The sequence below is a fragment of the Bradyrhizobium icense genome (assembly GCF_001693385.1).
Classification (GTDB): Bacteria; Pseudomonadota; Alphaproteobacteria; order Rhizobiales; family Xanthobacteraceae; genus Bradyrhizobium; species Bradyrhizobium icense.
Map to the genome: position 1 here is coordinate 1924967 of NZ_CP016428.1, position 54833 is coordinate 1979799.

A 54833-nucleotide genomic window follows, 5' to 3' on the forward strand; every position below is an offset into this window, starting at 1 on the left:
GCTCGAATTGCCGGGTCAGGGTTCGTGGGGACATCCCAATCTCTGTCCCCCATTTGTCACTGTGTCGGGGATTTGCAGGATCGGCATAGAGAGTCTCGCAAAGTGCAAGCAAACCCGGATGGGTAGGCCATGGCAGCGCTCCCGAAATAGGCGGCGCCCGACGCAACTGTTCGAGGATGAGCGCGATGACGCGGCCGGCGTAGTGACGATCTTCCTGTTTCAGCGATGCGGCCTCCACGATAAGCGCTCGCAGAAGCGGTGATACATGAATGACGGTGCTTCGGGACGTGATACCGGGGCTCGCCTCATTGGCCACCCAAAGGCTTCGGAATTCCGCGCCCATGAGGGATCCAACCGAATGTTTGGTGCCGGTCGGCAGCCAGACGGCTTGTTCTGGTGAAATTACGAGACTCCTTCCGTCGGCCTTGACGGTGAGCGCGCCTGCAATCGCATAGACGAGCTGATTCCAGCTGTGACTGTGTTCGGCAAAGTAACTTTTCGCCGGAAGCGTTTCGACCCGAACGATCATCGGTTTCGGCGAACCAAGACCTTGCGGGGCCTGGAGTAGCTTCCAGCCAACGTTTTGTGATTGACGTTTCATCGACATAAAATGGCATTTTATAGAGGGAAAGACCACCGCTTTGTTTCTAGGCTGAGCAAGTGAAAGCGTGTCGATTGCCGTCGCCAATCAGGGGAGAAAAAGCGCAATGAGCTTAAGTCGACGACGAATGTTGGCGTCGGGAGCAGCTCTCGCCATCGGTGGCCTGTCCTCAACGAAGTCCATCGAAGCCAAGGCCGGCACCATCCCGCCGGACGTTCCCGAATGGATGCACGAACAGGGCAGGCCGATCCTGTCGCCGGCCTACGGACTGCCGTCGAAATTCGAGAAAGATGTCGTTCGGCGCATTCGGGAGCCTCGCGCGACCGACACGGAGGCCTTCAGCGTCACTCCGCTGCAGAACCTTCACGGCATCATCACGCCGAATGGGTTGGTCTTCGAACGTCATCATGCCGGCGTGCCCGAGATCGCGCCGGATCAGCATCGCTTGCTCATCCACGGCCTGGTGGACCGGCCGCTGATCCTGACGATGAATGATCTCCTGCGCTTTCCCGCGGTTACGCGCATTCACTTCCTGGAATGCTCCGGCAACAGCTCCACCGAATGGAGAAAGTCCGGTTATCATTCCGTTCAGCGCACGCACGGGCTGTTGTCCTGTTGCGAGTGGACCGGGGTGCCGCTCTCGACGGTTTTGGGCGAGGTCGGACTGAAGCCGGATGCGAAATGGATCCTGGCTGAGGGCGCCGATGCGGCCGCCATGACGCGTAGCGTGCCGATCGAAAAAGCGCTCGACGATGCGCTGCTCGTCTATGCCCAGAACGGAGAGATGCTCCGGCCGGAGCAAGGCTATCCCGTTCGGCTCTTCCTTCCAGGCTTCGAGGGAAACATGTCGGTGAAATGGCTGCGTCGCCTGAAGATCGGCGATCGTCCATGGCATACGCGGGAAGAAACCGCGCGTTACACCAACCTGCTTGCAAACGGCAAGGCGTACCAGTTCGCCTTCGAGATGGACGTCAAGTCCGTTGTGACCTTCCCGAACGCCGATCGCAGCTTCAAGGCTCCGGGGGCCTACGAAATTTCGGGAATTGCCTGGTCGGGACGCGGCCACGTCACCCGTGTCGACGTTTCGGTCGACGGGGGCGCCACATGGCATAGGGCCAGGCTCCAGGAGCCGGTTCTCGACAAATGTCTGACTCGCTTCCGGCTGCCGTTCAACTGGCAAGGTCAACCTCTGGAGATCCAGAGCAGGGCCTACGACGACAAGGGCTGGATGCAGCCCACCCGGTCGAGCCTGATTGCGGCGCGGGGGACAAATCCTCGGTACCACTTCAATGCAATTCAGGGCTGGAAGGTTGCTGCTGATGGAGTCGTCACCAATGCGAGCACTTAGCGCCTCCGTTGCTGTGGTCCTGTTCGTCTTCGCCGGTTCTGCGCTCGCGCAGCAAGCGTCGCGGCACGGCCTCGGCACGCCGGCTACCCTGGAACAGATCCGCGGCTGGGACATCGACGTGCGGCCGGACGGCGCAGGGTTGCCACCGGGCAAGGGTACCGTCGAGCAAGGCGAGAAAGTTTATGCCGAGCAATGCGCCGCCTGTCATGGCGAGAAGGGACAGAACCCGGCGAAAGGTTTTGACCGCCTCGTCGGCGGCAAAGGCACGCTGGCGACGCCAAAGCCGGTTCAGACGGCTGGCAGTTACTGGCCCTACGCAACAACGATCTTCGACTACGTCAACCGGGCGATGCCATTCACGGCGCCAAACAGTCTGGCCGCGGACGACGTCTATTCGGTCGTGGCGTACCTGCTCTACCTCAACGACATCGTGCCGCGGCAAGCCATCATGGATGCGCAGGAACTGACGAAGGTGAAGATGCCCAACGCAGACGGCTTCATTCCCGATGGGAGACCCGACACCGAAGACTTGAAATGCAAGGTCGATTGCAAATAGCCGACGGCCGATGCCGAGCCTGATCGCGGCGCATCTCATTGACCGGCGGAGCGAGTCGCAGAGCATGAACTTCAATTTTCCCGCTCTCAACCTTGAGGCGGCGACGGCCGTTCGCCGAGAGCGCAGCAATGTCGTAAGGCTGGCTGTTGCCCAGGCCCTCGCAGGCGCCAATTCTACCGTCGTCTACGCAACCGGGGCCGTTGTTGGCGACATGCTAGCGCCCACCAAGGCGCTGGCGACGCTGCCGGTTTCGGTTTTTGTCGTCGGCATGGCTCTCTGCACACTACCGGCGGGCGCCGCCGCTGAACGGTACGGCCGGCGTACCGCATTCCTGCTCGGCGCAGGCAGCGGCACCGTCGCGGGCTTGATTGCGTTCGTTGCGGTACTCCGCGCGTCCTTTCCGCTGTTCTGTGCGGCGACATTCTTCGGAGGTGTCTACGCCGCAGTGGTGCTCTCCTTCCGCTTTGCTGCTGCCGATTGTGCGGCGCCGGAACGGCGGCCTCGTGCTCTTTCCGCTGTGATGGCCGGAGGTGTGTTCGCTGGTGTGATCGGTCCGCAACTTGTGACGCATACCATGAACCTGTGGCCGCCTTACCTGTTTGCTGCAACGTTTGTCGGCCAAGCAGTTGTTGCGGCTCTGTCCGCCGTCATCCTGGCGGGCGTTGCACTTCCTCGGCCAATTGCAGCTCATCGAAGCGCTGGAAGGCCGCTTGCCAGCATCGCGCGGCAGCCGCGTTTCATCCTCGCGGTGATCTGCGGGGTCGTCTCCTACCTGCTTATGAATTTCCTCATGACGGCAGCCCCTCTCGCAATGAGGTTCTGCGGGCTGTCCCAGGAGTCGGCCAATCTTGGTTTGCAGTGGCACGTCATCGCGATGTACGCCCCCAGCTTTTGGACAGGACGCCTGATCACGCGGTTCGGTGCAACTGCGGTCGTCGCCATCGGGCTGGCGCTCATCGCGGTCTCCTCGTGGGTTGGTTTGCTCGGCGCCGATGTCGCACATTTCTGGGCGACGCTGACCTTGCTCGGGATCGGCTGGAATTTCGGTTTCATCGGTGCTTCGGCGATGGTTCTGGAATGCCATCGTCCCGAGGAAAAGGCGCGAGTCCAATCGCTCAATGACTTCCTGGTCTTCGGCACGATGACGGTCGGTTCGTTCCTTTCCGGCGGGCTGTTGTCGTCGTTTGGCTGGTCGACCGTCTTGATTCTGTCGTTCGTGCCACTGTTGATCGCGTTGTTGGCCCTGGTTGGCTTTTCGTACCGGCCCACCGCGCGACAGAGCTAGCCGGGGCGGCGCCTGCCGCCTTGCCAGTACAAAGGTGTTCAAGCCAGTCGGTTTGAGCGAGAAGCTTTTTTGAGGAGATGCGATATGAGCGCAGCAGAGACCCCAGTTTTGTATATGGAGCGAACTCGCCACTATTACCGTGCCCTCGGTTACGCCAACGACTATGTGTGGGCGACCTTTGATGATGTCCCGTTCACCCCGCTTGCGAAGCCGCTGTCGGACCTGCGGATCGCACTGATTACCACGGCTAGTCCGGCGGATTTTGACGGTGTGAAGCGGGTGTGGTCAGGGGTCGTTTCGCCGCCGCCGGAGAAGCTGTTTACCGACAATGTCGCGTGGGACAAGGAATCGACCCACACCAATGACCGGGCCAGCTTTCTGCCGATCGAAGCCGCTTTCCAATTGGTCGCCGACGGAGTCCTTGCGGGATTGACCCCGCGCTTCCATGGTGTGCCAACCGAATATAGTCAGCGAAAAACCAAGACCACGGATGCGCCTGAAATCCTGGCGCGCGTTCGACAGGATGGAGCGGATGCTGCAGTCCTTTGCCCCCTTTGCCCTGTTTGTCACCAGACCGTGAGCCTGGTGGCTCGTCATCTCGAAGCGAATGGAATCCCGACCGTCATGATCGGTTCGGCGCTGGACGTCGTGGAGCATTGCGGCGTTCCACGGTTCTACTTCACGGATTTTCCGCTGGGCAATCCGTGCGGGTATCCCTGGCGACCCGACATGCAGCGCGAAATCCTGCGCGAGGCACTCGTCCTGTTTGAGACGGCGAAGGCGCCGCGGACCACTGTGAAGGCGCCATTTGCCTGGAACGAAGAGGGGGCCGTCTGGCGGGCCCGATACGGCCGGGTTACCCCTGCAGATCGAGAGCGGCTGCTCAATCTGGGCGAGGAGCGTCGTCGCAAGCAGGCGGACGCCAAGCGGATGGTCGCCGAGGGAGCATCATCCAAATGACCGCGAACCCGGTCAGAAATGTGGTGAGCGTTCTCGAAGACCGATACGGGAACAAGTTGAGCACGGGCTCCAGCAATGCGCGCGATGCTTATGTGGTCGGTGTTGACAAGCTGTTGTCGGCCGGCTCGGGCATTGATCAAGCGTTCCGGGAAGCGATAGCGGCCGATGAAGACTTCGCTCTGGCGCACATCGCACTTGCGCGAAGCTTGCAGGTTCTCGGTCGGGGCGGCGAAGCAAGGGACCCGCTCGAACGTGCGTTGGCGCTCGCGTCGGCTACGACAGTGCGCGAGCAAAGTCATATTGCGATCTTTGCCAAGATCCTGGGCGGTCAGGGCGCTGAAGCTGTTTCGATGATAACCGAACACATCAAGGATTGGCCGCGCGACGCAATGGTGCTGGCTCCGGCCACCGGTGTTTTCGGTTTGATCGGCTTCTCGGGCAGGGCCGGGCGCGAAGTCGAGCAGCTAGCACTGCTGGAGCCGCTTGCCACGCACTATGGCGAAGACTGGTGGTTTCGGACAGTACTCGCGTTTGCCGAAATCGAGTTGCAAAAGCTCGATAGTGGTTTCACTAACATTGAGACCGCGCTTCGTGGTTTTCCTCGCAACGCACATGCTGCGCATATCAAGGCCCATCTGTTCTATGAGAAGGGGCAACGCGAGGAAGGTCTCGGCTATCTCGACCAATGGAATGCTGCCTACCCGCGAGAGGGTCAACTGCATTGCCACATCAGCTGGCATCTTGCCCTCTGGTCTCTGGAGACCGGCAGGCGGGATCAGGCATGGAAGATCTATCGGGAAGCACTGCATCCGGGCGGTTCGTGGGGTCCGCAGATCAATGTGCTCACGGACTGCGCTTCGTTCCTTGCACGGGCCGAAATCGCTGGTGAGCCGCGATCTCCGGAATTGTGGAGAGAAATCAGCCAGTATGCGGCCAGGTGGTTTCCCAATTCCGGGATCATCTTTGCCGACATGCACAGCGCACTTGCCTTTGCAATGGCAGGCGATGCGGATGCTCTTGCGAGAATCATCGAGAGCCCAAAGGGACCCGCTGCGGACATTCTGGTACCCATCGCGCGCGGCTTCGACGGTTTGGCAAGGGGCGACTGGACGCGGGTCGTCGATGAACTCAAGCCTGTTTTGCAGGCGCATGAAAGGGTTGGAGGCAGCCGCGCCCAGCGCGACCTCCTGGAATATTCCGTGACCTGCGCGTTGCTGCGCAGTGGTCGCGCCGACGAAGCGCGGCGCCTCATCGCGTCGCGACGACCACGGAATGCGGCGAGCGGACTGCCGCTCGCCGGAATATGAAGCAGGCACGCCGCGAGACCGGGTTGGATATCCCACTCCATCACCCGGCGTTGACCGGCGCATGCCGTGCTGCATTGGGGGCCAAACCGGGCTACTGATCCCGCCTCGTTCGAAGAAAGCATCCGGCGATGGTGACCATCGGAGTAACGAAACGAAGCGATCTTATCGCGTTGCGCAGGTCGTAAAAGCCGGCACGCTCGAAATGGCGGAACGCGACGCACCATTGCCGGGCGCAGGAGAGGTGTTGATCTCGGTCGAAGCCTGCGGGATATGCGGCGCGGACGCCGCCGACATCGACAGCGCCGATCCCGCGATGCGACCGCCGCGCGTGCCCGGCCACGAAGTGGTGGGGCGAATCGCAGCCGTCGGTGCCGGAACGCCTTCGATCTGGAAAATCGGTCAAAGGGTCGGCGTCGGAAGGCTTGGCGGCCATTGCAGCCAATGCGTCCGCTGCCGTCGCGGAGAATTTCAGCTCTGTCTCAACCAGCCGGTCGTCGGATCATCTTGCGATGGCGGCTACGCGGAGATGATGATTGCGCGGGTGACCGGGTTGGTCTCGATCCCCGATGAGCTCTGAAGAGGCCGCGCCGCTGCTTTGCGCTGGTATCGCGACGTTTAACGCGCTCAAGAAGTCGGGTGCGGAGGCTGGCGACATGGTGGTCGTTCAAGGGATCGGTGGCCTCGGACATCTCGCACTTCAATATGCGAGGAAGATGGGGTTCAGGGTCGTGGCCGTCGGACGCGGCGCGGATATCGCAGAGGACGCGCTCCGTTTGGGGGCGCATGTCTACATAGACTCAAACAAGGAAGATGCGGTCGCCCGTCTGCAGAGCCTGGGCGGTGCCAGAGCGATCGTCACCATGATCAGCGATATCGAGGCTATCGCAGCGCTCATGGGCGCTCTCGCCCCGCAGGGGAGATTGGTACTGTTGGGCGCGGGAAAGAACCCTCTGCCGGTATCGGCGGGATACCTCGTCCGCGGCGAGCGGAGTATATTGGGGTCGATAACGGGTACGCCCTTCGAGAACGAAAGGGCACTGGACTTCAGCGTGCTCGCGGGCGTACGTCCGCGCCTCGAGACCGTGCCATTGGAGAGAGCCGCGGAGGCGGTCGCACGAATGAAGTCTGGCCAGGCCACGTTCAGAATGGTGTTGACCATGACGGAGAAGAGCCATGCGCGTCCATGACGACCTGACGGTTCCGGTAATCGTCCACGCCGGGCAGCTACCGTGGACCCCAAGTCCGGCAGCCGGTGTCGACCGGCGCATGCTGTTTCGCATCGGTGACGAGGTCGCGCGCGCCACCTCGATCGTGCGATACGCCCCGCGTAGCGCGTTTCCCCGCCACACGCACGGTGGCGGCGAGGAAATCGTCGTTCTCGAAGGCGTGTTTCAGGACGAGCACGGTGATTACCCGGCGGGCAGCTATTTCCGCAATCCTCCCGGGACCTCGCACATTCCCGCATCGAAGGACGGCTGCACGATCTTCGTCCGCCTTTGGCAATTTCGTGCCTGCGATCGCGCGCAGATCGTGCGGCGGCCCGCGGAAGGTCATCCCCTTACGCCGAGACCAGGTGCGGCGAGCGCGATCGAACTGTTTGACGACGGATTCGAGAACGTACGTTTCGAGAGTTGGCTGCCCAGCAGTCTCGTCACCGTCGAGAATGCACGCGGGCTTGAAATCCTTGTTCTCGCGGGGAGCTTGTTGATCGACGATCAGACGCTGATCTCGCAAAGCTGGGCGCGCTTGCCGGCCGGACAAAAGCTGCGCGCTGTCTCTGGCCCGGAAGGTGCGAAAGTCTGGCTGAAGGACGCGCCCCTGCTTCATTCGGACGTCGGGCGACTGCCGTGATTTCCTACAACAGCCAGCGCGTCGACGCGGGCGCCGCCGCTATCGGGACCGCTGCACCATGGCAGGTCCGAGGTCATCCGCCTGCAGGGCAAGGCACGCGCTATGGCGGCAGCCTCGATGGCCACGACGATCCGCTCGTCGAACTTGACCGGCTGAAAGCGCGCCAGACGTTGCACAGATATCGTGACATCCTGTTTGGCCGAGGGGGTTCGTGGAAGCGGGCAAGGGCGGCTCCTCTTCCTGTTGCCGCGACGGAGATCCCGCGGAGCGGGCGCTTTTTATTTGGAAACGGCTGCTAAGCTATTTCCGCTCGCCGGCTCGTGCGGTGACAGCCATATCGATGGTGCCCGTCAGGGGCTCAAGAGCGGCAAGCGCCTCTTTGCTGCTGTCGCAGTCGGATAGTGCGAGGCCGATGATCAAGGGGGGCTTGAACATGTCCTGCTCGATCTCGGCCCATTCGACGATTTGTGCCAATACAGCCTCGTGATCGGGACCGGTGATTGCTCGGACTTCGGTCGTCGCGTTCTCCACCAGACCGATGGCTCGGGTTAGCAGCCGCATGGTCCGCCGGGTCGTCGCATGGCCGGCCTCCTGCCCATCAGCGCTTTCAGCCAAAGAGACGATGTTCTGATCGCTGAGGATGCGATCCACCTCAGCTTCCTGCTGGGCTTCATTGTCAATGAATCGCGCGCAGAGACGGCGGAGTTCGCCGATCTGAACGCTTGCCCGGCCCTTCAGGAGCGTCTCTACGAGCTTGGTCGGGCTGCCGTGAATGATTGCGAGATTTGCGGCATGCAGTTCCTGACGCTGCTGCTCGATCTGCTGCTGGCTGACTTCGTTGTGGAATTCACCGTTGGCGTACTCGAAGGGCCGGATATGCGTGCCCGGGCAAGGCGCGGCGGGATCTACTACAAGATCGATACCCCGTTCCACAAAATACGCTTGGTGGATGTCACGCGAAAGCTCGTGCCAGCTGAAGTCTTCCGCGACATGGGCCTTGTTCGGCTGATATTGGCTTTTGCGGAGATGGATAAATTTATCTCGGACCTTGAGTCCCCAAGACCCATCCGGGTGGATCGGTCGGAGCGCATAAGTCGCGTGCCCATGCAGATTGATGATCTTGCGGTGGATCGCCAGGTGGATCGGTAGATCCTGCGGACCTCGCGCTGTGATGACGATCCTCCGCAAGATCTCGGCTGCCTCATGCAATGCGACTTCCGAAGCGGGAGGAAGGGCGATGACAACGGTGACGGCAACCTGCACTTGGCGCTCACGCTGCGTCGGCGGCGTCCGCATCTTGCGCAGCTCCGCGAAGTCAAGCGAGTTCGCGAAAACGTTGCAGGACCTGAGGTCGTCGGGGGCGCCGGGCGGGAGCAGGACTTCGTGATGGACCAGGTCGCCCTTCAGGTGCGTGTAGTTATAGATTTTCCGGCGCTTTACAGCCCGGATTGCAGCCCTCGCAATATATGCGATGGTCCGGCTGAGATCGGATTTCCCGGTGATTCTGACGACGGTTGCTCGGCCGAAGGGGATAGGCATAGAATAATTTTGTCCTCATTTTGGATATTGAGCACTGCAGGGTTTGGACAGGGCTCCGGGTCGCAAGGTTAGCGGGGTCGGCTTGTCGCTTTCACTCCGGCATGGTTTCGTGATCGGGAATGGAGGCATTCTGACATGAAACGTCGCCGCGGCACGCTCGTACGAGACATCGAACAGAACCAGGCCCGGATCGCTGCGCTTCGCAATGAGCAGGTGCGCATTAGCGAAGAGATCGAGGAATTGACGCTGGCGAACAAGGCGAACGTCATGACGCTGGTCGGCAATGCCGTCGAGCGGTTGGACTTCGGTTCCGTGGCGATCGGCGACTTCTTGGCCCTGATCTCGAAGATGTCCGAAACCGGCGTAAATGACAGCGCTTCGGCTGTGTCGTCGATCGGGCCGGGCACCATCCAGACGTTCGTGCGGCTCAGCCGCAATGCGTCGGTGGCCAACCGCAAGGCGTTGGATGCCGCGAGGCTGCGCTGGAACGGACGGAGCGGGGGATGGACCGGCCTCGTCTCGAGCGCCCAGCTCGCCGAGCTGCGTAACACCTTCGGTGACCGCGTCCAGACGCCCGAGGAGGGCGGTAAGGGTCAGGACCTTCAGGCGCGCCTCGACGGCGCTCAGCGGGGTGTTTCCGGCGGTGTGGAGGCCATCGCCGAGCTGGTCAGCGAGGCTCACGGTAAGACCGACGAGGAAGTCGCGTCGCCGACGTCCGGCGCGACGCTGATCCCGCGCTTGCCGTTCGGAGCCTTCCCGGTGCGCCGTTCGCTGACCTAGTCGTATGACTGAAATGGCAGTGTCCCACATCGTGAAGCATGTCGCTGGTCGGCTGCATCCTCAGAAGCGTGATCGCCGATGTGCGCTGTTGCTACTGGCACGTGTTGTGCGCCAAGAATGAGCTCGCCGAGCATCCTTGCGGGATGCTGCACTGTGGTGCTACACGTTCTCTCGGTGTTGCCCGAATTGCTTGGTTTTTCAGAGGTTTGCGCTCGATCGAATTCTGGCTGAGTACCCTCCCGCCCCAGCCAATTGAAATTACTCAGCAATCGGCGCTCTGTCAGGAGCTCCATTCTGAACGGGTTTCTCCTGCTCTCATCGAACTTAGGTGCGCTTTGTCCTTTGTTTCGGCACCTAACGCCATGAGATATGCGCGTGGATCAACTGTTACAGGTCGAGTACGTGCTCGTCGTAGATTGGGATATTGAGGCGTGCAATTCGGACAATCTGGATCAGTTTCGAGCTAAAATCGCTTTTCAGGCGAGCAGCACTGAGCCAGCCGCCGCAACTTTATTGCGGAGCCGGCAGGAGTTGAACCTGCAACGCGGCGGTTCGCGTCTCAGATTGTTAGGGAGGGGTCGGCTCGGTCTTCGCCACGGGTCGCCGTCTGCGACAGAGCCATAACCCAAATGTTCGGGTAGGGCGTTCGAAGTGCTTCCCGCTACCAAAGCTGCGAGGCGCGGATTTGTAGAGTACGATTTCACTTCACGTGGGGCCGGCGACCGCAATGAACACGCTTCTGTTGGTGCTCGATCTCATCGGGACCTTTGTCTTCGCACTTAGCGGAGCGAGCGCTGCGGTCAAGCGCCGGCTCGACGTCTTCGGCGTTCTGGTGCTGTCGTTCGTGGCAGGAAACTTCGGAGGTATCACCCGCGATCTGATGATTGGCGCGGTTCCGCCCGCAGCGATCAACGACTGGCGATATTTGGCCGTTTCGCTTCTGGCGGGCGTGCTCACCTTCTGCTGGTTTCCAGGCGTAGATCGGTGGCGCAACTCCGTCCTCCTGTTCGACGCTGCAGGACTGGCGCTCTTCGCCGTGTCCGGCACACAAAAGGCGCTGGCCGTCGGCCTGAATCCGGTCATGGCGGCGTTGCTGGGCATGGTGACGGGAATAGGCGGAAGTATGGTGCGCGATGTCCTCGTCGCCGAGATCCCCACTGTGCTGCGTGCCGATCTTTACGCCGTTGCGGCTTTAGCCGGTGCGGCGGTGGTGGTTGTAGGCAGCCTCCTGCATAGCCCTCCAACCGTGACGACGATTGCCGGAGCTGCACTCTGTTTTGGACTTCGCTTGATGGCGATCCGCCATGGGTGGCGACTCCCGATTGCCCGTCCTCGCAAGCATTTCGACAAAGAGCCTTGAGCTGCAGGACAGGATAAGGGGCGCGAAGCAAGCGGTGAAGATTGAGCGTGTTGCCGACTACTCAATTCTCGACTTGTTCCGAGAGACATAACAACGCATCGTTCCCTTAGTCGCGAGACCTGAACTAGGGATCCCGGATCAGAATGAGAGTTGCTTGATTGCGGCCGCGCGCTTTAATGGGAGTTAGCCGCGAGGATTTCGCGGAAGCTGCGGGAATTGCCGGCCGAAGCCATAGCCCTGATGGAGGCGAACGGCGGCGCCTGGCTCCATTCAGAGGGAGACGCCTCTGAGCCGCGCCGGCTGGAAATGCCCGCGGAACATCCGATGGCAGAGAGAGCGGTTTGCTTTTTGGTCTGACAAATTCGATTAGCAGCCTTGCTGCAATCATTTGTGCTGGAGAAAGGAGGGTTCCTATTTTCCCAAATGCATTCACGTCCGCGGGCACGTCTCGCTTCTTGCCGCGGAGTCCTCCCAGCTCGTGATATGTTCATAACCAATTTGTAACTCGGACAGAGCGTTCGCGAACCGCGCTGCAAGGCGGGTGGTCAGTGAGCGCGGAATGGTTCGAAGTCGACGACAAGCTCAACCTCGTGGGGCTTCAGCAAATCCACGAACTCACCGACGGAGGCCGGTCCGATTGTAAAAATCGATGTGCCATGTTTCAAATCTTCCGTCCGACTACAGTACTTCTTTCATGGCCACTCCTTTGCCGAACTTGCACTTCAAGAACCGCGAGCCTACGCTTTCTTCCTTGCTCGGTCCAACGGATCGACTGCCCCGGTCCAAGACCGATCAGCGCACTTCCTATTGGACTTAGCACTGAAATGCAGCGGCGGCGCAGAACCTCGTCTGGAAAGACAAGTTGAGCTTGTTGAATTCGTGCATCTGCGTGATCGACGAATTTCACGTCACAGCCGAGTCTTACAACCAAATTCGGTGCAATATCGTCTGGCGCAACATCCGCGCGCTCAATTTCCTCGCGAAGAAAACAGGCAGTCACCATGTGGACTGTCGATGGCGCAGCGCAAATAACCGTTTACGGTCCGATGCCGTCAAGACAATGGACGGCCGCTTCTCAGTGTGATTTCGCTCGCCTTTCACAACGATCTTTGTCCGGTCACTAGTTCACGAGACGGCTGATCGAGCGAACGGGCTTGATCTCGCCGGGATGACGATCTCAGCCGGCCTGTTTCCAAACGGCACAATGGTCCACGAACACACCTTAGAGAAGGAGGATTTGCAGGGTTGAAGTGTGGCTTGTGGCTTCTCCGGACCACGATCAACTACGGTGCGAGGGCGAAAGGCGAGCGAGAATCAGGGTGTCGTGGGATGCTCCGGCCAAGCAGGATTTCCCTCAGAACGACCGCATCGTTGTGAGCCTCATCGTGCGCTGCAAAAACGAGTGTAATTCGTCCTCCTTCAGCGAGGGTACGAAGTTCGTCGAGCCGGTCTTGATGCTGACGTATCTCTTCCGAGTAGCGGCGTCGAAACTCGTGCCAACGAGCTGGATCATGTCCGAACCACTTTCGTAGCGCGGCGCTGGGTGCAAGATCCTTGGCCCACAGACCGATCGCAGCATCTGCTTTCCTGACCCCGCGCGGCCACAGCCGGTCGACCAGTATTCGAATGCCGTCGCTTGAGCCAGCGGGATCGTATGCCCGCTTTAGCTTGATGTTCTGGGCAGTAACCCTCTTACTCATCGATACTTCTCCAGTATCGCCGATATCTTAGTTCGTTCCAATCTATCGGGACGATCCTGTCACCGCGTGTTCCTGTGCAGCCGCGCTAACGCTGGAAGCAAGAGCGCGGGAGTCGCTGGTCGATTTCTGAATGTTGTGTCCCGATATAGCGACTGACATAAATAGCATCCAGGTGACCATCCAGAACGTCAACCTGCCGGTGTTGTCGCCCGCCCAGAGTGGGCTGGAGTGGACGTGACTATGCGAAGGCAGAAGCTCGATCAAACGAGCCGCCACGATGCTTGCTTCAGATGGCGACCATCGCTCGCTGTTCGATTTCCATATCTTCGCAGCAAGGTTGTTTATCGCCTGATCCTTGGGAAGCCGTGTCAGGCGAGCCGCCTCCTGCCATGGATCAACGTCCTGACGTGCGAGCAGGGACAAGACGCTCAATGTCACCTCATCTGTCTCGGAGAGCGAAGCGAATAGGAAAGCGTCATATTGGGATTCGAGACCAGAAAATTCGGTCATGTTGCCCTCCAACTCTCGAAGGAGATGTCTGGTTACCGTTACCTATCGGTTCGTCCAGCATCTTGGGAGTTCTCGGCAACATCTGACAAGCGATAAATAGTGACAGTTCATATTCAATAAATTGATAGGCGTTTCGCTCGGACCTTCGGTGGAGCGGCGTTCTTCCGTGTTCGATCCGCAACGCCGAGGGACTTTGCTGAATAGCGAGTTATCTTTGGCGGATCGCTTGCTGGGAATGTGGCCTCCAGTTCCTCATCCAATTGACGGTCCAGTTCTCTCTTTTCCCGCTCTGAGGAAGTTTCCTTTGCGGTCATTGGAATCTCTCCATCCATTTTCAGACATCTAGTGCCACCGTATGACGTGCCTTGGTAGGTGTCGGTAATTGGATTTAACGTTGAATTTCAAGCGCCGTTCCATAACTGACCGTTCCGCACCAAATTCAGACGGAAATCATGAAGATAGGAGGCGAGGCGAACTAGGTGAGAAACGTCTCAAGCTGTTCGACCTGTTTACGGTGTAGCAGCAGGAGGTACATAAGTTTCGCATTTGGCTTTGAATCGAAGATGTTCAGGACGGCATCTCGATCATGTCGGCCAGCCTAGCTTGCTTTGAGATTTGCGAATACGCAGGTTCTATCGAGCGGTCGGGCGCTCCGAGTTGCTACACGTTGCAACTGGTCGGAATCGGCGCGCTCTTTCGATCGAGTTGGAAGCGCTTTAAGAATGTCAGAGGTCCTTTGCCAACTCTGTGCCAAGTAATCCTCGTACCAATAGAATCGATATCAAGTCGCGAAACTTTTCGTTTGTCAAAGTTACTCGCGCGCATACGGTGATGACGCTAGCCGCCGGATCGGTTCACGGCGCCGAGATGCAGGTACTGGATGCCCGGATGGCAAAGAGATCGTTTCGAAGGTCGGGTCTGATCAGGACGCTAAGCCAGGCAGGGCGTTCTTGAAATTTGCAGCGCGCGGCACGGGTCTGTCGAAGCAAGGCGGCTATCGCTAGCAGCACTATCCCGGTGGCCATCGATGCTACGACACCGGGCGCAACAATCTGCTTCAAACGTAAGAGCGAGGAAAACTCAAATGTGTCAGAAAATTCTCCTCGCTTTCGACGGTTCACCCGATGGCCGCGAAGCACTGGCTCAAGCTGAAAAATTGGCATTGGCATGTGGTGCGACAGTTCATCTTCTTGCGATCATCGACCCGTCCGAAAGCATGCTTATCGTTGACGCAATGTCTTTCATCCCCGACAATCAGCGTTTTGTAGTCCAGGCCGTACTTGACGAGGGAGTGAGGCGTTTGCGACGCGCTGGATGCACCGCAACCAGCGAACTCAAATACGGCAAACCAACGGAACAGATAATTCTATCCGCAAGAGAGATAGGCGCGGATCTGATCGTCGTCGGACACCGGGATCAAGGGACGCTTGCGCGCTGGTTGAACGGCTCGGTAGGCGAATCAATCTTGCATCAACCTCCATGCAGCCTGCTCGTTGCCGTAAAGTCCGAGCGAAGGGCGAGTAACGTCACGCCAATTCAGCAACTGAGGGAGCGGAGGAAAGGATGATGGACCTCATGCGGGAAGACCTGGTCGCTCAGCGCTTGGTAGTGCGACGGTGACGTACTGCGACGTGAGGCGCCCGAACGACGTAGCGCATTGGATCGAGAGGGATCTTAGAGATCGATGTTGGGATATGGGCCCCGTGTTCGTAGTGATGACCCAAACAATACCTTTCACTCTTGCTGGCGATCAGCGCCCATTGACTGGTGTCCTGGACGTTAGGATGGGTGATGGGATGCCCGGTTGAGCAAACCGAACTGAGAGTTACTGGGAGGGCGGCTCCCGCCTTGTCCTGAACGGATCGGCTGCGTCGTCGTGACCGCTGCGGCTGCTGAAGAACATTAAGGCCATCAGCCCGCATCCGATGAGAAGGGAAAAAAAGGTTCCTAGACCAAGGGCGATCCAGCCGTGCTTATCCATCACGGTGTCGCCAGCGGCGTTCCATACCGACGTAGCCCAAAAGCCCGTAAGCATGAGCAAGGCGATCAAAACGACGATAAGAGCGATCTGACCGAGGCTAAGGCTTCGCATGGCGCCTTTTCCTATCGATCCCTACAGGTGAATTGAACCATCAGGGAAAGCATCCGTTCCTCCGTGGCACGCTCGCTCAACAACGGTTTCCGACAGTCTGTTTTTCTCACCCAAGAATGCAGCATACAAACGAATTTAATTGATACTTGAGTGCATTTTTCATGTTAGATAGGTCATGGACATCGAACTAGCCCGGACGTTTCTGGAGATCGTCTCGACGGGAAGCTTCATCAAGGCTGCCGACCGACTGCATGTCGGTCAAACAACCGTCAGCGCCCGGGTACGCTTGCTTGAGCAACAGCTCGGGCGTCCGCTTTTTGTCCGAAACAAAGCCGGAGCGTCTCTGACTCCAGCCGGAGAGCAATTCCTTCGCTTCGCACCAAGCTTTGTGCAGCTCTGGCAGCGCGCGCGCCAGCAAGTAGCCGTGCCGGCCGGACATCGCGCAGTCCTTACGGTGGGTAGCGAGGTCAGCCTGTGGCAGCCTCTCTTGCTCAATTGGGTTCGACGGATGCGACGTTCACATTCGGACATTGCTCTTCGCGTCCATGTTGACGTCCCACAGGATCTCATCACGCAAGTAGCAGCCGGGATTGTCGACATCGCGATAATGTACGCGCCTCAACATCGACCAGGACTTAAGATCGATCTGGTAACGGAAGAGGAGCTTGTCCTGGTGACGACGGATCCAAAGGCAGATTCGTTGGATGCTTCGCGATATGTTCTTGTTGAATGGGGTCAGGAATTTTCTCTTCATCACGACGTAGCTTTTCCCGAAACGACGCCTACTCTCGTGACAAATCTTGGCCCGTTGGGTCTCAATTACGTCCTTTTGGAAGGAGGAGCCGGGTATTTCAGAATGCACGCCGTGAAACCGTACCTGATATCTGGAGAACTCCACGTCGTGCCTGGAGCACCCAAGTTTTCGTTTCCGATTTACGCCGTTCATTCTGCAAATGTTGATGAAGCTACGCTTGCTTCAGCGTTGGCGGCGCTACGGGAAGTCTCGACGGCTGAGGCGAAGGAGTGAGGAGGCCGAACGTGTCGGCGACCATTCCAGACGCAACGCGTCGCATGGCTACCGTTCCTGTCAGGTCGTGCGGGCTGCCGAACGCTCTCGCTCGACGCGGTCCGTGACGTCGCGTGCCATGGCGACCGAACCCAACACTTCGCCTTCGTCGCCTTTGACGACAGCAAAGGTCATCTCCACGTAGAGTTTGCGTCCGTTCTTGTGCAGCGCCCGGGTCAGCGTCGGACGGCCTTGAAGCTTCATTACGCCTTTTTTCATCGCCGCGTTGAAGCCGCTCCAGTGCGCAGCGCGCAGATGCTCCGGAATGATCAGGTCGAGACTTCGGCCGAGTGCTTCCTCCGGGACGGAGCCAAACAGACCGGTCGACGCGCGATTCCATCGGACAATTTCGCCCGATCGGTTTGCGTAGATGATGGCATCGGCAAGTTGATCGACAATTCTCTCGGCCAAGAGCCGGTCTTCCATGGGTAGCCTCGCGGGTCGGGTCAACACCATCTGTTGCCGGCATTTACCTCACATGGGCCTTTCGAGTTGCGCTACTTGCATATCGGCGAGCGTTGGCGACCCTGCTGTGCTCGGCGTGGAATGAAGGACAGTTACACTGCTTCGATCGCCGCTTGCGGTACACCATTCGATCGAGGAGCCTTCCGATAGTCCAATCAAGGCTGCCCCGAGGGGGCTCAATACCGAAACCGCGTTTGGTTGCGCAGACGTTTCGTCTGGCAGGACGAGGACAATTCGCCTGTTCGCGCCGGCGACGTTGTCGCGCAGATCTACATATGAGTTGATACCCACAACATTCGCTGGAAGATGATCATTAGGAACTATTGTCGCTCGATAGATCTCCCGTAATAGGTTTGAGGCAGCCGGTGCCATGCGACCATGCGTCAGCGCGGAGGTGGCAATAGCATACAGCTTCTCTCGATCCGCCTCTGAGATAATGACCGGGGGAAGCCTCACGGGATGATGGTAGTCGGGGTTATCCATGTTCGAGACTCCTTTCGTATCCAGCACGTAATTCTCGCTTACCATTCACTTTCTACAAGCGAAAAAAATTGCGCCTTAGGATCAAGACAGTTGATGCGATCCTCGAGACCAGCAGGCTGATCGACAATCAGAAAGCGTTCGGATTGCGCCGCGAAGCCAACCTCAATGGCACTCGGCCAGGCTATGCATGCACCGCTCCCGTGCGACGATTTAAGGTGTCGCACGGCAGGCATGCGTCAGTGCCGATGGCGCTTGCGGACCGAGAGCACGGTGAGCTGCCGCGTCTCTCCGAGGGGCGTTTCCCACGTGATCGAGTGTCCGGTCTGCAGGCCAATCAAAGCTGTTCCGACCGGCGTCATCACGGAGATCTTCCCTTGTGAGATGTCAGCTTCGTCAGGATAGACGAGCGTGACTTGGCGTACACGTCCCGCCGTATGATCGCGAAATTCGACGTCGTCGTTCATACCCACGAAATCGTCTGCCATTTCGTCCGGGCTCAGCACATGCGCACGGCCGATCTCGTCGGCCAACTCAGACGCCAGATCAGGCAGCCTGTTCCGTGCGGCGTGCGCAAGCGTGGAAAGCCGATCATAGTCCGTTGCCGATAGGATGATCGCGGGTTTGGCCGTGGTGAAGGTCTTCTCAGTCGTCATCTCAATCTCCCTGATTCATGTTCGCTAAAGCCGCCGTCGGCTGGATAAGCGTCGGTGGTCGGCGGCACGAGTGGATGAGTCCTGCACCGGAGACATTACCTTATCTTCCTCGATGCACCTTATCCTCCTCGAGGCGGTCTGCTCGGGCCGGGCGGGCTGCGCGCCTTCCGGTGTTCGCCACCGGCTGATAGCTTGTTGAGCGTTGGTCCAACGATCATGTCAGGGCTTTGGGCTTGGTCTGCTGTGGCCCCGATGAGGTCTTGCAGCGCCGAATCCATCGGGGTCAAAGAACAAGACCAGGCCCAACCACAAAATCAGGACAGTCGTTGTTGATATTAGCAATACTGACATCGTCACTCCTCCATCACGCGAGCTACGACCGTTCCGCCGGCAGGCGTGCAACGCACGCGTGCCGAGCGGATCGAGCAGGTTAGATTGTAAAAATCGGATGGAATTATCCCGGCCGGCGACAGCCGTCCGGGCTACCTGCCAGCTTGCAGCAGGCCTGCGCGAGAGTGTAAGCGGTGCGCTTTAGACATCGTCATACCCACCAGCTAATCATGAAACCAGAAGAGTCAAGTCTGGTGCTCAGTTCGTGCCGTGACAAGAGACGGCGATGAACCGTATTTCACTTCCACCGTCGTACAGATCGTCTGTGCCGAAGATCAGGAAAATTTATCGGCAAACTGCTTTGCTAGAGCGTCCGCGGTAGCATCGGCAACCTGGTAGATATGATTCTTCATCTCTTCCCAGGTGTGAGCCTCGGCTTCATATTTCCGATCCTTCAATTCTTGGATCTGCTGGATGTGATGACCCCCGTGGGCCAAAAGAAGGTTGTTCACCGCATCCTTCGGCAAATAAGGATTTGCCTTGCTTAAGAAGCTGGCAATCTCTTCGGCGTTCGATGTCAGAGACTGAGTTGCCGTGCCTTGCTTGGCAGCGTCGTTTGCGACCGTCGCCACAAGATAAGCCTTTACAGCACCATAGTGACCCGCGAGGAGCTTGAAGAAGGTGTCCTTCGCGGCTGCTCCGTAAAATGGCTCGATGGTCGCGGCGATCGATCGCGCGTTGGTGACGGCTTGCTGCTCTGCTATTTTTGCGGCGTCGTCGCGCTTTTCGATCGTGGCTATCGAGACTTCTCTTACCCAGAAGATGTGTCCGATCCAAAGATCTCGCAGAACCGCTGCGGTCTCGAACGTTTTATCAGTCCGAGCCTTTCCTTTGGCAGGGGGAGAATGTCTGCTGGCCGCGAACGCACTTCCGGAGAGCGGCACCAAGGCTGCGATAGCGGCACCGGCGGTTACAAGCTCGCGGCGATCGGTGAGGGCGTATCGTACTTCGTTCCGTGACATTGAAATCTCCTCGGACGTATCAGTACCGTTTGGCCTAGTGGCTTAAGAGCTTGTATTCCACCAAGTGCAGGATCAGACAAACGAATTTAACTGTGATTTCAATTCATGATTGTTGCTAATCGTGGCCCAAAGATGCGGCTGAAGCGCCGAGGCGCGGGTTTTGGCACGGTATCCGCGCCATCATGGCACCGCCGCGCACCACCGACAGCCGTCACGACCTGCCGATCGCGCCGAACCTGATCGCGCGCGACTTCACCGTCGCATCCACCAACCGGGTCTGGCTCGCCGATATCACCTACATCCCGACCGCGGAGGGGTGACTGTATCTGGCGGCCGTCATGGATCTCTTCAGCCGAAAGATCGTCGGCTGGGCCACGCGGGATCATATGCAGGTCGAACTCGCATCCGCGGCGCTGACGATGGCCATCCAGCAGCAACGGCCGCAGGCCGGACTGATCCACCACTCCGATCGCGGCGTGCAATATGCCTCACGCGCCTATCGCGACGATCTCTCGGGTGCCGCCAACGTCGCATCGATGAGAAGGCCGATTGCCATGACAATGCCCCGATGGAGAGGTTCTTCCATACCGTGAAGATCGAGCTCGTTCATCATCGCAACTACAAGACTCGCGCCGAGGCCCAGCGCGATATCTTCGCCTTCATCGAGGGCTTCTACAACCGAATCCGGCTCCATTCCGGCATCGGATATATCGCCCCGATCGAGATGGAGCTAAAAGCCGCTTAAACCCGTCCACCTTTTTCGGGGAAGATCAAATGCCGCTCATTGTTCGGAGGCTTGCAAGGGTGTGAGCGATGGGCCTTGAACACCATAACCCCGTCCCGCAGAATTACGGCTCACGTTGGCGTCAAATCACCTTGCTACGCTGACAGCGTGAGCCAAGTGGACCGCGGCTGGTGTGAACAATTGAACTAGTGCGCGCTTTCGTCGCAATGTTGGCAACGCGATCCGGGACTATGTTGGATGCATGACGATTTTCTTCGATATCGATCCGCGCATAGCGCGGCTCTGTCCGCACGCTGGCCGCCTGCAAGCACGCGTTTAGCCGGACGGCTGATTGCGCCGTCCGGACTCTCTTCTCAACAACAGTTTGGTTTTGTGGCTTCCCAAAAGGAGCCCGCGTAGCCTTGAGCAGAAGGAGTGCGCTGTGCTGCCTCTTCCCAAGATCGTCCTTTCCGCCTCCGACTATCCTCGTCTTGAGCAACTCGCGCGCATTGCCGTCCAACAAGGGGACATGAGCGCGATGTTCCTGATGGTCGAGATCAACCGGGCGGAGATTATTTCGGACGATGCCCGCGATCTTGCATCGGTCGTAACGATCGGATCCTGGATCTCGTATTGGACGAATTGGGGCATCCCGCGAAAGACGGTGCAATTGGTCTGGCCAGAGGACTGCACGTCCGACCTTGCCCAGATATCCGTTCTATCGCCATTGGGGGCTGCATTGATCGGTCTCCATGTCGGCGACCAGATGCCGTACTTCGTCGCAGGCTGCATGAACGTGGTCAGAATCGAAAGCATCACGGGACCCGAGTCCAATGTCGTGCCGCTGGTCCGTGCTCCCGTGTTCGCCGACAATGACCCGATTGATGATGATCCAGGGCCCAACGCCGCCTGATCGAAGGAGACCGCTATGAGCCAGAATAAGCGCAGGACTGGTCGCGGTACGAGGCAAGGCGGAAGGTCCAATGGTCGCCACGACATGATCCACGTCCTCGACATCGATCCGCGCACCGCGCGACGTTGCTTGCACGCCGGACGCCTCCAAGCAGGAGCTTAGCCGGACGGTAGTTGTGCCGTCCGGATACCCCCTTCCTTCATCAAACAGCTTTGGTGTGTGGCTCTCCCACGAGGGGAGCCCAAACATGGAGGCATGTCGTGAACAACCCCTCTATCCCGGACATCACTCTTCCGGCGTCCGACCATCGCCGCTTGGAACGGCTCGCGCGGGTGAGCGCAGATCAGGGCGACTTGGACGCACGTTTTCTGTTGAGTGAGATCAACCGTGCGGAAATCGTCCCTGATCGCGCAGCCAGATTGGACAACATCGTCACCATGGGTTCGTGGGTGACCTTCTGGATCAACTTGGGCTTCCCTCGCGAGACGAGGCAACTGGTTTACCCCGAAGACTACACGTCTGAGCGAACCCAGATCCCCGTGACGTCACCGTTTGGCGCAGCGTTGGTGGGGCTGAAGGTCGGAAGCGAAATTCCCTTCTTCACCGCTGGGCGCACCAACGTCGTCAGGATCGAAAGCGTCAGTCGAGGTGATCCGAATGACGTTATCAGGGCTTTGTTTAGCAAACCGGTGGTCCAGGGCCAAAAGCTCTTTGATGACGATGATCCAGGACCATCAGCCGCTTAGGAAAGGAGAGCAGGTAATGAGCAAGACTAATCGCAAGAGCAAGCCTGAAATCGTGCTGCCGCCCATCACGGTGATGGAGGATGAGGCCAGGCGTCTGAACGTCCTGGCCAGTTCGAGCGCGGTGCTCTTCCCGCGCGTGGCCCATTTTCTTGCACAGGAGATGGAGCGCGCAAGCGTGGTGGCGGACAGTTCCGATCTGCGCGGCGTGGTCCGGATGGGTTCGCAGGTCCGGTACTGCGATGACAAGACCGGTGAAGTCCGGGACGTGGTGTTGGTATATCCGCACGAAGCGGACATAACGCTAAAGCGCGTCTCGGTTCTTACGCCGGTTGGAGCTGCGTTGATCGGCCTGTCGATTGGCCAGGCTATCGAGTTTCAAACGCCGGGCCACAACAAGCGCTCCTTGACGGTACTAGGCGTGTCCAATTGAAGGAGGCGTTGATATGCGACGTTACAACTAAACAGGCCGCCTTGACAGTCATCGGTATGACTGTCGTTTTCGCTGCCGTGTTCTATCTTGCGACCTTCTTCAAGGCTTGAAGGTCCAACCTCAAGGTGGCCCCGCCCGGTCTATGATTGAGCTGGGGGCACCTCGAGGCACGGTCGATGGCTGAGACAAATGAAAACAACCGACCTGCATGACAGGTTGTCACCGTACCGATCGCCCGTGCGGGCGTTGGTATCGGCAAAGAGCGCACGACCGTTCGTGGCCGTTCGATCAAAGCGGAGCAAAGCGTGGTTCGCTGATTCGTGCGATAAATCCGCCGAATCCACGATCAAGAAGGAGAAACCATAGTCTGATCGAACGTGGAGCGATAGTTTTGACGCCGTTGAACTGGAGCGGTGAGTGCGAAGAACTGGCGTTTCTGGCGCGGTAGCTCAGCGGGGCGATGTAGAAACACCGATTAAGCCATTGATTTCTTGGTAGGCCCGGCAGGACTCGAACCTGCAACCAGACCGACCAGCGGGAGGATAGCGGTTCGCTTCGTTGACTTTGCTGTATTTTCGTTCGATTTCGCATTTGGGAGAGGTCGTTTCTGTGCGAAGCCGGTGCGGTCCACAGTTCGTCCGTCTATAGGCAATTCCTAGGGTGGGCGGACAATGCCGGTAGAACCGGTTGAGGGAGAGCCGACTGTCTGGCGAGAAGCGATAGCGACGACTCCTTCTCTCTTGATGCGTGAATAGCCAATATCATGGCATCCTCACCGGATCTAAAGCCGTCGAGGGAGCGGCCTAAATTTGGATTGCTGACTGGTTCTCTAAGGAATTGCTGTTCAAAGCACGTCAGCCAAGGACTGCCCATGCAAGTCTATATTGAGCCCCTGCAGGCCTTGGTCGCTGATTTCGCCTCCCATGGCTTTCAGGCTTTCCTCGCGAATCAAAGACATCAGGCCGCGTCGCAGCGCAAGGAATTCCGACGACATCATCATCGATTGCTGGCGAGGCCGTTCCAGCGGAATGGGAATTTCCGCCTTGATGGAGCCGGGGCGAGCCGTCATGCAGTAGACGCGGTCGGAAAGGAAGATCGCCTCGTCGATATCATGTGTCACGAACAGGACCGAGATTTTCAGCCGCTGCCACATGTTGGTGAGGATTTGCTGCATGATGACCCGCGTCTGCGCATCCAGGGCACCGAAGGGCTCATCGAGCAGAAGAACTTTCGGCCCGGTCGCCAGGGCGCGCACGATGCCGACGCGTTGCTTCATGCCGCCGGAAAGGCGGTCGGGATAATGCTTTTCGAACGCTTCGAGTCCGGCGAGTCCAAGCAGGGTGCGCGCGGCTCTCTCGCGACGGGACCGGTCCATGCCGCGCATCTTCAGTCCGAATTCGACGTTTTCCCGGACGGTCTTCCACGGGAAAAGCGAATATTGCTGAAACACCATCCCGCGCTCGGCGCTCGGGCCCTTCACCTCTTCGCCGTCGACCGTGACCGTTCCTGCGGTTGGCTTCAGGAAGCCTGCGACCGCGTTCAACAACGTGGACTTTCCGCAACCGGACGGGCCGACGATCGAGACGAATTCGCCCGGTTTAACGTGGATCTGCGTATCGGTGACGGCGGCCACGGACCCGTCGATGGTCTCGTAGCTCAGTGCGAAGTTCTTGACCTCAATGTGGCCGGCCGCGGCCTTCGCCTCGATCACACTCATGTGCGTCCCCACGGCATCGCAAGCCTTCCGGCGGAGCGGATCAGCAGGCTGGACGTCAGGCCGAGTACGCCGATCGCGATCATGCCGAGCGCGATGTCGGCATACTGGACCAGCGAATAGGCTTCCCAGGTGAAATATCCGATCCCGTACTGGCCGGAGATCATCTCGGCCGCGATCAGCGAAACCCACGCAACGCCCATCCCGACGGTGAGCCCGGTGAAGATGTGCGGAAGCGAAGCGGGAAAATACACCTCGCGAAAGATCGAAGTTTCCCTGGCCCCGAGGCATCGCGCAGCGCGAACAAGAACCGGGTCGACCAGCGCCATGCCGTGCAGGGTGTTGACCAGGATCGGGAAGAACGAGCCGAGGAACGTAATGAAGACGATGCTCTGTTCGTTTGTCGGCCAGAGCATGATTGCCATCGGCACCCAGGCGATGGCAGGGATCGGGCGAAGCACCTCGGAAACCGGGAACACCACTTCATGGATCAGCTTGAAGCGGCCCATGACAAGACCAAGCGGCACCGCGACAAGTGTCGCCAGGGCGAAGCCGAATATGATTCGACGACAACTCAGCAGGACATGCATCAGGAATTTGGGGTCGTGAATTGCTTTCGTAAAGCTGTCGTAGACGTCAAGCGGAGAAGGCACATTGGTGAACCGCACGAAGAACACGACGCGGTATTTCGTCAGCAGGTGCCAGACAATCAGAAATGCGACCAGGGAAACGGCCCCGATCAGCGCAGCCCGCAGACGGCCCTTGTTGAGCCGGTACCAGCGCGCCGCCATGACGGCGAAGGTTGCGGGCTCGTCGACGGGCGTTGCGGCGGGCGGCGGTGGCTCGGCGGCGACCTTGGGGGTTTCGTGTTCTGTCGGATGCAGCGCATGCGCAGGACTGCTGCTCATGTCCTGCCTCCGCCAACGGCCGACTTCACCGCCTCTTCGAAACCAAGGACCTTGCCGTTGTTGTTGGCAGCGTAAGCCTCGGCGTCCTTCTTCAGCAGGAACGGCGCAACATCGCCGCCGGCGACCGCATAGAAGGCCTGGTCGGCGAACAATTTGATGCCGCGCGTCGTGTCGAAGACATAAGTGACGTTGATCTTCTTTCCCTTGGCCTTGAAATCCGCGTAGGCGCCGAGCGTGCAGCTAGCGCTGCTGAACGGCAGAATGCCTGCGTCATCGACCCACACCTCGCCGGACTTGCGGGGATCAGAAATCGGCTTCTTGCAGAACTTGTCGTCGCCGGAAATCTCGTAGTTCTTGGTGCTGGCGAGCTGGGCGTCGTAGTCCAGCTTCATGTCGGCATAGGCTTTGCGGATGAAAGAGTCGTCGACCCATTTCTTCGGATCGAATTCCTTCATTCGTCCAAGGTTCTGCAGCACCTTGACATCGACTTCCGCCGCGTCGATCAGGGCTGGCTTGATGGTGGGATCGGTGGTCATGTTGCCGCTCGGGCCGAGAAAGATGTAGACGACTTCCTTGCTGATGCCGGTCCATTCCGCGATTTTTTCCGCTGCAAGTTTCGGGTCGGCGCGCAGCCATTGGTTGGCGGCGATGATCGCTTTCATATAGGCGACGACGACCTCGGGATACTTTTCTGCGAAGTCGGTGCGGACGACGACGCCGTGCCAGGTCGGCAGGTTGGTCTCCACGCCGTCGAAGATCTTGCGCGCAAATCCGCGAAACGGCAGCAGCTCGGCGAACGGGACGAAGTCGGCGTGGCCGTCGATCTTCTTCTCCTGAAGGTTGGTCGAACCAACTTCAGGGCTTTGGCTGACGAGCTGGAAGAAATCCGCCGGATAACCTCGGTCCTGCATCGCCTTCAGAACCATGCCATGGGCAGCCGAGCCGAAGGGGACGCTGACCAGCTTGCCCTTGAGATCGGCGAGCTCGTAATAGGGTGAGTCTTTGTGGACGACGAGGCCATTGCCCGAGCCGGACAGGCTGTAGGCTGCAACCGCGATCAGGCGGCTCTTGCTCTCGGGATTCTTCTCAAACGTGAACCCGTTGACGACAAGCGGATAGTCTCCCATCGCACCGAATTGCAGCTTGTTGGCCATCATGCCGTTGGTGACGGGGGGACCCGAGGTGAAGTTCTGCCATTCGAGCTCGAACTTGATGTTGGCATACTTGCCGTCGGTCGGAAGGTACTTCTCCAGCAGGCGCAACTGGCGGATCACGATCCCGGTCGTCACGGTGTTGGTCGTGGTGTCCTGGGTGCCGATGCCAATCTTGATGGTTTCGCCAAAGGCCGGCTGCGCGAGCACCAAGGCCACAGACGCTGCGGATATCGCTATCGAGAGTGATTGGACTTGGCGGACCATGTTCATCCTCATTTGGTTGGAAGCGCTGCACCCATGATTGGTTGGGTCAACCTTCCCTGCAAATGCGGACTGGCCATCGGAGTGGATTAGTTGCCGTTAAAGGTCGGTTGCATACTCGTTGGGCAGTTTTGCTGTGCAAAGCCGCTTGCGTGTGCAGCCAAACTCAATCCGATGCCTGACCGCGCATTTCTTCCAGAACATTCGGCAGGCAGACGACGATCTGCGACCGCTTCGTCAGCACGATCCGCTTCTGCTGCATTCGCTTGAGGCTGATCGTCACCCATTGCCGGGTTGCACCCACCATGTGCGCCAGGTCGGCATGGGTAAAAGCCGCGGCGATGACGACGCCGTCGGGATCTTCGACGCCGTATAGATCCATCAGGTGCAACAGAAGGTGGGCCAACCGCTGCGTGATGGAGCGCGTTCCCAGCATCTGCGCCAGTGCCGAATAGCACTTGCCCTTGAACGCGAGCCCCTCGATCAGCCCGATCGCAAGATTGGGAATTTCGGCTGCCAGCGTTCGCAGTTCTTTGCCGGGGAGCTGCACGACACTGCAGTTGCTGGAGGCGACGCCGGACCATTGATGAATGCCGGTGTCGAAGACCTCCGGCCCGCCCACGAAATTGCCGGCGTGCCAATAGGCGAGGGTGATTTCCCGTCCAAGAGGTGAGGAATAGAAGACACGGATGCGGCCGCTTTCGATCAGGAAAATGCCGTCATGTTTCGCGCCCTGACTGAAAAGTGTCTGTCCCCGACTCAGGACCCTTCGGCGCCCCTGCTTCAGAACGATGTCGCGCTCGCGTGTCGTTAGCTTCTCCATCAGCGACGGCGGACCGCCGATCAATTGCTGGTTCTCGGTAAGAAGCAGGGAAGTTGATTTCGTCGCCATAACCGCGGCCGAAGGCAAGCTTCCGCGCACCATATTTCCAGCCTGCAGCAACATTGCCGATCTCCAGATCATCTAGAACTGATCTAAAAAGCAGCAATCTTCGTGCCAGATTGATCTTTCGTCATCAAAGTCGCGGCCGAGAAAGCCGAATGGAATCAATGGCTGGCCAAACTAGCCAAGTAGCTCTTGGGATAAATCCCTCTGTTGTGCCCATCCGAGAACGAAATGTTCAAGCCGTAGCCGAGGTCGGCGACTTCCACGATGGCGATTCCGGGGAACCGGTCCGGGAAGCGTTCGTCAAAGCGGGCGCGGGTGCAATGCGCGCATTTGCAGGACAGCCGAAGCTTCTCCGCCGCGAGCGTGACGCGCGATCCGCCGCTTGCCATCATCGATAGCGAGGAGAGATCGGCGCTCACTTCGCAAGCCAGCGGCGCCGCAATCGGTTGTAACGTCGACATCGAGGAAGTCCTTCCTTTCCAAGGGCTACCATCCGACAGCTCGCCCGGATAGCAACTAATTGCCGGCGTGCGCCGAATCCCGATTCTGGAAATTACTTGCTTGTCCCGCTCCGGTGTCGCGAACACGACTTCGCGAACATTGCGCGGGGCAGGAATCATGTTGCATCAAACCGGAGGGTTGAGCGAACCGAACCGGCTTTGGAGGGATCTCCCGGGGATCGCCCTCTGCGCACTGATCGCCTGCTCGGCGACGTGGACAGCGCTGCTCGCGGGTTCTGCTGTTGTCTGGGGCCTGATCTTCGGTCTCGTCCTCGCCGCGATCTGGTCGCCGCCGGCGCTGCTTAAAACGGGCATTTCGTTTGCTGCGAAGCAAGTGATGCGCATTGGTGTCGCGCTGCTTGGATTTCAGATCTCGCTCTCGACCTTGCAGGTTCTGGACGTGGCTGACGTCGCGGCAATCGTGATTAATGTGGCGATCATTCTGGCGGTGGGGTGGTTCGTGGGTCCAATGCTCGGAATCACGAGGGAGCTGTCGCTGGTCGCCGCGGCTTCCGTCGCCATTTGCGGTGCGTCGGCCGCCGCCGCAGTGGCGTGTGTAGTCATGCGCAATGATTCGGCCAACCGAGATGTGGCCTGCACGATTGGCGCCGTCAGCATCATATCGTCGGCGGCAATGATCCTGTATCCGCCGCTGGTTCAGATGGCCGGGCTCGGCCCGGCAGCCGGCGGCATTTTTCTTGGTGGAACTATTCAGGAGGTGGCACACGCGGTTGCTGCTGGCTACAGCGTCAATCCGGAGACCGGCGACATGGCGACGGTAGCAAAGCTCTTGCGCGTCGCGCTGCTCGCGCCAGCCTGCATCGCCGTGTCCTTTTTCGCGTCAAGCGGTGGCGCTTCTCCAAAGCCTTCATTGCCGCTGCCGCCGGCTTTCCTGGTCGCATTCGTCGTGGCTGCGCTGCTCAATGCCTCGGGGCTTGTCCCGCGCGAACTGTCTCAGGCGACCGCGCCGCTCTCGCGTTTCTGTCTCGTCATGTCGATGGCGGCTATCGGATTGACATTGCCCTGGAGAAGCATTCGTGCCTTCGGCCTGAAGCCGATCATGCTCCTGCTAATTCTTTCCGTGGTCCTGATCGGGTCGTCGTTAATCTACGTCACATATGGGTCGTCCTGATGCAGTTCGCAAAAAATTAGAAACTAATCGACCGAGAACTGAAGTCCGTAGTTGCGAAAGTTTTCCTTCCAACCAACGTTCCGCCGTCGCGCTAACGCGCGTTTTGACGATCGAGCGATCGAAGGAGAGAAGGACGATGAGCGCTTATCAGAAGGAAACGGTTCTTTCAGTGAAACACTGGACCGATTCCCTGTTCAGCTTTACAGCCACGCGCGATCCGGGCTTTCGCTTCCAGAATGGACAGTTCGCGATGATCGGGCTGGAGGTCGAAGGGCGTCCGCTTGTCCGCGCCTATAGCATGGCGAGCGCCAATCATGAGGACTCCCTCGAATTTTTTAGCATCAAGGTCAATGATGGACCGCTGACCTCGCGCCTGCAGAAGATCAAGGAGGGTGACATTATTCTCGTCGGCCGCAAGGCAACCGGTACGCTCATCACCGGGAACCTTATTCCCGGGAAGCGGCTGCTGCTGCTTTCGACCGGGACGGGCATAGCGCCGTTCGCCAGCCTCATCAAGGATCCTGACGTCTATGAGTCCTATGAGACGATCATTCTCGCCCATGGCTGCCGCCAGGTTTCCGAATTGGCCTACGGTGAACGCCTGGTGGAGAAGCTTCGAGCGGACGAGTTGTTCGGACCGCTGCTCGCTGACAAGTTGATCTATTATCCGACCGTGACCCGTGAGCCGTTCCGCAACCGCGGCCGCATCTCCGATTTGATCGAATCGGGCCAGCTCTTCAACGACTTCGGGATACCCGTGCTGGACCGCGAGACCGACCGCGTCATGCTGTGCGGCAGTCCCGGCATGCTGGAGGAACTCCGCGCGATGTTCACGGGGCGCGGCTTTGTTGAAGGCAATCACAGCGAGCCGGGGCACTTCGTGATCGAGAAGGCTTTCGTTGAGCGATAATGGGCGCACCTGCCTCTTTGTTGTTCAGCACCTGACCTCGATTTCGGCAGCGGGCCCAAACAATGGGATTCTCTCTTCAGCGACAACTAATTGCTATCGCCAAAGGGCGAAGCGAACGAACCTAGCGCCAAGACGGCGAACACGCCGAACCAGGAGCAAGTGATGGCAATGGATGAGATCGTCGACGGGCTTTCGGAAGTTTCCTGCGATGTGCTCGTCATCGGCGGCGGCACTGCCGGACCGATGGCGGCGCTCAAGGCGAAACTGAAGAATCCAAAGGCGAATGTCGTTCTGCTCGAAAAGGCGAACGTCAAGCGGTCGGGCGCGATCTCGATGGGGATGGACGGGCTGAACAATGCCGTCATCCCGGGCTATGCGACGCCGGAGCAATACACCAAGGAAATAACCATCGCGAATGATGGCATAGTCGACCAGAAGGCAGTCTATAAGTATGCGCAGAACTGCTACAAGATCATCGAGGAACTCGACAGTTTCGGCATCCGCTTTCTGAAGAACGAGAACGGCGATTACGCTGTCAAGAAGGTCCACCATATCGGCACCTACGTGCTGCCGATGCCGAACGGCGAGACGGTCAAGAAGGCGATTTACCGTCAGCTCCGGCGGGCGCGGATTCTGATCTCGAACCGCTACATGGCGACCCGTCTGCTGACGTCGCACGACGGACGCGTTGCGGGCGCCATCAGCGTCAATACGCGCACTGCCGAAATCCTGGTGATCAAGGCCAAAGCCGTCATCCTCTGTATGGGCGCCGCCGGCCGCCTCGGCCTTCCCACGTCAGGCTATATGTTCGGCACCTATGAAAACGCCGCCAATTCAGGCGACGGCTATGCGATGGCCTATCATGCCGGCGCCGCGCTCGCGAACCTCGAATGCTTCCAGATCAATCCGCTGATCAAGGACTACAACGGGCCGGCCTGTGCCTATGTCGCTGGGCCCTTCGGCGCATTCACTGCAAACAACGAAGGATCGCGTTTCATCGAATGCGATTACTGGTCGGGCCAGATGATGCTCGAATTCTACAACGAATTGCTGTCGGGCAAGGGGCCGGTATTCCTTCAGTTGTCGCACCTTCATGAGAAGACCATCGAGGAGATCGAGTCGACGCTGCACAAGGTCGAGCGGCCGACACGTGGCCTGTTCCAGAAGGGGCGGGGCACGGATTACAGGACCGAATCGATCGAGATGCACATCTCTGAGATCGGATTCTGTTCGGGACACAGCGCGTCCGGTGTGTTTGTCGATGATTTTGCGCGCACGACCGTGCCCGGTCTTTACGCCGCCGGTGACATGGCCAGCGTACCCCACAACTACATGCTCGGCGCATTTACCAACGGCTCGGTCGCGGGCACCGACGCGATGGAGTTCGCGGACAACCACGACTTCGCCACGTTCGATGCCGCTGACGTGGCCAGGGAGCGCGACCGCGTGATGGCGCCGACCAAGCGGGACGACGGCATCCCGCCGAACCAGATCGAATACAAGGCCCGTCGCCTGGTGAACGACTATCTGCAGCCGCCGAAGGTCACGCGAAAGTTCGAACTCGGTCAGCGCCGGCTGGCGGAGGTGCGTGAGGATATGGAACAGCAAATGATCGCGCGCAACTCGCACGAACTGCTTCGCGCGCTCGAGACCCAGTCGATACTGGATTGTGCCGACATGGCTGCCCACGCCTCGCTTTACCGCGAGGAAAGCCGCTGGGGTCTCTATCATCTTCGCACCGATTTCCCCGAGAAGGACAACGAGAACTGGTTCTGCCACGCGCTCCTCAGCAAGAAGGACGGCAAGATGACCAGCGAAAAGCGGGATGTGGAACCTTACGTCGTCCCGATCGCCGACGAAGAGAGGGATCTCTACGACAAGCAGCGCATCCGCGCCAGCGCGTGACGGCCTGCAACGAAGCAACAGGAGCTTAGCAATGCCACTCGCCAGCTATCAGACTTCCGTCCCGGTCGTTGTCGACGATGCCAAATGCATCGCGGATAAGGGATGCACTGTCTGTGTCGATGTCTGTCCGCTCGATGTGCTTCGCATCAGCGACATGACCGGAAAGGCCTACATGGCGTATGACGAGTGCTGGTACTGCATGCCATGCGAAGCCGATTGCCCGACCGGTGCCGTTACCGTCAACATTCCATACCTCTTGAGGTAATCATGTCGGGCCCTTTCGAATCCTACGACGATCTGGAGGATGCCGATGAGCGGCTCGGGGCTGCCGATCCTGGCGAGCGCCGCGTTGCGATCATCGCGCTCGGTCATTCCGGAGATCCCGGGGCTGTGGGGCATCTGAGCGGCATGGTCGCCGACCCGGACACCGGGGTGCGTCAGCAGGTGGCGATGGCGCTCGGAGAGTTCGATGGTCCGCAGTCGGCAGCGGCGCTGGCGAAACTACTGGTCGATCCGGAGCCGGCGGTCGCTTCGGCGGCGGCCGACAGCATGGCCGAACTCAAGGATCCGGCATGTGCCGATGCGATACTGCCCCTGGTCAAGCACGCGCACGCGTTCGTCCGCATGGGCGCGCTTCGTGCGGTGAAGGAATTGCGGCGCAAGGACACGCTCAAACCTGCGTTGGAAGCGCTCAGGGACGGCGATGCTGCGGTACGCGTACAGGCGATCGGCGTGATCGGCTTTTTGAAGCTTGAAGAATCCATACCTGCGCTCACAGCATCCACGAGCGATCCCGATGCCCACGTCAGGCGAGCGGCGGTCAGCGCGCTGGCGTTTTCCCAGATGAAGCCTGCGGCCGAATCGATTACGCGCACGCTTGCTGATGATGACTGGATGGTCCGCGAGATGGCGGCGGAGACGCTCGGCATGAATGTCAATGGCTTGGTTGCGGCGGATCAACTGATCGCGGCGTTGACGGACGATTTCTGGCAGGTGCGGCTCAAGGCGATCAGAAGCCTTGGCAAGATGAAAGTAGACCGGGCGGTTCTTCCGATCGGCAATTGCATCAGGCACGAGCAAGCAAATCTGCGAAAGGAGGCAGCGGCAGCGTTGGGAGAGATTGCCGATCCAGCCGCGGAGCCGTTTCTCCTCCTTGTTGCAAATGATCCGGATCCCGAGGTCAGGAAGAACTCACGCTGGGCGCTGCAGCAGATCGCTGCCAGAAAAGCGAACTCCGGCTCTTAGCACCGCGATTGCCAATGGCCCCGAGGGGCTCAACACGGTAGCGAAATGGTTCGGATTCACGGATGACTTATGTTGTCACCGAAGCCTGCATCAAGTGTAAATACACCGACTGTGTCGAGGTGTGTCCTGTCGATTGCTTCTACGAAGGGGACAACATGCTCGTTATCCACCCGGACGAATGCATCGATTGCGGTGTCTGCGAACCCGAGTGTCCCGCCGACGCCATAAAGCCTGACACGGAACCAGGCCTCGAAAAATGGCTGGCGCTAAATGCCAGATTTGCTGCGGTTTGGCCAAACATCTCGGACAAGAAAGCGCCGCCTGCCGACGCTGAAGAGTTTCAAGGTGCGGAGGAAAAGTTCGATAAGTTCTTTAGTGAGGCTCCGGGTCTAGGAAGTTGATCCGACGTTTCACAACTGCGAGCAACCGTCGTACGCTCCCCTGCGGCAAACGCGGGGATTGAGGCAAGAATTCCGACGGTTGCCGTCGCGAGCCTTAGATGTGTTTTCATGTCGATGTCCATTCTTCCCTTGATTTGCCTGAGGTGCACAGGCGCCGGGCGTCTCGCGAAGTATGTCATCTGTTGCTCTTGGGCGGACGGCGAGGCGAATCCGGTCGGGTGACGGTTGCCAGCCGATGCGGGGCGCGGTCACAGGCGTGATTGCTGGATGTCCTTCGTAACGACAGGAACTCGCGCTTTGAGTTTTTGTCGCAGCTTGTAGAGCTTGCGGAGGCGCGCGACCCACCGTTCGAATCCGTCAACGTAGGTGAAAACCACCGGCCGTTAGCAGGGGAACCAGAAGCTGTTGGAGCACGGCCGTAACCTTGCCCGCATCCTGCTTCGGGTCCTGCAACGCGACCGCCGTTCGCTGCGTGCATAAGTCCTACGTTTCTTTTCGTGCTTCACGGGGTCGAGTTTTCGCATAACTACTTCTTTAAACTGGACTAATTGATCTATCAACTGCTGTTTCAGGTGGAGCCGCGTGGCCGGTCGCGTCGGAGCCGCGCGGAGTTGAGTTTTCAATAGGCGCTCCCCACAACTGCCTGTTGATTTGCCTCAAGCCGAACTTGGTCCAGTTCGGCATCATCGTTGCTAGTTCAGACCAACACCGGGAGAACTTCCATGCGACGCCCAACCATTGCAGCAGCGCTGCTATTTACCACCCTGAGCTATCCCGCGTTCGCTCAATCGCCAGCCGATCACGAGGGCCATCATCCGGGAGCGGACCAGGTGCCGGCACCCACGCAAACGACGCCCGCTGCAGGCCAGCCGGGAGGGCGACAAGGCACGATGGGCGGCGGAGGTATGATGGGAGGAGGTATGATGGGAGGACGTATGATGGGTCGCGGCATGATGGGCGCGGACGCGATGGGGTCCCCGATCATGTTCCGCATGATGTTCGCGCTGATGGACGCTGATAGTGATGGGACCATCTCACTTCCGGAGTTTCAGGTGGCTCACGAACGGATTTTCAAGGCAATGGACAGCAGCAAGGATAGCAAGCTCACTCTGAAAGAGATGCTAGCGTTCATGCATGGGACCAGGAGCTCCGTTTCGCAATAGCAGGAAGCTCTGCCGATCTCTAAGCCAGGACCCCAACGCTGCTGAATTGACGCTTGGATGCGTCCGCGCGTCCCGGCGAGGCCGCATCGCCGCCATCGCCGCTGGCCTTTCAACGGGGCGAAGAGACTATCGTGCATCCAGCGATCGAATCGCGCTGGGAGCGGCGCGTGTCGCGCAGCAAATGCAATAGCGCGCAGAGTGGTGCGAGCAATACTGTTTAGCGATGGAAACGATCGATGCCCTTCGAGCGAACTTTGCGGCGAATGCTGGTTGCGATCGCGGTCGCCGGATTGACCGTGGGTATCGCCGCGAGCGTCGCGGGCCGGCCTGATCTGGCCAATCTCGCATGGACGCTCGGCACGGCACCCGTCATTGGAGGACTTGCAGCCTCGATCGTCAGGGACTTTCTGGCCGGCCGCCTTGGAGTGGATGCGATCGCGCTCTTGTCGATGAGCGCAGCATTGGCGCTGGGCCAGCCGCTCGCCGGGGCTGTGGTCGCGCTGATGTATGCCGGCGGCAATGTGCTTGAGGATTTCGCAATCGCACGGGCGGAGCACGACCTGCGCTCGCTGGTTGATCGCGCGCCGCGCCAGGCACATCGCAGGACCGGCGATCGGATCGACCAGGTTCCGGTTGAGGCAGTCTCGGTCGGTGACGAGCTCCTGGTGCGGGCCGGCGAGATCGTGCCGGTCGACGGTGTCGTTCGTTCGGCGCTAGCGACCATCGACGAGTCCGCAGTTACGGGTGAGCCAATTCCGGCCGTGAAAGCACGCGGCAGCGCTGTCCTTTCCGGCTCGCTGAATGCGGGAGAGACTTTCGAGTTGAGCGTAACCGCACCCGCCGGCGAGAGTACCTACGCCGGCATCGTGCGCATGGTGACGGCAGCGCAGACCGCGAAAGCCCCCTTCGTAAGGTTGGCCGACCGCTATGCGCTGATCTTTCTCCCCGTGACGCTCGTCATCGCCTTCCTGGCATGGCTGGTCTCGGGCGATCTTACCCGCAGCCTCGCCGTGCTGGTGGCAGCGACGCCCTGTCCGCTGATTCTGGCCGCACCCGTCGCCTTTATCGCCGGCGTGGCGCAAGCGGCTCGCCGCGGCATCCTGGCCAAGGGCGGAGGCGCGCTGGAGGCGTTGGCCCGCGCGCACACTGTGCTGTTCGACAAAACCGGTACGCTGACGGTGGGTGGCGCGCGACTACTTTCGATCGAGGTCGCGCCGGGGCAGCGTCCGGAGGACGTGCTGACGCTTGGGGCGTCGCTCGAGCAGGCCTCTCACCACGTGCTTGCCAAGGCCGTCGTCGCCGCGGCCATCGAGCGCGGCCTCGAGCTGAAAGCGCCCGAGCAGGTCAAAGAGACCATGGGCGCTGGCTTGCGGGGCCTGATCGGCGGTCGCCAGGTAACCGTGGGCTCGCGGGAGATGCTCCTCTCAGACGGCGAGCTGTCGCCGTGGGAGCTCCGGGCGATCCGGCGCGCATCGTGGCGCTCGGCGCTGATCGTCTTTGTCGCTGTGGACGGTCGTCCGATCGGCGCGCTGCTGTTGGCTGACGAGCTGCGGTCCGATACGCCTCGGGCGATCCGGCTGCTGCGCGATGCGGGCATCGCGCGAATGGTAATGGTCACAGGCGATCGCGCCGCTGCGGCTCAGACGATCGGTGCGGCGCTCGATCTCGATGCGGTGCTGGCCGACCGGGTTCCTTCCGACAAGGTCGAGGCGGTGCGTAGTGAGCAGCGACTGCATCCGACCATCATGGTGGGAGATGGCATCAACGACGCTCCGGCTCTGGCCGCGGCCGACATCGGGGTCGCGCTCGGCGCGCGCGGCGCCAGCGCCTCGTCCGAGGCGGCCGACGTGGTGATCCTCGCCGACCGGCTGGATCGAGTCGGCGAAGCAATCATCATCGCGCAGCGGGCGCGGCGCATTGCCGTCCAGAGCATCATTGTCGGCATGAGCTTGTCGGTGGCCGCCATGATGGCGGCCACTGTTGGCTGGCTCGCCCCAGTACCCGCCGCAATCGTCCAGGAGGTGATTGACGTTGCCGTGATCCTGAACGCGCTGCGGGCCCTCACCCCGGCTGGCGGCCGGGGCGGTCGTCACATCACCGTAGAGCAGGGACTGGCGCTGCATCATGACCACCAAGCGCTATTCAGGGATCTTGACAGGCTGCGCACGATCGTCGATGCGCTGGACGACGCCCCGCCAGAGAACGCCGCGCGCTTGATCGAAGAAGCTCACCGCCTGGTTCAAGGCAGCGTGGTGGTGCATGAGCGCGACGATGAGGGCAGCGTCTATCCTCAGCTTGCGGAGGTGCTGCGCGAACGCCATGGCCTCTCGGCCATGAGCCGCGCACATCGCGAGATCCTGCATCTTGCTCGGCTGCTGGCTCGGATAGCGGAGGACCTGCCCCTGGAGCGGGTTGACCGGTATCTTATCCGCGATGCCCAGCGGGTGGTTGAGGCAATCGAAACGCTAGTGCGCATGCACACAGCCCAGGAGGAGGACATTTACGAGGCTGTGACGACCCAGTCGGCAGCTTAGCTGCATGATCCGCACGCCGCTGCTTCCCGTCCGGCGAACGCGCCGGCGGGCGATTTCCCGGCCGCCGCGCATCAGCAGCAGGGTAGGGATGCCGCTGATTCCGAGGCGCGAAGACAGGGCAGGTGCGGCGTCGGAATTGAGTTTCAGCAAGCGAACTCTCGGCTCGAGCCGTTGGGCGGAGCGCTCGAACATTGGCGCCATCGCACGGCACGGGCCGCACCAGGGCGCCCAGACGTCGACCAGGAGCGAATATCGCTGTTCGCGACCTGACGTCCGAAGCCTTTCTCGTCGACCTCGAGGGGATGTCCGGTAAAGATCGGCTGATGACAGGAGCCGCAGCGCGCACCGAGCGGCGCGCGCTCGGCCGGCAGGCGGTTGATCCGCCCGCAAAATCCCGCAAACGACCTGGCGTGTCTCGCTCATGTTCCGGTCCTGAATAGTCCAACCGGATAGCGAAGCAAGGTCCGAATCGCTGCCGCGCGACAGGGGAAAGAGCTTGGTGCTTGATCTGCGTCAAGTATGGAGCGCACGTCTTGAATAGCATTTGACAGGATTGGAGGCTTGAGAAATGCGTGCACATCACGTCATGACCCGCAAGGTGACCACCGTCAGCGCCGATACATCCGTCCGGGACGCAGCCAACCTGATGTTGAAACTGCGCATCAGCGGCCTTCCGGTGGTTGATGAGGACGGCCGGCTCATTGGAATGGTAACGGAAGGAGACTTTATCCGCCGCAGCGAGATCGGCACGCAAAGCCCCCATATCGGGTGGCTCGACTATCTCTTCGGCCCTGGCAAGGCCGCCGCAGACTTCGTGCGGGAACACGGCCGCAAAGTCGGCGAGATCATGACGAAGAGCAACCTTGTCACCGCACCGGAGGATCTGCCGCTTGAGAAACTAGTGCGCCTAATGGAGCACAACAATGTCAAGAGGTTGCCGATTGTACGTGGAGAGACACTGATCGGAATTGTAACTCGCACGGATTTGCTTCGTGCTGTCGCAAGTCTCTCTCGAGACGTGCCGGATCCGATCGCTGACGACGACCATATCCGCGACCGCGTGATCGCATCCATCGAGAAGCACGAATGGCGGCTCGGCGTTACGGTTCGGGACGGAATTGTGCATCTCAGCGGTATGATTATGGACGAGCGCTATCGAGAGGCGGCGATCGTGGCTGCCGAAAATGTCTCCGGCGTCAGGTTGGTTCACGACCACCTCTGCCTGTTCGGGTGGTCCTTCCGGTCGCCGGAAGATGAGGAATGGGCAAAAGTCGGTTAGAGAAGAGTTGGAAAATTAACAGCTTTCCGACCGCGCTTTTTGCGTCAAATCAAACTCGGCGCATCTTCATACTCGATCATTTCGGCAGGAACCGCTCGCTTGCCGCTCCTTGTTGATACAGGTCAAGCATCACGCGCCGCGCAATTCGCAGAATGAAGTAGGTGTCCCGATTTGGATGGCGGCGCTCCGCGCCTTCGCTGGCCGTCGTCGGAGAGGTGATCATGTTGGCGACCGAAATCATGCGAAGTTCGTTCGCGACCGTCAAACCAACCACATCGGCGCTCGACACCCTGCGCCTCTTGCTGGAGACCAATCAGCGTGGCTTGCCCGTGATCGACGACGCTGGTGCACTGGTTGGAATGGTCTCCGAGGGTGATTTTCTACATCGTCAGGAATTGGGAGTAAGTTGTCCTGAGGGATTCTGGTTCGAATGGTTGTTCGGAAGAGAGAAAGGGCAAGTGGTTAGAGAGAGAATGTACGCCCTGCGGATCGATGCCGTCATGAGCCGAAATCCCGTATGCCTGGATGAGACCGCCACCATCGACGACGTCGTTAGCAGGATGGATGAGCACCGGATCGCTCAGGTGCTCATGGTACGTGCAGGGAAAGTCATCGGCATCGTCGGTCGGCTACAACTACTCACCGCTCTGGAGCGATGTTTGAGTCGGGAAGAGAATAATTGGCAGGTCGGGTAAATCCCTGGCGAGATTTTGCGAGATGCGCAGCACAGCATCCCGAGGCATCCTTGAGCAGCCTGCAGCATTTATGGCTGCGCTATGGGTGCCAGCCACCCCGGCGTAGGCGCCAGAAGGCGGCCAAAGCGACAAATCCCGCAACCAGGATCGTGGCTACGAAAGTCTGGAGCACTCCGAAGTTCAAGGCGTCGCGCGCCACAAACAGCGCCGTGATCGGCGCCGCAATCATCAGAAGAAGGCGAACAATCCAGGTCATTTCGTTAGTGCGACATCAGGGTTGGTACGGTCATTGACCGCAGCATTTCGCGCGTGACGCCGCCAAGGACGATTTCCTGCAAGCGCGAATGGCCATAGCCTCCCATGACGAGCAGGTCGAGGCTTTCATCCGCTGCGATCGACAAGAGGCCGGGTTGGATGTCTGAACGGTCTGCCTTGAACGACGCGATCTTCGCCGGTAGGCTCGCCCGTGCCAGATGTCGGAGCAGGTGCTCGCTTGTGCATTCGACCGGTGGCGCCTCTCCATTCTCGACGGCGATAATGGTAAGCGCGGCTGCTCGCCGAAGCAGCGGCATCGCATCGCGTAACGCGCGCGCCGCAAGCCGGCTTCCGTCCCAGCAGATTCCGACGCGCTTGGCCGCGAAGGCGCCGCGAAAAGTGTAGGGCATGAACAGTACCGGGCCGCCCGCCTGAAACAGGATGTCCTGCGGAAGGGCATTGTCCAACGCCTGGCGCTCAAATTCCGGCTGCAGGACGATCGTGAGATCGTAGAGCCGCGCCATTGCGCCGGCGATCGACGCTGCGTCGGCTGGCATGGCGACGAGCGCGCGGCTGGAATAGGATATTCCAGCATTTTTGGCTTCGACCTCAAAGACGCCGAGTTGCGTCTCGGCGCGCTCCCTCGCACGTTCGCCTTCGACTTCGAATATCGCGGCCACGGCCGCGCCACCTTCGGCGACCACCGGGACGCTGGTGGCAGTCACATAGCCGACCGAAAACGCGTCGAGATGAGCGCCCCAGGCGTGAGCGAGGGAAACCGAACCCTCGATAACCGGTCTTGGCGGTCGTTCGCTGGGAACGTGGACCAGCAGATTTCTGAACATGATCGATCTCCGATGAGACAATGCGAAGGGAGCCTCATAGATACAACGACGCCGGAAGCCTTAGACCGACGGCGCGAAGGAAACTGGACCCATTCATTGTGCCCAGTACCGGCGCGACAAGGTTGATCTGTGTCGCTCAACTGGCGACCTTCATGTCTTCGGGCGATTCCATGTGGAAGCCGGAATAGGTGGCGACGAAGCTGAGATGGTCATGTACCTCCTTGACGCCCTCCGTATTCTCGGCGGCAACGATCGCCGCCCGTCGGGAGTGATCGTCGAAGATCAGCCCATGCAGATGCACGACGCCGTTTCGTACTGTCACCTGGAATCCGGCCGGCTTCCAGTCTGTTGCAGAGACGGTTCGCATGATGCGGGCGCGGATGTGATCATCGTCGGCGGTAGGATCCGGAATCTCGCGGGCCATGCTGGCAACCGCCTGGAGCAAATTCGATCGCGTGACGATGCCGACGAGTGCCTTGCCGCGGATCACCGGCAGCCGCTTGATATCGTGCCTTTCCATCAGCCGTACGAGCTCGTCCAGCGGGGTTTCTTCTCCGACCGTAATCGGATCGCGTGTCATGACATCCTCAACCTTGCGCCCACGGTCATGGACGAAGTCTTCTGCCGCGCGACCAGGACCGGCAAAGATATCCAGCCAACTGGACCGACGGCGCGGAGTGTCGATCTCGCTGCGGTGAAGGAAATCGCGTTGGGAAACCATGCCGAGCAGCGTCCCGTCCACATCCAGGACAGGCAAGCCGCTGACGTGGCAGCGGAGCATGATGTTGGCTGCGTCCAGAATGGTCGTATGGGGAGTAACGGTAATGACGTCCTTCGTCATAATCTGGTGGGCTCGCATGAAGCATCTCCCTTTGATACCGAGATTTTCAGATTGCCCCATGATCTGCAAAGGACGTTGATTTGGGTCAAACGCGGCATCGGTGCAGCCGCGCATCGTCCAAGCCAGCCTCTACGGCTCGACGGTACCCAGCAGCACGTTGATCTGACCGCTTCCAACGTCGGCAGAAGCCGCCTTGAAGATCCAAGAAGAGAATCGCCCGCGAGCCGCCAGAACGTCGGCGCAGCAGCTTCAACTGTGGCGCTGCTTTGCGCGCATAGGTAACTGAAATCTCCGCCTAAGTCGCTTTCATCAAGAAAACTGCCTTGGCGTCTGCCTGCAGCGCCTTGCCCACGAAACGGAAGCGCTCCAGCAACACAAACGCTCTTAAGATAAAGATCTTGTCAGACAGATCCGACTGAAAATGATTACCGTAAGCAACGCCCCAAAGTAACCCGCGCGTGGCCGGCGGATGCAAGGCAATTGGCGTTCTTGTTTGGGCCCAATCGCCGGCCATGTCCCCTCAAGTGCACCGTGCAGCCTCCCTTTCGCCGAACTGAACAATCAAACTGATTTTGATTCCGCCATTCGGCGCAGCGCAAATCGAAGGCCAGCATCCACAACAACTGACGCGCGCTATCGTCTCTCCGGCCTTTCGCGCATCGGCGATCTGCTGGGTGATCAATATGATTTCGACGCGCGCTGCAAGATCGGGGCCACCGACGAAGGCTTTTCCGATTCGAGAGCGTTGGTAACGTCCTTCGCTCCTGCGACCGGGCGGCTGATGGGAGGCGGCGGCCCGCCGTCCAGCGCTGGCAGGCTGATGGCCGCCTGTAGCCCCTTCTGCTTATTGGTTAAGACGATATCGCCGCCGTGGTGGCGGGCAATGGTCCGGGCAATGGAAAGACCGAGACCTACGCCCCCTGTCTCGCGGTTCCGCGAATTCTCAATCCGGAAAAACGGCGTAAAAACCTGCTCTTTGGCGCTGTCTGGAATACCGGGGCCGTCGTCCGAGACGGTGATTTCGATACTATCCGCTTGCCTTTCCACGCTGACGCGCGCTCGCTCGCCATATCGGATGGCATTTTCGACAAGGTTGCGGCACGCGCGGCGCAGTGCGTCTGGTCGGCAGCTGTAGCTGATCTTCTGCCCTTCAGAAAAGGAGATGTCATAACCGAGTTCAGCGAGATCATCGCAGAGACTTTCCACGAGTGCCGAGAGGTCCACGGTCCGCGTGCTTTCTGCGGTTGCATCTTCGCGAGCGAAGGCGAGTGTCGCCTCTGTCATCGTCTGGACCTCGGTAATTGTGGAGAGCATTTTCTCGCGGACGTCTTCGTCGGGCACGAATTCCGCACGCAAACGGAGCGAGGTTAGAGGTGTGCGCAAATCATGGCCGATGGCGGCCAGCATTCTGGTGCGGTCGTCGACGAAACGGTGCAGGCGCGCTTGCATGCGATTGAATGCCTCGGCAGTGCGTCGAATATCGTCGGGGCCGGTTTCCGGCAGCGGTACGATCTCCTGACCACGGCCGAAGGCCTCGGCTGCTATGGCGAGCCGGCGCAATGGTTGCGCGATGCCGCGTGCGGCGAATACGGCAATGATCGACAACGACAGCGCGGAGAGACCGAGTGCCAAGGTGGACTTGGAGGTCCAGAAGCCGTCTTGCGCGGGCTTGGCAAATGCAGTGTTCAGCCATGTGCCGTTCGCCAACCGAACAGCCAATCCCATGCCGGTGGCATCATCGAGATAAAGAAATTTCGCCGGTCGGGACAGCGGCCAAGCTTCCGGCCTTAGGTCGATCCACTGTGAGGAGGTGGCGCTGCTACTAGCGGCAGTATTTCGGGCGAAATCCGGTCTCACCTCGGCGGGAACGCTGTGGCCGGCAAAGGATACGCGCGGCAATGGCTGCGCCAAACGCTCCCATGCCTCCTCTCGCCACGCGGGGGCATCCTTCAGACCGTTGGTCGATATCCAATATCTCGCCGTACTGGTGTTACTGGCGTTGAGGATCTCGGTCTGCAGCGACGGAGGCGTCGCCTCCAAGACCCGGGCGAGCGAGGCGCACCGGCTGAATATCTCGCCCTTGGCGGTCTTCCGAATCACCTGCCCGTGCTCATCCCACGAAATGAAGAACACGATTGCTTGTGACAGCGCTAAAGACAGCAGCGTAAAACAGATGAAACGGGCCGCAAGACTGCGCTTCCACAAGCTCATCATGGCTGCTCGACCTGCGCGGCGAGGCTGTATCCACCTCCCCAGTGAGTCTTGATCAATGCTGGTACTTTCGGGTCAGCCTCGATCTTCTTCCGCAAGCGGCTGACTTGATTGTCAATGCTCCTGTCGAATGGATCGGCATCTCGGCCGACCGTCAGGTCAAGAAGCTGATTGCGGCTGAGTACCAGGCCGGGATGGTCAAGAAACGCACACAACAGGCGGAACTCCGCCGTGCTGAGCGGCACAGCAACGCCGTCGTCGCCCATCAACTCGCGCCGGTTGACGTCAAAGGTCCATCGATCAAAACGTACAACCTTGGTCGCAAGCCGGCCCTTTTGCGGCGGCAGGCTTTGGACTCGTCGAAGCACCGCCTTGATGCGGGCGAGAAGTTCGCGGGGATTGAATGGCTTGCTCACGTAGTCATCGGCACCTACTTCCAGGCCAACGATTCGATCGGTCTCCTCAGCCATCGCAGTCAACAGGATGACGGGAAGGTCCGTGGTGCTGCGCAGATGGCGGCACAGGGACAATCCGTCCTCGCCCGGCATCATGACGTCAAGAACCACGAGGTCCAGAGCACTTCGTTCGAGCAAACGGCGGAGTGCAACAGCGCTCTCCGCAAGGCTGATGCGGTAGCCATGCTGCATCAAGTATTTGCCGACCAGATCGCGAATATCGCGATGATCATCCACTACGGCGATGTGAGGTGCCGAGTCCATCTAGTTTGCTCCGTCCCGGATCATACTGAAGTCCTGCACCCAACCCATCGGAAAAGTGTAACAGAATGTATCGGCCGCGTATGATCGAGCGAAATCAAATGCTTGTGGCTGGCTTCACTGACGGCGTCGCGGCATCGGGATCGCAGGATCCCGATGCCGGCCGATCCGAGCAGGAACCGTCCTCATGGGTATGATTCCCCGATCTGGCTGAAACAATTTTGGCACAAGCTGTCGCAGAACATTGTCCCGGTGAGCCATCTTTGTCGCAAACTGTCGCAGACCCGTATGCCTGCTCAGACTTGATGCATGAAGCCGCATTGAGAGAAAGGTCATTCAAGAGCGGATGACAGGAGTGGCCATCACCGATGGCCGCAACTGTCGCGAACTATGCAATGCAGCATTCCTGAGACAGATCGCGACAATTCCCGGCCGCGGTCGGCAAAGTTCTGCGACATCCGGACTTCATCGTGCGCACGCTCAACGAAGCAGGAGCGTTACATGTACGATGCGATGCACGCCGTTTCCCGCGGGGCCGTTCCGGAAATCTCGAAAGGATCACCGGCCGAGGGCGATGAAGACTACACTACACCGAAGGGACTGTTTCTTCGTAGAGCCGCAGTGCGGATAGGTTGGCTGCTCGTGTTCGTGTTGCGGAATACCTCGGCCTCGGCCACCCCCCTTGATTTGATGTACTGTGGGGATCGTGCGACTGTTTCGCGCCTCGTGACGGAGGACGACGGTTTGACGTCCGAGCACAATCCTAAGTTCGTGTGCAGAGTGCCCGACTTTACTTCTTGCAGGCCATGTCTTCGCGTCAGTCGCGAAAGCTCATTCTCCGGGCCGATCAGGCTGACGGCCGTCGCATGCAAACATGACGGCAACGGCAACTGGCACACCGCTCAAGCCTGGGGCGTCGGCTTTGGCAGTGCTTCGTTCATGCCTGTTGGCGGCGGCAATTCTCCGTTCTCGATCGTGCAGCAGGGCTTCGTCCTCGGCCGCGCCCTTAGGCCGCGGCCACATCCTTGCGTGCTGGCAGCTTTGGATCATCCTGCCACCGCGGAACATTATTTCAGATCGGCCGTCTGATTTTTCAACAGCAGATTCCCGCATGCTCTGACGAGATCATGGTCGACATATGTCTTGCCAGGCCAGGTCACCAATTCCGGTGGAAAGGCATCTTTGGCACGATAGCTGCCCCTACTAGCGACGAGTGCAGCCAACCGTTCTTTGACGTCCGGCAAGGAACGAAATTCCTCGGCGCAGCCTGGCGCAAGCGCCGCCACAACCGCGCGATCGCTTTTCTCGGACGCCAGCCTTTCGGCTTTCGATGGACTGAGAAATCCAAACGCCTGCACCAATAGGTAGGCGCCAACGACCATTCCGGATGCGCCGGCCCACAAGCTGACCTTCACCGCCTGCCAATTCACTTCGATCCTCTCCATGGGGTTCTCCTTCCGGTTCAGGATCTCCTGACAGATTTCCTCTCCTGTCGATTACCCTCCGGAGAGAATTATGGTTGTAAGGTTGTACGCTCCAGTGTCTCAAGCCGCGTGATTGGTTCTGAGGTTACCTCACAAGCAATGCGGCCAACGTTTGGTGAGCCGGATGATATCGGGCTGTGTTGCCACGCTTTTGCAGAGACGCGCAACACGCGGTAGCAACTACATGACGCGTTTTCCAAGCCCGGGCGATTGATGATTGAAATCCTGCCTCGATGCCGCCGGATCAGACCCGCCTGTTCCATCCGTCCCATTTCTGTCGTCACTCCTGCGCGTCGCACAGCAATGGCCCGGCCGAGGACGTCGTGGGTCAAGGCAATATCATTTGACTGAAGCCTGTCGCTGGCCACGAGCAGCCATCGTGCGAGCCGTTCACGCAGCGTATGCCTCGTGTTACACGCGACTAACTGGGAGCTGTGTATCAGAGCAGAGTGAACATAGGTCAGCAGGAGTTTGCGTAGTTCCGGGAGGGCCTCGATGAGGGTCACGAGGTCGTCGGCGTTGATCCGAAGAGCATCGCCCGCGACTTGAACGGTACATCGATGTGGCGATATTGCTCCTCCAAGAACGAGGGGAATTCCTACAAAGTCGCCAGCTCCCAACGTTCTGATTTCCACCTGGGTACGATCCGCTCCCGCTTTGGCGAACAGAGATGCGGCGCCACTCTCGATGAAATAGGCAAAACGCAGCCGGACGTTTCGCTCAAGCAAGGCCTGCCGCCTTGCAATCGGAACGCGCGTCACACGTGCAAGTACTGCTTCGTGGCAATCGCTGGAAAGCTGGCCAAGGAGCCCATTCGAAGGATGCCATGCCGTGTCGTCCAGCCCTTGCCTGCCCGTCATGGGCCGATTCGATATGTCCGCCATCATTTGGTATTCTGAAAGCATGATCTCCTCCTGGCCGAGCGTAATGGGGCTTAGACGCTGAATCTGGTCCCGAAAGGTCCGGGAAGGTAGTCGGGTCATCGCCACGGCATGTCGGGGAATCCCTGACGGGATCGACGGCTATTTCCGACAGCCAAAGCTGCATTTTAATGGTCGATGAAGCTGAGGTGAGGCTTGTTCGAAACACGCGGGGATGCCAGGTGCACTATTCGCCATGACACAAACAACTTCACGGATGGCGCGCCGATCGCTGATCTTGCTCGTGATGGCTGGTGCTATTCCGCTGCTTGTCTTTGCGGGATGGGTTGCTTTCCTGAACGCGCGGCAGGACCGCAACGCGGCGCGACTTGCAGCGTTTGAAACGCTCGATCGCGTTGCGACCCGCGTAACTTCCGAACTTGGCACACAGATCGAGGTGGCGGAAACGCTGGCTGCTTCGGCTGCGTTGGACCAGCCCGATTTGCAGATGTTCTATCGTGAGGCAAAACGCCTCAAGGATGCTCGTCCACTGTGGGAAACGATCGAGCTCGTTGATACCGAGGGTCGTCAAGTGCTCAATCTTCTTAGGCCAATGGGAGCCGAATTGGGCGCGACAGCCGATAGGGAGAACTTCAACAAGGTTCTGCAAACGCACAAGGCTGCAATCGGGGGTATCGGGCCTCTGGGGCCTATCTCCGGGAAGCGTCTGATCGCTCTGCGCGCCCCCGTCGAACGGGATGGCAGTATAAATTTTGTTCTGACGGTGGCGCTGGTTCCTGATGCCGTGAGCCAGATTCTTCGGAACGCGGGCGCCCCGAAAGGATGGGTTGGCGTCGTTGCCGATGCCAAGGGAAATATAGTCGCGCGCACGATCAAGGAGCAGTTTGAACTTGGGCGGCCGGCCAGCGAATCCGTCCGTGAGGCAATCAAACGAGCCCCAGAGGGAGCCTATGTCGGCCGCACGCTCGAAGGCGTGGAGGTCGATACGGTCTACCGGTCGCTTCCAGGAACCGGAGGTTGGTCCGTTCATCTGGGAATACCAACTGAGTCGTTGAATGCGCCGGTTCGCAGATCGGCGTTCTTGATGGCCGGTGGCGGCGCGGTCAGTCTTGCTCTCGCCATTGCTTTGGTTTGGCTGACGGGGCTCGATATCGCGCAACGGCGCCGCGAGCAGGAAGCGAAAGCGGCCATCGCGCTGGGTCTGAGTGAAGAACGGAGGATGCTTGCGGTCGAAGCCGCAGATCTTGGCGTTTTTAACTGGAACTTGAACAATGGGAATGTACTTGTCTCTCATCGCGCGCAGATATTGCTGAATCTGCCGCCGTATCCTTCGGAACAACAGGACCGCATCTATCCCGCTGACTTGTTTCTGGAGGGGATTCATCCTGCCGACCGGCAATTTGTGGCCGAAGCTCTCAAAGGAAGCGTTCGCGAACGACCCACGGCCATAGAATTCCGGACGCGAGACGTCGATGGCGCCATTCGCTGGCGGCGGGCGACCGGTCGTCCGTCTCAGGTGAACCCGCTGATGCAAGACATTGTATTCGGGGTGGTGATGGATATCGATGCCACGAAGCAAGCAGAGATAGAGCGCGTGCAGTTGTTGCGGCGTCTTTCCGTTGCCGAGGAAAATGAACGGCGTCGGATTGCTCGCGAGCTTCACGACCAGATCGGGCAAAGCGTTACTGGTCTGATGCTTGGGCTCAAGAACCTTGAACATACCATCAATCGTGACGCGAGTGACAGTCGCGTAGACCGGATCCACTGGCTGCAGACGCTCGCCAACGGAATTGGCCGTGATATACACCGGGTAGCAGCGGATTTGCGCCCCACTGCCCTTGATGATCTGGGATTACAGGATGCTCTAAGGGCGCTCTGCTCGGAATGGAGCAGCCGGTTTCACATACAGACCGATCTTCATTTTCGAGGCAACAGCACTCCGCTTCCGTCTGACGTTGAGATCGCCATCTATCGGGCGATCCAAGAGGCATTGACGAACGTCCTGAAGCACGCAAAGGCTCAAAGTGTCAGCTTGGTAATCGACCAGCGTTTAAGTGAACTGCGCGTCGTAATCGAGGACGATGGAGCAGGATTTCCCTCCGAAATACCCGCGCCAATCGAGTCTGAGAAGCGAACGTTTGGCAGGCTTGGGCTTTCGGGAATGCGCGAGCGGCTGAGCTTGATCGGCGGCACTCTCGTCATTGAGTCGGAGCCGGAATCTGGAACTACGCTATTCATATCCGTGCCGTTGGGCGCAGCAATGGAGCTCTGAAGGTGGTGTCAATAAGAGTCGTGCTTGCTGACGACCATCCCGTGGTGCTTGCCGGCATGAAAGCGTTGCTCGATGGGATGGAGGACATCACAGTTGTTGGCGAAGCGACGACAGGCCCAGGCGTCCTGAAAATCCTTCGGGAAACCGGACCTGATATCGCCGTGCTTGATATTTCGCTGCCCGAAATCAACGGGCTCAAGCTTGCAGAAATGATCGCCGTTGACTTTACCGAGGTCAAGATTCTCGCGTTGACGGTGCACGAGGATCGCGCCTATGTCCGGCCGATGCTGAAGGCCGGTGCCAAGGGATATCTGCTGAAGCGATCAGCGGCCGACGAACTCGTGCGAGCGATCCGGGCGATCGCGGGGGGAGGCGTATACTTGGACCCTGCGATTGCCGAAACGGTTATTCCTTCTGCTCCAGCCGATCATGCCCCGGGTAGCTCTCAGCTAGTTGAACTCAGCCAGCGGGAAACCGAAGTTTTGCAGATGATTTCACGGGGCTTGAGCAACAAGGAGATCGCGGGCCGCCTCGATATCAGTGTGAAGACGGTGGAAACTCACAAGGCCCGGGCTCTCGAAAAGACGGGTCTTCGAACGCGCGCCGACATCGTGCGCTATGGAGTTGCGCATCGGTGGCTCGACGACCTGTGACTAAGATCATCTGATTCGTCTCCATTGACGCGATACTCGTTGCCCCGCAAACAACGATCGCTACGCGCCTAAGCGTTGCAATCGTATTAACCTGGCGACCGCCAGGGCTGCGGAAATCGCGCCAGCTGCGAGATGGACAACCATCGCGTTCGTGGCCCCCCCGCGGAGCGGCCTTGGGTCTATAATTACGATTCGGTCTGTTCTGGCTTGACCAATAGAGCTGTGCACGCCCTTATCAGGCTGTAATCCACGTAGCTTTTGCCAGGAAGAGTAATCAGCTCCTTCGGAAAAGCTTCTCGAGCCAGATAGCTGTCACGATTTGCGACCAACTTGGCCAGCCGATCATCCGCATCGGGCAGTGAACGGAACTCTTCCGCGCAGCCGGGTGCCAGAGCTGCGACTACAGCCTCGTCGCTCTTCCGGGCGGCCAGCTTTTCAGCGGTCGACGGGCTCATAAAGCCGAACAGATATGTGAGCAAAAGCGCGCCGAGGACCATACCACCTGCTCCCGCCCATAGGCTGGGCTTCACCACACGCCAATTGATACCGAGGTCTTGCATCGAGATGTCCTCCTTCGCTTGGAATGTCTCTTGTCTTGCTCCAGGCCGTACGACGGACAATCCTGGCTGTGATGTTATGGCTGCGACAAATGGCAACGCGGCGCTTGTCGCCAGGTTTCAAAAGCGGGAACGCGGTCGGTAATTTTCAACGTTCGCTGCTGTACCAAGCCATTGGGGCAAGGGAACGCCGTCCTGCCTCGATCAGTTTTCTCGCTTCGTTGGAGTGCAACTCGGGGTTGACGACAGGCGCTGCCGACTTGAAGATTGTGGAATCATCGGTGATGGCGAGACTGTTGCTCTCGTTGATCGAGCAGGCTCGATTGATCGGCTTTTAGACATCATGAGATCGAAGCAGACCTCGATCGCGTTGCAAGTGATGGCTTCATGACGGCGGACGCGATCGCCGCCGAGGTGCGCCGCCTGGACGCGGAGCTGGACTTCGTCAATGGTTTCAGAGCAGCGTCTCCCGTCAAGTTCTTGCGGATGCGAGTATACCGCTGTTGACAGCGAATTGAGTTGGCGATGGCCAAAGAGAAAGTCGAGGAAATCGCCGAAAGGTAAGCACTAAGATCATGAATTGCTCCTTTGGTCTCTTACCGTACCGACTTCCGATCAGCTCCGTGAACTGCAGTCGTTGCGCGAAGTTTTTTGTCGAGCCGACGCTCGCGTTGACGTATGCAGGAGAGAGCCGATGTCAGCCATTGATATGATAGCAATCACCATTATCGTCACGGTCGCAATTTTGACGGCTCCCTCCTATGCCAGGTCTCCGATGAAGAATTGGTACGCAGCGGCGGCCGGCACGGATGGCGCGCCAAGCAGTGCCTTGGAGGGACCGACTTCATTCGTCCCGCCAGGCACGTTGCGTTTCAGAGCCTATGTCCCCGGTACGACAGACCTTCGAATCTCTGATGTTGTGGGATTGGAGGTGTATAACCTGCGCAACGAAAAGATCGGCCTGATCGTGGACGTTATGCTAGGGAGCAGTCAGATCGTGAAGGGCTTCGTCATCAACGTCGGCGGATTCCTTGGCATGGGAAATCACAACATCGCGGTGACCTCGAGGTCCATCCTGCTTTTGAGGCGGGGTGGCAAGCTCGACCGGGCATTGGTTGACGTGACGAGGGAGACTCTCAGGAAATCGGAGCCGTTCGAATTTCCCGCGGCGGAGGGCTCTCGGCGCGCGGTTTCAGACACTCCGCCCGGCACCCGGCAAGCCTTGGACTTCTGATTGTTTATCGAGCGCAGCGCGGCAGCGCGCTTCAACCATCCATCGTAGTGCCTCCGGCTACTGCATCCGGCTATCTTCAGGCGGAGAGTCTGCAATGAAAGGCAGCGTGCGCCATGCCGTGCCGGACCGCGGGTGAACTATTGGGCCATATGTGCGGCATCGTACCGCCTATCTTTGCAACTGTGCCGTCATCTGTGGATTGACAAGGGCACCGTAGAGAGGAGGGAGACTTGAATGAGCTTTGAACGCAATTTGCGTATCGCGGCCGTTGTCATCTGCGCTTCGGCGCCATTTGCCGGATCGGCCGCGGCGGCACCGATGATTCCAGCGGGTACAGTCCATGCGGACGCCGGAAATGTCGTGAATGTCGGATGGCGAGGTAACCGCTGGCACCATGGTCATCACGGTTGGCGGCACGGCTATCGCCGGCACTATGGTTGGGGTCCCGCCGTTGGCGGACTGGCCGCGGGCGCCATCATTGGGGGCGCAATCGCCAATAGCCGCGCGCAGGCGCTCGAGAATGACGCCTACTGCTCGCAGCGTTTCAAATCCTACGATCCGCGCTCCGGAACGTACCTCGGCTACGACGGTCTACGGCATCCTTGCCCGTAATACGCGCCCTCAAGAGCGCGTCAGCGGCGCCGCCGGTTCCTCCGGCTCAACAGAAGGCGGCGCCGCACCACACAGTCCCAAGACCTGGAGAAGATCATCATGAACAAATGCGCCATTTTCGTTGCTGCGACTCCCTCGCAGCCGTTTCGGCGGCAGCGGTTGCCGGAGTAAACGACGTGTCGCAGAAGGCAGTCGAGCAAACCAGTTCAAGGCAGCAAGTGTTGACAAGTCTCGAACAGGCGGGATTTGCCGATGTGAAAGTGACAGCCGGCTCCACCGTGGTTCAGGCTCGTGACAGGTCAGGACATCCTGTGACGATGTTCATCGGCCCGCAGTCGGCCGGCGAGATGGTCACAACGGGTGCAAGCGAGCGGACGTCCTCCACGGGATCCCCTAGCGGCGTGGCGTGGGTTCACCGCCGTGCCAAAGGAGGACGAGCTCAGTTCGAAACTCATTGGCGTTTACGTCCGCGATAGCGCGAACCAGAGCATCGGAACGATCAAGGATATCGCCTTCAACGAGAATGGAATCGACGGCTACATTCTTTAGGTTGGCGGGTTCCTGGGCATCGGCGATCATTACGTCGCGGGTTCGACCGTCGTCGATCGATCTGACATTTGACCGTTCCAACAACCGATGGCACGATGGATGCAAACGCCGATCAGTGAAGGCGGCGCCAAAGTTCAAGTATCCCAGCAGCTAAACCTCTCCCGTGCGACGGACTGGAGCGACTCTGGCCGCTTCAGTCCCAATACCATGATGCAAAGCAAGTCGTATGGCCGGAAATGACAACGAACAGGTCCGCGGCACCGCTGGATCCGTAGTTTTGGATTGTGACCCATTGCGTCACATTCTGAGGAGCGTGGTCCAGAAAGAGTGCCCAAAGTGCCGCACCTCGAAACAGATCGAGACGAACATCGCGATAGTTCGTAAAGAGAATACGGTGGCGCTCATGACGGCCTGAGTAGAGCTGCTCGTTCGACATGGATCAAATCGCATGCCTGTTGCGGGAATGTGCGCGAGGCTTGCGTTGGTCACGTTTCGCGTATCGGCATGTCCGCGGCTAATCAGCTAACGGTGGGGGCCGGCGGTCCCACAAAGCTGGTACCATAGCGTACGCAGGAGGCGTCGTCCCGGATGACAAAGCCAGAATCACATCGTTGAATAAGGCTTCTCGGCGCGACAAAAAATTGGCCGGCAGAATAATTTCAGGACCAATGACGGCTCCAGCGGCGAGGCGCTGGAGCCGTATTCTCTTAATGGTGAAGCGCAACTGCGCAACAATGCATGATGTCTATTAGTGAGATGATTTGCCAGGAAGGGTCATACGAGAACCAGTCGAAACCGTACGACAGGCTGTTGCACATGATAGCCGACGTGGGTGATCTCGTCTGCGAGACTCATAGCATCGGCGGATGTCCCAAAAAAAGATCTTCACGTCCGCGATAAGTCAAGATCATCCTGCTCAAACGAAGAGTTGAATAGACCTACTAGGCGTCTCTCTTGGTGCCGATGAAATCCCAGGGCGGGGGCTCCAGCGGTAGCCGGACTGTGCTAGAGTGAACTATGGCTTCGTCCGACAGGATTAATCGAGTCAGAGCTGCATTCGATCGTCAACAATGGACCGGCGCGCGAGCTGAACTGGCAGCGTCGGATCGAATATCGCCGCTCGAAGCCGAAGATCTGGAGCGTTTGGCGACCGCTTCCTATCTGGTGGGTCGTGACGCTGAGGCAATGGCCGCTTGGACCCGACTGTATCATCTCTGCGTCGAGCGGCATGCTCTCGACCAAGCCGCTCGCGGTGCGTTCTGGCTCAGCTTGTTTCATCTCTCGCTGGCGAGCCGGCGCACGGGACCGGCTGGTTGTCGCGCGCCAAGCGGCTTCTCAATGATCACGGCCGTGACTGTGTGGAACGGGGCTACGTACTAAGGGCGCGTACTCATCTGTGGACGCCCCGCGAGATGCAAGCGGTTTTTGAAGAAGATTGGCGCGTAGTCGGATGCTGCCATCTGTCCGGCCTCTGATGCAGCGATGGAGCTGCGGGCCCGTATGGGAGTTCGCGGACCGGAACCAAATCATAAATACGTGCTCCAGGCACGATGAGTACATCTGGTTCTTCCGGCCCCGTCTCGCCGACTGTTGCGCCATACCCTCCTTCGACCGACTACATCTCTGACGACCTCAGGCCCACTAGGCTTACGCCTTGGCGGCGACCGGAGCTCTGTAGTTTTCCTGCTTTACAAGTAGTGCCCAGACAATCCGCGCCATCTTGTTGGCGAGCGCGACGGTTACCAGCATGCGTGGTTTGCGAGCCAGCATCTGTTCGAGCCACGAACCCTTTGGTGCGCCCCGTTTGCTTGCCTGCTGCACGACGGCGCTGCTGCCGATGATGAGGAGGCGCCTGAGTGTGCGCTCACCCATTTTGGATGTCGCACCGAGCTTCTGCTTGCCGCCTGTCGATCTTTGAAGAGGCGTAAGACCCAGCCAGGCGGCAAAGTCCCGGCCCTTGGCAAAGGTCTCGGCCGGCGGTGCTAGAGCGGTGATCGCGGTAGCGGAGATTGGGCCAATGCCGGGAATGGTCATCAGCCTTCGCGATACTTCGTCCTCGCGGGCACGTCGGGCGATCTCCTTGTCGAGATCCGCGATCTTGCCATTGAGGCCGGCGAGCAGGTCTAACATCACTCGGAACATGGTGTGGGCCGCTTCTGGAAGCGAGCTGACCATCTCTTCTTCCTCGATCAGGTCGGCAAGCATCGCCACATGCGATGGTCCCTTGGGTGCGACCCAACCATATTCAGTGAGGTGTCCCCGAATCGCGTTGATGAGCTGGGTTCGCTGCCGCACTAACAGATCACGGGTCC

Annotated in this window: 59 protein-coding genes and 2 pseudogenes (2 of these 61 running past the window's edge); 34 read left to right on the top strand and 27 right to left on the bottom strand. The window is 59.2% G+C overall.

Annotated features, from left to right (window positions below; genetic code table 11):
- Positions 1-607, bottom strand: the 5' portion of a protein-coding gene (locus LMTR13_RS09050) for an AraC family transcriptional regulator (RefSeq protein ID WP_065727575.1). 218 nt of this gene lie to the left of the window's left edge; the window shows 607 of its 825 coding nt (coding positions 1-607); the start codon lies at positions 605-607; its stop codon lies off the left edge, out of view.
- 100 nt (positions 608-707) lie between these two features.
- Between LMTR13_RS09050 and soxC the strand changes: the two genes are divergently transcribed.
- The 9 genes from soxC (at position 708) to LMTR13_RS43295 (ending at position 8207) form a co-directional block, all read left to right on the top strand.
- Entirely contained in the window at positions 708-1949 is a 1242-nt protein-coding gene (gene soxC / locus LMTR13_RS09055) for a sulfite dehydrogenase (protein ID WP_065727576.1), read from the top strand.
- Positions 1936-2505 carry a c-type cytochrome gene (locus LMTR13_RS09060; RefSeq protein WP_065727577.1) on the top strand — a complete coding sequence of 190 codons (570 nt, stop codon included), beginning with the start codon at positions 1936-1938 and terminating at the stop codon, positions 2503-2505. The genes soxC and LMTR13_RS09060 overlap by 14 nt, the downstream gene beginning before the upstream one ends.
- Before the next feature lie 64 nt (positions 2506-2569).
- Positions 2570-3790 (top strand): MFS transporter, encoded by a 1221-nt coding sequence (locus LMTR13_RS09065; protein WP_065732543.1) that lies wholly within the window; start codon positions 2570-2572, stop codon positions 3788-3790.
- An 84-nt stretch (positions 3791-3874) separates the two neighbouring features.
- Complete coding sequence (locus tag LMTR13_RS09070) at positions 3875-4750, top strand: hypothetical protein (RefSeq protein ID WP_065727578.1); 876 nt, start codon at positions 3875-3877, stop codon at positions 4748-4750.
- Complete coding sequence (locus tag LMTR13_RS09075; protein ID WP_065727579.1) at positions 4747-6057, top strand: tetratricopeptide repeat protein; 1311 nt, start codon at positions 4747-4749, stop codon at positions 6055-6057. Before LMTR13_RS09070 ends, LMTR13_RS09075 begins: the two co-directional genes overlap by 4 nt.
- Before the next feature lie 202 nt (positions 6058-6259).
- Complete coding sequence (locus tag LMTR13_RS43930) at positions 6260-6634, top strand: alcohol dehydrogenase catalytic domain-containing protein (protein ID WP_472297447.1); 375 nt, start codon at positions 6260-6262, stop codon at positions 6632-6634.
- Positions 6624-7244: a zinc-binding dehydrogenase gene (locus LMTR13_RS43935; RefSeq protein WP_472297448.1), complete on the top strand. Its 621-nt coding sequence runs from the start codon at positions 6624-6626 to the stop codon at positions 7242-7244. Before LMTR13_RS43930 ends, LMTR13_RS43935 begins: the two co-directional genes overlap by 11 nt.
- Positions 7231-7908, top strand: coding sequence for a cupin domain-containing protein (locus LMTR13_RS09085; RefSeq protein WP_065727580.1), 678 nt, complete (start codon positions 7231-7233; stop codon positions 7906-7908). Before LMTR13_RS43935 ends, LMTR13_RS09085 begins: the two co-directional genes overlap by 14 nt.
- On the top strand, positions 7905-8207 hold the full coding sequence (locus LMTR13_RS43295; RefSeq protein WP_065727581.1) for a hypothetical protein: 303 nt from the start codon (positions 7905-7907) through the stop codon (positions 8205-8207). The genes LMTR13_RS09085 and LMTR13_RS43295 overlap by 4 nt, the downstream gene beginning before the upstream one ends.
- Before the next feature lies 1 nt (position 8208).
- Here LMTR13_RS43295 and LMTR13_RS09095 read toward each other — a convergent pair whose 3' ends face one another.
- A complete protein-coding gene (locus LMTR13_RS09095) occupies positions 8209-9447 on the bottom strand; it encodes a MobA/MobL family protein (RefSeq protein ID WP_065727582.1) in 1239 nt (412 codons plus the stop codon).
- 135 nt (positions 9448-9582) lie between these two features.
- Between LMTR13_RS09095 and LMTR13_RS09100 the strand changes: the two genes are divergently transcribed.
- Positions 9583-10227, top strand: coding sequence for a hypothetical protein (locus LMTR13_RS09100; protein WP_065727583.1), 645 nt, complete (start codon positions 9583-9585; stop codon positions 10225-10227).
- Between the two features lie 727 nt (positions 10228-10954).
- A complete protein-coding gene (locus LMTR13_RS09110) occupies positions 10955-11587 on the top strand; it encodes a trimeric intracellular cation channel family protein (protein WP_065727585.1) in 633 nt (210 codons plus the stop codon).
- A gap of 661 nt (positions 11588-12248) precedes the next feature.
- On the opposite strand, the gene LMTR13_RS43615 is transcribed toward LMTR13_RS09110, so the two are convergent.
- Complete coding sequence (locus tag LMTR13_RS43615) at positions 12249-12494, bottom strand: GreA/GreB family elongation factor (protein WP_418219787.1); 246 nt, start codon at positions 12492-12494, stop codon at positions 12249-12251.
- Here LMTR13_RS43615 and LMTR13_RS42270 point away from each other — a divergent pair.
- The gene (locus LMTR13_RS42270; protein WP_236843320.1) at positions 12450-12671 is read left to right on the top strand and encodes a hypothetical protein; all 222 of its coding nucleotides are present in this window, start codon (positions 12450-12452) and stop codon (positions 12669-12671) included. The genes LMTR13_RS43615 and LMTR13_RS42270 overlap by 45 nt on opposite strands.
- A gap of 199 nt (positions 12672-12870) precedes the next feature.
- On the opposite strand, the gene LMTR13_RS38945 is transcribed toward LMTR13_RS42270, so the two are convergent.
- Both LMTR13_RS38945 and LMTR13_RS09115 read right to left on the bottom strand, forming a co-directional pair.
- Positions 12871-13287 (bottom strand): DUF488 domain-containing protein, encoded by a 417-nt coding sequence (locus tag LMTR13_RS38945; protein WP_083218933.1) that lies wholly within the window; start codon positions 13285-13287, stop codon positions 12871-12873.
- A 42-nt stretch (positions 13288-13329) separates the two neighbouring features.
- Entirely contained in the window at positions 13330-13797 is a 468-nt protein-coding gene (locus LMTR13_RS09115) for a hypothetical protein (protein ID WP_065727586.1), read from the bottom strand.
- 1084 nt (positions 13798-14881) lie between these two features.
- Here LMTR13_RS09115 and LMTR13_RS09120 point away from each other — a divergent pair.
- A complete protein-coding gene (locus LMTR13_RS09120; protein ID WP_065727587.1) occupies positions 14882-15364 on the top strand; it encodes a universal stress protein in 483 nt (160 codons plus the stop codon).
- Positions 15365-15622: 258 nt separating this feature from the next.
- Here the strand turns inward: LMTR13_RS09120 and LMTR13_RS09125 are convergent, their stop codons facing one another.
- Entirely contained in the window at positions 15623-15889 is a 267-nt protein-coding gene (locus LMTR13_RS09125; protein ID WP_065727588.1) for a hypothetical protein, read from the bottom strand.
- A 175-nt stretch (positions 15890-16064) separates the two neighbouring features.
- On the opposite strand from LMTR13_RS09125, the gene LMTR13_RS09130 reads away from it, so the two are divergent.
- On the top strand, positions 16065-16916 hold the full coding sequence (locus tag LMTR13_RS09130; protein ID WP_065727589.1) for a LysR family transcriptional regulator: 852 nt from the start codon (positions 16065-16067) through the stop codon (positions 16914-16916).
- 60 nt (positions 16917-16976) lie between these two features.
- Here LMTR13_RS09130 and LMTR13_RS09135 read toward each other — a convergent pair whose 3' ends face one another.
- The 4 genes from LMTR13_RS09135 to LMTR13_RS09145 all read right to left on the bottom strand — a co-directional run bounded on the left by LMTR13_RS09135 (position 16977) and on the right by LMTR13_RS09145 (position 19908).
- Positions 16977-17381, bottom strand: coding sequence for a PAS domain-containing protein (locus LMTR13_RS09135; RefSeq protein ID WP_065727590.1), 405 nt, complete (start codon positions 17379-17381; stop codon positions 16977-16979).
- A 48-nt stretch (positions 17382-17429) separates the two neighbouring features.
- Complete coding sequence (locus LMTR13_RS43620; protein ID WP_083218935.1) at positions 17430-17948, bottom strand: GreA/GreB family elongation factor; 519 nt, start codon at positions 17946-17948, stop codon at positions 17430-17432.
- A gap of 191 nt (positions 17949-18139) precedes the next feature.
- Positions 18140-18556, bottom strand: coding sequence for a nucleoside diphosphate kinase regulator (rnk, locus tag LMTR13_RS09140; RefSeq protein WP_065727591.1), 417 nt, complete (start codon positions 18554-18556; stop codon positions 18140-18142).
- 665 nt (positions 18557-19221) lie between these two features.
- Positions 19222-19908, bottom strand: a complete 687-nt coding sequence (locus tag LMTR13_RS09145; protein WP_197521050.1) for a hypothetical protein — start codon at positions 19906-19908, stop codon at positions 19222-19224.
- Between the two features lie 164 nt (positions 19909-20072).
- Here LMTR13_RS09145 and LMTR13_RS42280 point away from each other — a divergent pair.
- From LMTR13_RS42280 to rnk (LMTR13_RS09165), 4 genes and pseudogenes are all read left to right on the top strand, one after another.
- Positions 20073-20653: pseudogene (locus LMTR13_RS42280) on the top strand (IS3 family transposase); the annotation flags it as partial.
- Between the two features lie 331 nt (positions 20654-20984).
- A complete protein-coding gene (locus LMTR13_RS09155; RefSeq protein ID WP_236843321.1) occupies positions 20985-21545 on the top strand; it encodes a GreA/GreB family elongation factor in 561 nt (186 codons plus the stop codon).
- 260 nt (positions 21546-21805) lie between these two features.
- Positions 21806-22291 (top strand): GreA/GreB family elongation factor, encoded by a 486-nt coding sequence (locus LMTR13_RS09160; protein ID WP_065727593.1) that lies wholly within the window; start codon positions 21806-21808, stop codon positions 22289-22291.
- 16 nt (positions 22292-22307) lie between these two features.
- The gene (rnk, locus tag LMTR13_RS09165; protein ID WP_065727594.1) at positions 22308-22721 is read left to right on the top strand and encodes a nucleoside diphosphate kinase regulator; all 414 of its coding nucleotides are present in this window, start codon (positions 22308-22310) and stop codon (positions 22719-22721) included.
- A gap of 844 nt (positions 22722-23565) precedes the next feature.
- Here rnk (LMTR13_RS09165) and LMTR13_RS09170 read toward each other — a convergent pair.
- The 5 genes from LMTR13_RS09170 to LMTR13_RS09190 form a co-directional block, all read right to left on the bottom strand.
- Positions 23566-24438, bottom strand: coding sequence for an ABC transporter ATP-binding protein (locus LMTR13_RS09170; RefSeq protein ID WP_028349707.1), 873 nt, complete (start codon positions 24436-24438; stop codon positions 23566-23568).
- A complete protein-coding gene (locus LMTR13_RS09175) occupies positions 24435-25343 on the bottom strand; it encodes an ABC transporter permease (protein ID WP_083218937.1) in 909 nt (302 codons plus the stop codon). The genes LMTR13_RS09170 and LMTR13_RS09175 overlap by 4 nt, the downstream gene beginning before the upstream one ends.
- Positions 25340-26761, bottom strand: coding sequence for an ABC transporter substrate-binding protein (locus LMTR13_RS09180; protein ID WP_065732546.1), 1422 nt, complete (start codon positions 26759-26761; stop codon positions 25340-25342). The genes LMTR13_RS09175 and LMTR13_RS09180 overlap by 4 nt, the downstream gene beginning before the upstream one ends.
- A gap of 163 nt (positions 26762-26924) precedes the next feature.
- Positions 26925-27704, bottom strand: coding sequence for a Crp/Fnr family transcriptional regulator (locus LMTR13_RS09185; RefSeq protein ID WP_065732548.1), 780 nt, complete (start codon positions 27702-27704; stop codon positions 26925-26927).
- Between the two features lie 101 nt (positions 27705-27805).
- Positions 27806-28108: a gamma-butyrobetaine hydroxylase-like domain-containing protein gene (locus LMTR13_RS09190; RefSeq protein WP_065727595.1), complete on the bottom strand. Its 303-nt coding sequence runs from the start codon at positions 28106-28108 to the stop codon at positions 27806-27808.
- Between the two features lie 157 nt (positions 28109-28265).
- On the opposite strand from LMTR13_RS09190, the gene LMTR13_RS09195 reads away from it, so the two are divergent.
- The 8 genes from LMTR13_RS09195 to LMTR13_RS09230 all read left to right on the top strand — a co-directional run bounded on the left by LMTR13_RS09195 (position 28266) and on the right by LMTR13_RS09230 (position 37437).
- Positions 28266-29279 carry a YeiH family protein gene (locus LMTR13_RS09195; protein WP_065727596.1) on the top strand — a complete coding sequence of 338 codons (1014 nt, stop codon included), beginning with the start codon at positions 28266-28268 and terminating at the stop codon, positions 29277-29279.
- 136 nt (positions 29280-29415) lie between these two features.
- Positions 29416-30189, top strand: coding sequence for a ferredoxin--NADP reductase (locus LMTR13_RS09200; RefSeq protein ID WP_065727597.1), 774 nt, complete (start codon positions 29416-29418; stop codon positions 30187-30189).
- A gap of 162 nt (positions 30190-30351) precedes the next feature.
- Positions 30352-32094 (top strand): fumarate reductase/succinate dehydrogenase flavoprotein subunit, encoded by a 1743-nt coding sequence (locus LMTR13_RS09205; RefSeq protein ID WP_065732549.1) that lies wholly within the window; start codon positions 30352-30354, stop codon positions 32092-32094.
- A gap of 31 nt (positions 32095-32125) precedes the next feature.
- Positions 32126-32359, top strand: a complete 234-nt coding sequence (locus LMTR13_RS09210) for a 4Fe-4S dicluster domain-containing protein (protein WP_008141081.1) — start codon at positions 32126-32128, stop codon at positions 32357-32359.
- Positions 32360-32361: 2 nt separating this feature from the next.
- Positions 32362-33339 (top strand): HEAT repeat domain-containing protein, encoded by a 978-nt coding sequence (locus LMTR13_RS09215; protein ID WP_065727598.1) that lies wholly within the window; start codon positions 32362-32364, stop codon positions 33337-33339.
- Positions 33340-33401: 62 nt separating this feature from the next.
- Positions 33402-33740: a ferredoxin FdxA gene (fdxA, locus tag LMTR13_RS09220; RefSeq protein WP_065727599.1), complete on the top strand. Its 339-nt coding sequence runs from the start codon at positions 33402-33404 to the stop codon at positions 33738-33740.
- 722 nt (positions 33741-34462) lie between these two features.
- Entirely contained in the window at positions 34463-34903 is a 441-nt protein-coding gene (locus LMTR13_RS41570) for an EF-hand domain-containing protein (RefSeq protein WP_065727600.1), read from the top strand.
- A 236-nt stretch (positions 34904-35139) separates the two neighbouring features.
- A complete protein-coding gene (locus LMTR13_RS09230; RefSeq protein ID WP_065727601.1) occupies positions 35140-37437 on the top strand; it encodes a heavy metal translocating P-type ATPase in 2298 nt (765 codons plus the stop codon).
- Here LMTR13_RS09230 and LMTR13_RS38960 read toward each other — a convergent pair.
- Positions 37369-37860, bottom strand: a pseudogene (locus LMTR13_RS38960) (thioredoxin domain-containing protein). The gene LMTR13_RS09230 and the pseudogene LMTR13_RS38960 overlap by 69 nt on opposite strands.
- A 145-nt stretch (positions 37861-38005) precedes the next feature.
- Between LMTR13_RS38960 and LMTR13_RS09235 the strand changes: the two are divergent.
- Positions 38006-38716 (top strand): CBS domain-containing protein, encoded by a 711-nt coding sequence (locus LMTR13_RS09235; RefSeq protein WP_065727602.1) that lies wholly within the window; start codon positions 38006-38008, stop codon positions 38714-38716.
- A gap of 76 nt (positions 38717-38792) precedes the next feature.
- Here LMTR13_RS09235 and LMTR13_RS40480 read toward each other — a convergent pair whose 3' ends face one another.
- Positions 38793-38957 carry a hypothetical protein gene (locus tag LMTR13_RS40480; protein ID WP_156795516.1) on the bottom strand — a complete coding sequence of 55 codons (165 nt, stop codon included), beginning with the start codon at positions 38955-38957 and terminating at the stop codon, positions 38793-38795.
- On the opposite strand from LMTR13_RS40480, the gene LMTR13_RS09240 reads away from it, so the two are divergent.
- On the top strand, positions 38938-39411 hold the full coding sequence (locus LMTR13_RS09240) for a CBS domain-containing protein (RefSeq protein WP_065727603.1): 474 nt from the start codon (positions 38938-38940) through the stop codon (positions 39409-39411). The two genes, LMTR13_RS40480 and LMTR13_RS09240, sit on opposite strands and share 20 nt — an antisense overlap.
- A gap of 260 nt (positions 39412-39671) precedes the next feature.
- On the opposite strand, the gene LMTR13_RS09245 is transcribed toward LMTR13_RS09240, so the two are convergent.
- The 5 genes from LMTR13_RS09245 to LMTR13_RS09265 form a co-directional block, all read right to left on the bottom strand.
- A complete protein-coding gene (locus LMTR13_RS09245) occupies positions 39672-40511 on the bottom strand; it encodes a universal stress protein (RefSeq protein WP_065727604.1) in 840 nt (279 codons plus the stop codon).
- A gap of 136 nt (positions 40512-40647) precedes the next feature.
- Entirely contained in the window at positions 40648-41370 is a 723-nt protein-coding gene (locus LMTR13_RS09250; RefSeq protein ID WP_065727605.1) for a CBS domain-containing protein, read from the bottom strand.
- 277 nt (positions 41371-41647) lie between these two features.
- The gene (locus tag LMTR13_RS09255; protein ID WP_156795517.1) at positions 41648-41866 is read right to left on the bottom strand and encodes a hypothetical protein; all 219 of its coding nucleotides are present in this window, start codon (positions 41864-41866) and stop codon (positions 41648-41650) included.
- A gap of 164 nt (positions 41867-42030) precedes the next feature.
- Positions 42031-43563, bottom strand: coding sequence for a sensor histidine kinase (locus LMTR13_RS09260; RefSeq protein ID WP_335622073.1), 1533 nt, complete (start codon positions 43561-43563; stop codon positions 42031-42033).
- Positions 43563-44282 (bottom strand): response regulator, encoded by a 720-nt coding sequence (locus LMTR13_RS09265; RefSeq protein ID WP_065727608.1) that lies wholly within the window; start codon positions 44280-44282, stop codon positions 43563-43565. Before LMTR13_RS09265 ends, LMTR13_RS09260 begins: the two co-directional genes overlap by 1 nt.
- Positions 44283-44780: 498 nt before the next feature.
- Here LMTR13_RS09265 and LMTR13_RS40485 point away from each other — a divergent pair, with 498 nt between their 5' ends.
- Positions 44781-45368, top strand: a complete 588-nt coding sequence (locus LMTR13_RS40485) for a hypothetical protein (protein ID WP_156795518.1) — start codon at positions 44781-44783, stop codon at positions 45366-45368.
- Here the strand turns inward: LMTR13_RS40485 and LMTR13_RS09270 are convergent.
- Entirely contained in the window at positions 45347-45724 is a 378-nt protein-coding gene (locus LMTR13_RS09270) for a hypothetical protein (protein ID WP_065727609.1), read from the bottom strand. The genes LMTR13_RS40485 and LMTR13_RS09270 overlap by 22 nt on opposite strands.
- Positions 45725-45792: 68 nt before the next feature.
- Positions 45793-46668: a Crp/Fnr family transcriptional regulator gene (locus tag LMTR13_RS09275; protein ID WP_083219422.1), complete on the bottom strand. Its 876-nt coding sequence runs from the start codon at positions 46666-46668 to the stop codon at positions 45793-45795.
- A gap of 211 nt (positions 46669-46879) precedes the next feature.
- Between LMTR13_RS09275 and LMTR13_RS09280 the strand changes: the two genes are divergently transcribed.
- The gene (locus LMTR13_RS09280; protein ID WP_236843322.1) at positions 46880-48916 is read left to right on the top strand and encodes an ATP-binding protein; all 2037 of its coding nucleotides are present in this window, start codon (positions 46880-46882) and stop codon (positions 48914-48916) included.
- Positions 48917-48918: 2 nt separating this feature from the next.
- Positions 48919-49569, top strand: coding sequence for a response regulator transcription factor (locus tag LMTR13_RS09285; protein ID WP_083218938.1), 651 nt, complete (start codon positions 48919-48921; stop codon positions 49567-49569).
- Between the two features lie 185 nt (positions 49570-49754).
- Here the strand turns inward: LMTR13_RS09285 and LMTR13_RS09290 are convergent, their stop codons facing one another.
- Positions 49755-50129 (bottom strand): hypothetical protein, encoded by a 375-nt coding sequence (locus tag LMTR13_RS09290; RefSeq protein WP_065727612.1) that lies wholly within the window; start codon positions 50127-50129, stop codon positions 49755-49757.
- A gap of 691 nt (positions 50130-50820) precedes the next feature.
- Between LMTR13_RS09290 and LMTR13_RS09300 the strand changes: the two genes are divergently transcribed.
- From LMTR13_RS09300 to LMTR13_RS41575, 3 genes are all read left to right on the top strand, one after another.
- A complete protein-coding gene (locus LMTR13_RS09300) occupies positions 50821-51360 on the top strand; it encodes a PRC-barrel domain-containing protein (protein WP_083218939.1) in 540 nt (179 codons plus the stop codon).
- A gap of 234 nt (positions 51361-51594) precedes the next feature.
- Positions 51595-51972 (top strand): BA14K family protein, encoded by a 378-nt coding sequence (locus LMTR13_RS09305; protein ID WP_065727615.1) that lies wholly within the window; start codon positions 51595-51597, stop codon positions 51970-51972.
- A gap of 420 nt (positions 51973-52392) precedes the next feature.
- The gene (locus LMTR13_RS41575) at positions 52393-52521 is read left to right on the top strand and encodes a PRC-barrel domain-containing protein (RefSeq protein ID WP_197521052.1); all 129 of its coding nucleotides are present in this window, start codon (positions 52393-52395) and stop codon (positions 52519-52521) included.
- A 193-nt stretch (positions 52522-52714) separates the two neighbouring features.
- Here the strand turns inward: LMTR13_RS41575 and opgC are convergent, their stop codons facing one another.
- Together opgC and LMTR13_RS09315 are read right to left on the bottom strand one after the other, a co-directional pair.
- Positions 52715-52957: an OpgC domain-containing protein gene (gene opgC / locus LMTR13_RS38965; protein WP_083218940.1), complete on the bottom strand. Its 243-nt coding sequence runs from the start codon at positions 52955-52957 to the stop codon at positions 52715-52717.
- A 1211-nt stretch (positions 52958-54168) separates the two neighbouring features.
- Positions 54169-54833, bottom strand: partial view of an IS110 family RNA-guided transposase gene (locus tag LMTR13_RS09315; RefSeq protein ID WP_065732464.1) — the 3' portion only. Its footprint extends 370 nt past the window's final position; 665 of the gene's 1035 nt are visible here — the last part of the coding sequence; its start codon lies beyond the right edge, outside the window; its stop codon occupies positions 54169-54171.

What these genes read in the sequence shown, in the direction of transcription:
- LMTR13_RS09145 (WP_197521050.1), bottom strand. Translation starts at nt 19,908, where the DNA reads ATGTCACGGAACGAAGTACGATACGCCCTCACCGATCGCCGCGAGCTT.
- LMTR13_RS41570 (WP_065727600.1), top strand. Translation starts at nt 34,463, where the DNA reads ATGCGACGCCCAACCATTGCAGCAGCGCTGCTATTTACCACCCTGAGC.
- LMTR13_RS09275 (WP_083219422.1), bottom strand. Translation starts at nt 46,668, where the DNA reads ATGCTTTCAGAATACCAAATGATGGCGGACATATCGAATCGGCCCATG.
- LMTR13_RS38945 (WP_083218933.1), bottom strand. Translation starts at nt 13,287, where the DNA reads ATGAGTAAGAGGGTTACTGCCCAGAACATCAAGCTAAAGCGGGCATAC.
- LMTR13_RS09280 (WP_236843322.1), top strand. Translation starts at nt 46,880, where the DNA reads ATGACACAAACAACTTCACGGATGGCGCGCCGATCGCTGATCTTGCTC.
- LMTR13_RS09065 (WP_065732543.1), top strand. Translation starts at nt 2,570, where the DNA reads ATGAACTTCAATTTTCCCGCTCTCAACCTTGAGGCGGCGACGGCCGTT.
- LMTR13_RS09075 (WP_065727579.1), top strand. Translation starts at nt 4,747, where the DNA reads ATGACCGCGAACCCGGTCAGAAATGTGGTGAGCGTTCTCGAAGACCGA.
- LMTR13_RS09125 (WP_065727588.1), bottom strand. Translation starts at nt 15,889, where the DNA reads ATGCGAAGCCTTAGCCTCGGTCAGATCGCTCTTATCGTCGTTTTGATC.
- LMTR13_RS09130 (WP_065727589.1), top strand. Translation starts at nt 16,065, where the DNA reads ATGGACATCGAACTAGCCCGGACGTTTCTGGAGATCGTCTCGACGGGA.
- LMTR13_RS09185 (WP_065732548.1), bottom strand. Translation starts at nt 27,704, where the DNA reads ATGTTGCTGCAGGCTGGAAATATGGTGCGCGGAAGCTTGCCTTCGGCC.
- LMTR13_RS09290 (WP_065727612.1), bottom strand. Translation starts at nt 50,129, where the DNA reads ATGCAAGACCTCGGTATCAATTGGCGTGTGGTGAAGCCCAGCCTATGG.
- opgC (WP_083218940.1), bottom strand. Translation starts at nt 52,957, where the DNA reads ATGTCGAACGAGCAGCTCTACTCAGGCCGTCATGAGCGCCACCGTATT.
- LMTR13_RS09265 (WP_065727608.1), bottom strand. Translation starts at nt 44,282, where the DNA reads ATGGACTCGGCACCTCACATCGCCGTAGTGGATGATCATCGCGATATT.
- LMTR13_RS43930 (WP_472297447.1), top strand. Translation starts at nt 6,260, where the DNA reads ATGGCGGAACGCGACGCACCATTGCCGGGCGCAGGAGAGGTGTTGATC.
- fdxA (WP_065727599.1), top strand. Translation starts at nt 33,402, where the DNA reads ATGACTTATGTTGTCACCGAAGCCTGCATCAAGTGTAAATACACCGAC.
- LMTR13_RS40480 (WP_156795516.1), bottom strand. Translation starts at nt 38,957, where the DNA reads ATGATTTCGGTCGCCAACATGATCACCTCTCCGACGACGGCCAGCGAA.
- LMTR13_RS09190 (WP_065727595.1), bottom strand. Translation starts at nt 28,108, where the DNA reads ATGTCGACGTTACAACCGATTGCGGCGCCGCTGGCTTGCGAAGTGAGC.
- LMTR13_RS09095 (WP_065727582.1), bottom strand. Translation starts at nt 9,447, where the DNA reads ATGCCTATCCCCTTCGGCCGAGCAACCGTCGTCAGAATCACCGGGAAA.
- LMTR13_RS09200 (WP_065727597.1), top strand. Translation starts at nt 29,416, where the DNA reads ATGAGCGCTTATCAGAAGGAAACGGTTCTTTCAGTGAAACACTGGACC.
- LMTR13_RS09120 (WP_065727587.1), top strand. Translation starts at nt 14,882, where the DNA reads ATGTGTCAGAAAATTCTCCTCGCTTTCGACGGTTCACCCGATGGCCGC.
- LMTR13_RS09250 (WP_065727605.1), bottom strand. Translation starts at nt 41,370, where the DNA reads ATGCGAGCCCACCAGATTATGACGAAGGACGTCATTACCGTTACTCCC.
- LMTR13_RS09305 (WP_065727615.1), top strand. Translation starts at nt 51,595, where the DNA reads ATGAGCTTTGAACGCAATTTGCGTATCGCGGCCGTTGTCATCTGCGCT.
- LMTR13_RS09180 (WP_065732546.1), bottom strand. Translation starts at nt 26,761, where the DNA reads ATGGTCCGCCAAGTCCAATCACTCTCGATAGCGATATCCGCAGCGTCT.
- LMTR13_RS09135 (WP_065727590.1), bottom strand. Translation starts at nt 17,381, where the DNA reads ATGGAAGACCGGCTCTTGGCCGAGAGAATTGTCGATCAACTTGCCGAT.
- LMTR13_RS09110 (WP_065727585.1), top strand. Translation starts at nt 10,955, where the DNA reads ATGAACACGCTTCTGTTGGTGCTCGATCTCATCGGGACCTTTGTCTTC.
- rnk (WP_065727591.1), bottom strand. Translation starts at nt 18,556, where the DNA reads ATGACGACTGAGAAGACCTTCACCACGGCCAAACCCGCGATCATCCTA.
- LMTR13_RS09100 (WP_065727583.1), top strand. Translation starts at nt 9,583, where the DNA reads ATGAAACGTCGCCGCGGCACGCTCGTACGAGACATCGAACAGAACCAG.
- LMTR13_RS09085 (WP_065727580.1), top strand. Translation starts at nt 7,231, where the DNA reads ATGCGCGTCCATGACGACCTGACGGTTCCGGTAATCGTCCACGCCGGG.
- LMTR13_RS09235 (WP_065727602.1), top strand. Translation starts at nt 38,006, where the DNA reads ATGCGTGCACATCACGTCATGACCCGCAAGGTGACCACCGTCAGCGCC.
- LMTR13_RS43620 (WP_083218935.1), bottom strand. Translation starts at nt 17,948, where the DNA reads ATGGTAAGCGAGAATTACGTGCTGGATACGAAAGGAGTCTCGAACATG.
- LMTR13_RS09255 (WP_156795517.1), bottom strand. Translation starts at nt 41,866, where the DNA reads ATGGCCGGCGATTGGGCCCAAACAAGAACGCCAATTGCCTTGCATCCG.
- LMTR13_RS09205 (WP_065732549.1), top strand. Translation starts at nt 30,352, where the DNA reads ATGGCAATGGATGAGATCGTCGACGGGCTTTCGGAAGTTTCCTGCGAT.
- LMTR13_RS09240 (WP_065727603.1), top strand. Translation starts at nt 38,938, where the DNA reads ATGTTGGCGACCGAAATCATGCGAAGTTCGTTCGCGACCGTCAAACCA.
- LMTR13_RS43935 (WP_472297448.1), top strand. Translation starts at nt 6,624, where the DNA reads ATGAGCTCTGAAGAGGCCGCGCCGCTGCTTTGCGCTGGTATCGCGACG.
- LMTR13_RS09070 (WP_065727578.1), top strand. Translation starts at nt 3,875, where the DNA reads ATGAGCGCAGCAGAGACCCCAGTTTTGTATATGGAGCGAACTCGCCAC.
- LMTR13_RS09210 (WP_008141081.1), top strand. Translation starts at nt 32,126, where the DNA reads ATGCCACTCGCCAGCTATCAGACTTCCGTCCCGGTCGTTGTCGACGAT.
- LMTR13_RS09270 (WP_065727609.1), bottom strand. Translation starts at nt 45,724, where the DNA reads ATGGAGAGGATCGAAGTGAATTGGCAGGCGGTGAAGGTCAGCTTGTGG.
- LMTR13_RS09170 (WP_028349707.1), bottom strand. Translation starts at nt 24,438, where the DNA reads ATGAGTGTGATCGAGGCGAAGGCCGCGGCCGGCCACATTGAGGTCAAG.
- LMTR13_RS40485 (WP_156795518.1), top strand. Translation starts at nt 44,781, where the DNA reads ATGTACGATGCGATGCACGCCGTTTCCCGCGGGGCCGTTCCGGAAATC.
- LMTR13_RS09115 (WP_065727586.1), bottom strand. Translation starts at nt 13,797, where the DNA reads ATGACCGAATTTTCTGGTCTCGAATCCCAATATGACGCTTTCCTATTC.
- LMTR13_RS09260 (WP_335622073.1), bottom strand. Translation starts at nt 43,563, where the DNA reads ATGAGCTTGTGGAAGCGCAGTCTTGCGGCCCGTTTCATCTGTTTTACG.
- LMTR13_RS09215 (WP_065727598.1), top strand. Translation starts at nt 32,362, where the DNA reads ATGTCGGGCCCTTTCGAATCCTACGACGATCTGGAGGATGCCGATGAG.
- soxC (WP_065727576.1), top strand. Translation starts at nt 708, where the DNA reads ATGAGCTTAAGTCGACGACGAATGTTGGCGTCGGGAGCAGCTCTCGCC.
- rnk (WP_065727594.1), top strand. Translation starts at nt 22,308, where the DNA reads ATGAGCAAGACTAATCGCAAGAGCAAGCCTGAAATCGTGCTGCCGCCC.
- LMTR13_RS09300 (WP_083218939.1), top strand. Translation starts at nt 50,821, where the DNA reads ATGTCAGCCATTGATATGATAGCAATCACCATTATCGTCACGGTCGCA.
- LMTR13_RS09230 (WP_065727601.1), top strand. Translation starts at nt 35,140, where the DNA reads ATGCCCTTCGAGCGAACTTTGCGGCGAATGCTGGTTGCGATCGCGGTC.
- LMTR13_RS09175 (WP_083218937.1), bottom strand. Translation starts at nt 25,343, where the DNA reads ATGAGCAGCAGTCCTGCGCATGCGCTGCATCCGACAGAACACGAAACC.
- LMTR13_RS09060 (WP_065727577.1), top strand. Translation starts at nt 1,936, where the DNA reads ATGCGAGCACTTAGCGCCTCCGTTGCTGTGGTCCTGTTCGTCTTCGCC.
- LMTR13_RS09195 (WP_065727596.1), top strand. Translation starts at nt 28,266, where the DNA reads ATGTTGCATCAAACCGGAGGGTTGAGCGAACCGAACCGGCTTTGGAGG.
- LMTR13_RS09245 (WP_065727604.1), bottom strand. Translation starts at nt 40,511, where the DNA reads ATGTTCAGAAATCTGCTGGTCCACGTTCCCAGCGAACGACCGCCAAGA.